The organism is Bacillus sp. ISL-51, from assembly GCF_018613535.1.
Classification (GTDB): Bacteria; Bacillota; Bacilli; order Bacillales; family Bacillaceae; genus Bacillus.
The window spans coordinates 114,739-172,409 of sequence record NZ_JAGGQB010000006.1 but is presented as its reverse complement, the minus strand read 5'-3'; the positions used below and the strand labels follow the sequence as shown (position 1 = coordinate 172,409).

At 47.4% G+C, this 57,671-nt stretch carries 56 protein-coding genes, 1 riboswitch and 1 other annotated feature (2 of these 58 only partly in view); of the genes, 10 read left to right on the top strand and 46 right to left on the bottom strand.

Translation table 11 applies throughout. The features are described from left to right. The 8 genes from J7E26_RS09485 to sdhC form a co-directional block, all read right to left on the bottom strand. A protein-coding gene (locus J7E26_RS09485) for a GerMN domain-containing protein (RefSeq protein WP_214798054.1) crosses the window boundary here: on the bottom strand, positions 1-163 show its 5' portion. Its footprint begins 923 nt before the window's first position; the window shows 163 of its 1,086 coding nt (coding positions 1-163); the start codon lies at positions 161-163; the stop codon falls past the left edge of the window. A gap of 115 nt (positions 164-278) precedes the next feature. Further along, positions 279-1,097, bottom strand: coding sequence for a glutamate racemase (gene racE, locus J7E26_RS09480; RefSeq protein WP_214798053.1), 819 nt, complete (start codon positions 1,095-1,097; stop codon positions 279-281). A 7-nt stretch (positions 1,098-1,104) separates the two neighbouring features. Further along, positions 1,105-1,545 carry a MarR family winged helix-turn-helix transcriptional regulator gene (locus J7E26_RS09475; RefSeq protein ID WP_214798052.1) on the bottom strand — a complete coding sequence of 147 codons (441 nt, stop codon included), beginning with the start codon at positions 1,543-1,545 and terminating at the stop codon, positions 1,105-1,107. Positions 1,546-1,718: 173 nt separating this feature from the next. Continuing rightward, positions 1,719-1,943, bottom strand: coding sequence for a spore germination transcription factor GerE (gene gerE, locus J7E26_RS09470; RefSeq protein WP_003184172.1), 225 nt, complete (start codon positions 1,941-1,943; stop codon positions 1,719-1,721). Positions 1,944-2,062: 119 nt separating this feature from the next. Then, positions 2,063-2,500 (bottom strand): acyl-CoA thioesterase, encoded by a 438-nt coding sequence (locus J7E26_RS09465; protein WP_214798051.1) that lies wholly within the window; start codon positions 2,498-2,500, stop codon positions 2,063-2,065. 58 nt (positions 2,501-2,558) lie between these two features. Further along, positions 2,559-3,317, bottom strand: coding sequence for a succinate dehydrogenase iron-sulfur subunit (gene sdhB / locus J7E26_RS09460; protein WP_214798050.1), 759 nt, complete (start codon positions 3,315-3,317; stop codon positions 2,559-2,561). Between the two features lie 2 nt (positions 3,318-3,319). Continuing rightward, the gene (gene sdhA, locus J7E26_RS09455; RefSeq protein ID WP_214798049.1) at positions 3,320-5,080 is read right to left on the bottom strand and encodes a succinate dehydrogenase flavoprotein subunit; all 1,761 of its coding nucleotides are present in this window, start codon (positions 5,078-5,080) and stop codon (positions 3,320-3,322) included. 33 nt (positions 5,081-5,113) lie between these two features. Then, the gene (gene sdhC, locus J7E26_RS09450; RefSeq protein ID WP_061523027.1) at positions 5,114-5,722 is read right to left on the bottom strand and encodes a succinate dehydrogenase cytochrome B558; all 609 of its coding nucleotides are present in this window, start codon (positions 5,720-5,722) and stop codon (positions 5,114-5,116) included. Between the two features lie 295 nt (positions 5,723-6,017). On the opposite strand from sdhC, the gene J7E26_RS09445 reads away from it, so the two are divergent. After that, on the top strand, positions 6,018-6,464 hold the full coding sequence (locus J7E26_RS09445) for a YslB family protein (protein WP_061523028.1): 447 nt from the start codon (positions 6,018-6,020) through the stop codon (positions 6,462-6,464). A gap of 47 nt (positions 6,465-6,511) precedes the next feature. Here J7E26_RS09445 and J7E26_RS09440 read toward each other — a convergent pair whose 3' ends face one another. The 9 genes from J7E26_RS09440 to J7E26_RS09400 all read right to left on the bottom strand — a co-directional run bounded on the left by J7E26_RS09440 (position 6,512) and on the right by J7E26_RS09400 (position 17,147). After that, positions 6,512-7,741: an aspartate kinase gene (locus J7E26_RS09440; RefSeq protein ID WP_214798048.1), complete on the bottom strand. Its 1,230-nt coding sequence runs from the start codon at positions 7,739-7,741 to the stop codon at positions 6,512-6,514. A gap of 125 nt (positions 7,742-7,866) precedes the next feature. Next, positions 7,867-8,046: riboswitch (Lysine riboswitch) on the bottom strand. A 61-nt stretch (positions 8,047-8,107) separates the two neighbouring features. Continuing rightward, on the bottom strand, positions 8,108-9,880 hold the full coding sequence (gene uvrC / locus J7E26_RS09435; RefSeq protein ID WP_214798047.1) for an excinuclease ABC subunit UvrC: 1,773 nt from the start codon (positions 9,878-9,880) through the stop codon (positions 8,108-8,110). A 138-nt stretch (positions 9,881-10,018) separates the two neighbouring features. After that, a complete protein-coding gene (gene trxA / locus J7E26_RS09430; protein ID WP_061523030.1) occupies positions 10,019-10,333 on the bottom strand; it encodes a thioredoxin in 315 nt (104 codons plus the stop codon). Positions 10,334-10,491: 158 nt separating this feature from the next. Continuing rightward, positions 10,492-11,979 carry an alpha-N-arabinofuranosidase gene (locus J7E26_RS09425; RefSeq protein WP_214798046.1) on the bottom strand — a complete coding sequence of 496 codons (1,488 nt, stop codon included), beginning with the start codon at positions 11,977-11,979 and terminating at the stop codon, positions 10,492-10,494. Positions 11,980-12,198: 219 nt separating this feature from the next. After that, complete coding sequence (locus tag J7E26_RS09420) at positions 12,199-13,176, bottom strand: electron transfer flavoprotein subunit alpha/FixB family protein (protein WP_214798045.1); 978 nt, start codon at positions 13,174-13,176, stop codon at positions 12,199-12,201. Between the two features lie 32 nt (positions 13,177-13,208). Further along, entirely contained in the window at positions 13,209-13,982 is a 774-nt protein-coding gene (locus tag J7E26_RS09415; RefSeq protein ID WP_214798044.1) for an electron transfer flavoprotein subunit beta/FixA family protein, read from the bottom strand. Positions 13,983-13,995: 13 nt separating this feature from the next. Further along, positions 13,996-14,775 carry an enoyl-CoA hydratase gene (locus tag J7E26_RS09410; protein WP_214798043.1) on the bottom strand — a complete coding sequence of 260 codons (780 nt, stop codon included), beginning with the start codon at positions 14,773-14,775 and terminating at the stop codon, positions 13,996-13,998. A gap of 13 nt (positions 14,776-14,788) precedes the next feature. Further along, on the bottom strand, positions 14,789-15,373 hold the full coding sequence (locus tag J7E26_RS09405) for a fatty acid metabolism transcriptional regulator FadR (RefSeq protein ID WP_061523149.1): 585 nt from the start codon (positions 15,371-15,373) through the stop codon (positions 14,789-14,791). 88 nt (positions 15,374-15,461) lie between these two features. Further along, the gene (locus J7E26_RS09400) at positions 15,462-17,147 is read right to left on the bottom strand and encodes an AMP-binding protein (RefSeq protein WP_214798041.1); all 1,686 of its coding nucleotides are present in this window, start codon (positions 17,145-17,147) and stop codon (positions 15,462-15,464) included. 104 nt (positions 17,148-17,251) lie between these two features. Between J7E26_RS09400 and J7E26_RS09395 the strand changes: the two genes are divergently transcribed. Beyond that, complete coding sequence (locus J7E26_RS09395) at positions 17,252-17,716, top strand: DUF2711 family protein (protein WP_251034445.1); 465 nt, start codon at positions 17,252-17,254, stop codon at positions 17,714-17,716. A 20-nt stretch (positions 17,717-17,736) separates the two neighbouring features. Beyond that, the gene (locus tag J7E26_RS18255; RefSeq protein WP_251034443.1) at positions 17,737-17,919 is read left to right on the top strand and encodes a DUF2711 family protein; all 183 of its coding nucleotides are present in this window, start codon (positions 17,737-17,739) and stop codon (positions 17,917-17,919) included. Positions 17,920-18,053: 134 nt separating this feature from the next. On the opposite strand, the gene J7E26_RS09390 is transcribed toward J7E26_RS18255, so the two are convergent. From J7E26_RS09390 to zapA, 5 genes are all read right to left on the bottom strand, one after another. Next, positions 18,054-18,458, bottom strand: a complete 405-nt coding sequence (locus J7E26_RS09390; RefSeq protein WP_214798039.1) for a DUF350 domain-containing protein — start codon at positions 18,456-18,458, stop codon at positions 18,054-18,056. Between the two features lie 16 nt (positions 18,459-18,474). After that, complete coding sequence (locus J7E26_RS09385) at positions 18,475-20,832, bottom strand: endonuclease MutS2 (protein WP_214798038.1); 2,358 nt, start codon at positions 20,830-20,832, stop codon at positions 18,475-18,477. Positions 20,833-20,852: 20 nt separating this feature from the next. Further along, on the bottom strand, positions 20,853-22,565 hold the full coding sequence (polX, locus tag J7E26_RS09380; RefSeq protein ID WP_214798036.1) for a DNA polymerase/3'-5' exonuclease PolX: 1,713 nt from the start codon (positions 22,563-22,565) through the stop codon (positions 20,853-20,855). Between the two features lie 104 nt (positions 22,566-22,669). Then, positions 22,670-23,203, bottom strand: coding sequence for a CvpA family protein (locus tag J7E26_RS09375; protein WP_214798034.1), 534 nt, complete (start codon positions 23,201-23,203; stop codon positions 22,670-22,672). A 7-nt stretch (positions 23,204-23,210) separates the two neighbouring features. Next, a complete protein-coding gene (gene zapA / locus J7E26_RS09370) occupies positions 23,211-23,468 on the bottom strand; it encodes a cell division protein ZapA (protein ID WP_003152533.1) in 258 nt (85 codons plus the stop codon). Positions 23,469-23,601: 133 nt separating this feature from the next. On the opposite strand from zapA, the gene rnhC reads away from it, so the two are divergent. Then, complete coding sequence (gene rnhC / locus J7E26_RS09365) at positions 23,602-24,546, top strand: ribonuclease HIII (RefSeq protein WP_214798031.1); 945 nt, start codon at positions 23,602-23,604, stop codon at positions 24,544-24,546. 40 nt (positions 24,547-24,586) lie between these two features. Here the strand turns inward: rnhC and pheT are convergent, their stop codons facing one another. From pheT to J7E26_RS09350, 3 genes are all read right to left on the bottom strand, one after another. Beyond that, positions 24,587-27,001 carry a phenylalanine--tRNA ligase subunit beta gene (pheT, locus tag J7E26_RS09360; protein ID WP_214798029.1) on the bottom strand — a complete coding sequence of 805 codons (2,415 nt, stop codon included), beginning with the start codon at positions 26,999-27,001 and terminating at the stop codon, positions 24,587-24,589. Between the two features lie 13 nt (positions 27,002-27,014). Continuing rightward, positions 27,015-28,049, bottom strand: coding sequence for a phenylalanine--tRNA ligase subunit alpha (gene pheS / locus J7E26_RS09355; RefSeq protein WP_061523043.1), 1,035 nt, complete (start codon positions 28,047-28,049; stop codon positions 27,015-27,017). A 359-nt stretch (positions 28,050-28,408) separates the two neighbouring features. Further along, positions 28,409-29,155 (bottom strand): TrmH family RNA methyltransferase, encoded by a 747-nt coding sequence (locus tag J7E26_RS09350; protein ID WP_214798027.1) that lies wholly within the window; start codon positions 29,153-29,155, stop codon positions 28,409-28,411. A gap of 120 nt (positions 29,156-29,275) precedes the next feature. Here J7E26_RS09350 and sspI point away from each other — a divergent pair, with 120 nt between their 5' ends. The 4 genes from sspI to J7E26_RS09330 all read left to right on the top strand — a co-directional run bounded on the left by sspI (position 29,276) and on the right by J7E26_RS09330 (position 33,475). After that, on the top strand, positions 29,276-29,491 hold the full coding sequence (gene sspI, locus J7E26_RS09345; protein WP_013353118.1) for a small acid-soluble spore protein SspI: 216 nt from the start codon (positions 29,276-29,278) through the stop codon (positions 29,489-29,491). A gap of 61 nt (positions 29,492-29,552) precedes the next feature. After that, on the top strand, positions 29,553-30,632 hold the full coding sequence (locus tag J7E26_RS09340) for a CdaR family transcriptional regulator (RefSeq protein ID WP_214798025.1): 1,080 nt from the start codon (positions 29,553-29,555) through the stop codon (positions 30,630-30,632). A gap of 105 nt (positions 30,633-30,737) precedes the next feature. After that, on the top strand, positions 30,738-32,150 hold the full coding sequence (gene glcD / locus J7E26_RS09335; RefSeq protein WP_214798023.1) for a glycolate oxidase subunit GlcD: 1,413 nt from the start codon (positions 30,738-30,740) through the stop codon (positions 32,148-32,150). Beyond that, positions 32,147-33,475, top strand: a complete 1,329-nt coding sequence (locus J7E26_RS09330; RefSeq protein WP_214798021.1) for a (Fe-S)-binding protein — start codon at positions 32,147-32,149, stop codon at positions 33,473-33,475. Before glcD ends, J7E26_RS09330 begins: the two co-directional genes overlap by 4 nt. Positions 33,476-33,666: 191 nt before the next feature. Here J7E26_RS09330 and cstA read toward each other — a convergent pair whose 3' ends face one another. From cstA to J7E26_RS09270, 12 genes are all read right to left on the bottom strand, one after another. Next, a complete protein-coding gene (gene cstA, locus J7E26_RS09325; protein ID WP_214798019.1) occupies positions 33,667-35,463 on the bottom strand; it encodes a carbon starvation CstA family protein in 1,797 nt (598 codons plus the stop codon). A 108-nt stretch (positions 35,464-35,571) separates the two neighbouring features. Further along, the gene (gene arfA / locus J7E26_RS09320; RefSeq protein WP_214798017.1) at positions 35,572-37,071 is read right to left on the bottom strand and encodes an arabinosylfuranosidase ArfA; all 1,500 of its coding nucleotides are present in this window, start codon (positions 37,069-37,071) and stop codon (positions 35,572-35,574) included. Positions 37,072-37,089: 18 nt separating this feature from the next. Then, a complete protein-coding gene (gene araQ / locus J7E26_RS09315; RefSeq protein WP_214798015.1) occupies positions 37,090-37,932 on the bottom strand; it encodes an arabinooligosaccharides ABC transporter permease AraQ in 843 nt (280 codons plus the stop codon). Positions 37,933-37,935: 3 nt separating this feature from the next. Beyond that, positions 37,936-38,877, bottom strand: coding sequence for an arabinooligosaccharides ABC transporter permease AraP (gene araP / locus J7E26_RS09310; RefSeq protein WP_214798013.1), 942 nt, complete (start codon positions 38,875-38,877; stop codon positions 37,936-37,938). Between the two features lie 43 nt (positions 38,878-38,920). Next, the gene (gene araN, locus J7E26_RS09305; RefSeq protein WP_214798011.1) at positions 38,921-40,219 is read right to left on the bottom strand and encodes an arabinooligosaccharides ABC transporter substrate-binding protein AraN; all 1,299 of its coding nucleotides are present in this window, start codon (positions 40,217-40,219) and stop codon (positions 38,921-38,923) included. Between the two features lie 25 nt (positions 40,220-40,244). Next, positions 40,245-41,429, bottom strand: a complete 1,185-nt coding sequence (locus J7E26_RS09300; RefSeq protein ID WP_214798009.1) for a sn-glycerol-1-phosphate dehydrogenase — start codon at positions 41,427-41,429, stop codon at positions 40,245-40,247. Beyond that, positions 41,426-42,223 (bottom strand): sugar-phosphatase AraL, encoded by a 798-nt coding sequence (locus J7E26_RS09295; protein WP_214798007.1) that lies wholly within the window; start codon positions 42,221-42,223, stop codon positions 41,426-41,428. The genes J7E26_RS09300 and J7E26_RS09295 overlap by 4 nt, the downstream gene beginning before the upstream one ends. Further along, complete coding sequence (araD, locus tag J7E26_RS09290; RefSeq protein WP_214798005.1) at positions 42,210-42,899, bottom strand: L-ribulose-5-phosphate 4-epimerase; 690 nt, start codon at positions 42,897-42,899, stop codon at positions 42,210-42,212. Before araD ends, J7E26_RS09295 begins: the two co-directional genes overlap by 14 nt. Next, complete coding sequence (gene araB, locus J7E26_RS09285; protein WP_214813298.1) at positions 42,892-44,577, bottom strand: ribulokinase; 1,686 nt, start codon at positions 44,575-44,577, stop codon at positions 42,892-42,894. The genes araD and araB overlap by 8 nt, the downstream gene beginning before the upstream one ends. Position 44,578: 1 nt before the next feature. Beyond that, positions 44,579-46,072: an L-arabinose isomerase gene (gene araA / locus J7E26_RS09280; RefSeq protein WP_214798001.1), complete on the bottom strand. Its 1,494-nt coding sequence runs from the start codon at positions 46,070-46,072 to the stop codon at positions 44,579-44,581. Positions 46,073-46,251: 179 nt separating this feature from the next. Further along, a complete protein-coding gene (gene abnA / locus J7E26_RS09275; RefSeq protein WP_214797999.1) occupies positions 46,252-47,226 on the bottom strand; it encodes an arabinan endo-1,5-alpha-L-arabinosidase AbnA in 975 nt (324 codons plus the stop codon). Between the two features lie 148 nt (positions 47,227-47,374). Beyond that, positions 47,375-48,460, bottom strand: coding sequence for a M42 family metallopeptidase (locus tag J7E26_RS09270; RefSeq protein ID WP_214797997.1), 1,086 nt, complete (start codon positions 48,458-48,460; stop codon positions 47,375-47,377). A 181-nt stretch (positions 48,461-48,641) separates the two neighbouring features. On the opposite strand from J7E26_RS09270, the gene J7E26_RS09265 reads away from it, so the two are divergent. Next, the gene (locus J7E26_RS09265; RefSeq protein WP_214797995.1) at positions 48,642-49,034 is read left to right on the top strand and encodes a sigma-w pathway protein ysdB; all 393 of its coding nucleotides are present in this window, start codon (positions 48,642-48,644) and stop codon (positions 49,032-49,034) included. 16 nt (positions 49,035-49,050) lie between these two features. Here J7E26_RS09265 and J7E26_RS09260 read toward each other — a convergent pair whose 3' ends face one another. The 8 genes from J7E26_RS09260 to J7E26_RS09225 form a co-directional block, all read right to left on the bottom strand. Continuing rightward, positions 49,051-49,317, bottom strand: a complete 267-nt coding sequence (locus J7E26_RS09260; protein ID WP_214797993.1) for a DUF1294 domain-containing protein — start codon at positions 49,315-49,317, stop codon at positions 49,051-49,053. A 55-nt stretch (positions 49,318-49,372) separates the two neighbouring features. Continuing rightward, positions 49,373-49,732: a 50S ribosomal protein L20 gene (gene rplT / locus J7E26_RS09255; protein ID WP_003152495.1), complete on the bottom strand. Its 360-nt coding sequence runs from the start codon at positions 49,730-49,732 to the stop codon at positions 49,373-49,375. Between the two features lie 31 nt (positions 49,733-49,763). Beyond that, the gene (rpmI, locus tag J7E26_RS09250; protein WP_003152493.1) at positions 49,764-49,964 is read right to left on the bottom strand and encodes a 50S ribosomal protein L35; all 201 of its coding nucleotides are present in this window, start codon (positions 49,962-49,964) and stop codon (positions 49,764-49,766) included. Positions 49,965-49,976: 12 nt separating this feature from the next. Further along, a complete protein-coding gene (infC, locus tag J7E26_RS09245) occupies positions 49,977-50,498 on the bottom strand; it encodes a translation initiation factor IF-3 (protein WP_071543361.1) in 522 nt (173 codons plus the stop codon). A gap of 59 nt (positions 50,499-50,557) precedes the next feature. Further along, positions 50,558-50,688 (bottom strand) — a sequence feature (ribosomal protein L20 leader region). 241 nt (positions 50,689-50,929) lie between these two features. Beyond that, positions 50,930-51,613: an antiholin-like protein LrgB gene (gene lrgB, locus J7E26_RS09240; RefSeq protein ID WP_214797991.1), complete on the bottom strand. Its 684-nt coding sequence runs from the start codon at positions 51,611-51,613 to the stop codon at positions 50,930-50,932. A 12-nt stretch (positions 51,614-51,625) separates the two neighbouring features. Next, positions 51,626-52,066, bottom strand: coding sequence for an antiholin-like murein hydrolase modulator LrgA (lrgA, locus tag J7E26_RS09235; protein WP_214813296.1), 441 nt, complete (start codon positions 52,064-52,066; stop codon positions 51,626-51,628). A 130-nt stretch (positions 52,067-52,196) separates the two neighbouring features. Next, a complete protein-coding gene (locus J7E26_RS09230) occupies positions 52,197-52,931 on the bottom strand; it encodes a LytR/AlgR family response regulator transcription factor (RefSeq protein ID WP_214813283.1) in 735 nt (244 codons plus the stop codon). Beyond that, entirely contained in the window at positions 52,909-54,690 is a 1,782-nt protein-coding gene (locus J7E26_RS09225) for a sensor histidine kinase (protein WP_214813279.1), read from the bottom strand. The genes J7E26_RS09230 and J7E26_RS09225 overlap by 23 nt, the downstream gene beginning before the upstream one ends. 179 nt (positions 54,691-54,869) lie before the next feature. Here J7E26_RS09225 and J7E26_RS09220 point away from each other — a divergent pair, with 179 nt between their 5' ends. After that, positions 54,870-55,667 carry an HAD family hydrolase gene (locus J7E26_RS09220; RefSeq protein WP_214813276.1) on the top strand — a complete coding sequence of 266 codons (798 nt, stop codon included), beginning with the start codon at positions 54,870-54,872 and terminating at the stop codon, positions 55,665-55,667. A gap of 319 nt (positions 55,668-55,986) precedes the next feature. On the opposite strand, the gene thrS is transcribed toward J7E26_RS09220, so the two are convergent. Beyond that, positions 55,987-57,671: the 3' portion of a threonine--tRNA ligase gene (gene thrS, locus J7E26_RS09215; RefSeq protein ID WP_214804034.1), read on the bottom strand. The gene runs 247 nt beyond the window's last position; the window shows 1,685 of its 1,932 coding nt (coding positions 248-1,932); the start codon falls outside the window, past its right edge; the stop codon is at positions 55,987-55,989.

The following is a 57,671-nucleotide window of genomic DNA, read 5'->3' as shown; positions in this document are numbered from 1 at the left end:
TCGTTTTTGCCTGAATACCCGTTTCATCCTTTACGTATGAAACGTCTTGAGGCGGATCAATCTCCCCGGCTGTTTTATCGGATTGAAACAAGCCGCATCCTGATAAAACAAAAGCCGAAGTAAGACATGTTGCAGCAATGACTGCAGGTCCTTTTTTCAGCATACTTTTCCCTCCTAAGGCTGTTTGTACTATGATGTATACGAGCCCCTTTCAGGAAATAGACCGAGATTTTCCGGGAAGCGCAAAAAAACCCGCTTTTCACGGCGGGTTTTGTGATTTATTTTCTGACCGGCTCTTGGAGCGAAATGCACTCGACATGACCGATTTCATGGCCGAACCAGTCTTCAGCAATTTTTGCAAATCGGTTTCGCTCTCCCGTTGTGAGAAATTGATGCTCCGGCATATGTTTCGATTGGTTTAACAAGCCTTTATATGAAAGAATGGTGCTGACTTCCCTCGCTGTTTCGTCACCGGAGGAAATAATCTTTACATGCTCCCCTATATAGCTTTGGATCGGCTCTTTCAGAATCGGATAATGCGTGCACCCCAAAATCAGGGTGTCGATCGGTGTCCCCTTCAGCGGATACAGCGATGCTTCAACGGCTTCCTCCGCTGTTTCATTAAGAAACCGCCCGCTTTCCACAAACGGCACAAGCAGCGGACAAGCCGTATTTTCAACGTGAAGCCCGGCATTTAAATTAAGCAGCGCCTGTTCATAAGCTCCGCTTTTGATCGTATTTACAGTGCCGATGACGCCGATATGCTGATTTTTCGTCACCTTTATCGCCGTCCTCGCCCCCGGCTGAATTACGCCGACAACCGGAATGTCCGTTTTTGCCTGAATATCTTCCAATGCGATTGCCGTCGCCGTATTGCAGGCGATCACGAGCATTTTAATGTGGTGGTTCTCCAGCAGGTAATTGGTCATTTCCCACGTATATTGAAGCACTTCCCGTTCAGGACGCGGGCCGTATGGGCAGCGTTTCGTGTCTCCCACATAAATGATATTTTCCTTCGGTAGCTGTCTCATGATTTCCTTAGCAACGGTTAACCCGCCAACCCCGGAATCAATGACTCCTATCGGCTGTTCCAACAAAATCGCCTCATTTTCTTTTCATTTCATGCTGCAGTTTCAGTAATGATTTTTCGAAGACGGCTATTTCCTCATCGGAAAATGTTTCGAACATATCACGCAAATAGGCCTGCCTTTTTAAAATCACTTCTTGAATAATGCGTTCTCCTTCAGCGAGAAGATGAATTCTGACGACACGTCTGTCAGCCGGATCCTTCACCCGCTCGACAAGCTTATTTTTTTCCATGCGGTCAATCAGATCCGTCGTCGTGCTGCAAGCCAAATACATTTTGCCTGATAATTCGCCTATTGTCATATCCCCCAACTCGTACAGCCATTGAAGACCCACGAACTGCGGCGGTGTAATTGCATATTGGTTAAGGATTTCTCTTCCTTTTTGTTTAATGATTGCAGCGATATGGCGGAGTGATTTTTCGATATCCGCAACATGCTCTACAGATTTTGATGTCATTTGTCCATCCCTCACTCAAGGATCTTTCTGGGCTTATGTGCTCCGTGTCTATTTTCCTTCTTTTTTTAAGAAAATGCAAGACTGACAGAGAAAAAGGAAGAGTAAGGTATACGGAATTCCGATGCAAAACAAATAACCGGCTCCTTCTCTTAAAGAAGGAAAACCGGCAAGAATCAGAGCTCTAGCTCACCCATTCTAAGAAGCTCGACAACGGCTTGCGAACGCCCTTTCACACCCAATTTCTGCATGGCATTTGAAATGTGATTCCGTACAGTTTTTTCACTGATAAACAGCTCGCTTGCAATCTCCTTTGTTGTCTTGTCTTGAACGAGCAATTCGAATACTTCTCTTTCTCTTTTTGTTAGCAGCGGCTTTGATTGAAATTCTTTCTCCTTCAAGTATTGTAACCCTCCTTGCTAAGGTGAGAGCGAATCTAAACGAATGGGTTTATATAGTCAAGATATCATATGTAAGGAGCGCATTGGAGGTGACGTCTCTAAGAGAAATAGTTATTCGTTCAGGAGAGCAGCATTCCTTTCTCTTCCTCCGTCCAGCTGACGGCCTTGCCGCTTTTTTTGGATACTTGGACCATCACGACGGAACCGGTAAAGCATGGCTGGCCTGATTCATTTTCCCCTAGATAATGAAGGGTGACGGACGCGTTTCCGGCCGCACTTGTTTTGACATAGATCCGCAGATTTTCATAAGGCATGACCTGACGCATATAATCACATTGCTGGCTTGCAACAACCGTGATCGTTTCTGTGTTCTCCGCCTTGATGCGGTGCTGTTTGAAGTAGGAGATCCGCGCTTCTTCGAAATAAATGAAAGGGGTTACATTATTCATATGGCCAAACATATCCGTTTCTGAAAAACGTACTGAGACCTCGGTAAAAAACGAGAACGACTTTCTCCATTCTTCAAATGGCATGTCAATATACGGCGGTTTTTTCATAACCTTCAGCTCCTTATAAAAAAGCCTCTCCCGTGCGGAAGAGGCTGTTTTCTGTTTCTTATACTCTGTCGCTTCCGAAGAAATTGCGGAATGCTTGTAAATTGGTATCTCTGTTTAACGCAGCGATTGAAGTCGTCAGCGGAATGCCTTTCGGGCAGGATTGGACACAGTTTTGTGAGTTTCCGCAGTCCCCGAGGCCGCCTTCTGTCATTAGGGCTTCTAAACGTTCGGACCTGTTCATTGCTCCTGTCGGATGAGCGTTAAAGAGACGCACTTGCGACATTGGAGCAGGCCCCATGAATTTAGATTTGCTGTTGACGTTCGGGCAGGCTTCCAGACAAACGCCGCATGTCATACATTTTGACAATTCATATGCCCATTGGCGGCGTTTTTCCGGCATTCTCGGTCCCGGGCCCAAATCGTAAGTCCCGTCAATCGGCACCCACGCTTTGACTTTTTTCAGTGAATCAAACATTCGGCTGCGGTCAACCTGCAGGTCACGGACAACCGGGAATGTTTTCATCGGTTTCAGGCGGATCGGCTGTTCCAGCTTATCGATAAGGGCCGTACATGATTGGCGCGGTTTTCCGTTGATTACCATGGAGCATGCGCCGCACACTTCTTCAAGACAGTTCATGTCCCAAGCCACGGGGGTAGTCTTTTCCCCTTTTGCGTTGACAGGGTTTCTGCGGATTTCCATCAGCGCAGAAATGACGTTCAGATTCGGACGGTAATTGATTTCAAATTCTTCATCGTATGGCGTGCTTTCAGGCGTATCCTGGCGGGTGATAATAAACCGTATCTTTTTCTCACTCATGATTATTTCGCCACCTTCTTCTTCGAGTAATCGCGTTTGCGGGGCGCAATCAATGAAACGTCGACATCCTGATAGTGAAACTCCGGCGCTTCAAACGCACCGGCATGTTTTGCCATCGTCGTTTTAAGGAACTCCTCATCGTTACGTTCAGGGAAATCAGGTTTATAATGCGCTCCCCTGCTTTCGTTTCGGTTGTATGCACCGAGTGTGATAACTCGGGCAAGCTGGAGCATATTAGAGAACTGGCGGGTGAACATGGCGCCTTGGTTGCTCCATTTTGTCGTATCATTGATATTGATTTTCTTATACCGTTCCATTAACTCTTGAATCTTATCGTCTGTTTTCAGCAGCTTGTCATTGTGGCGGACCACCGTCACGTTGGCAGTCATCCATTCTCCAAGCTCGCGGTGCAGCACGTAGGCATTTTCATTGCCGTCCATTTTCATAATATCCGCCCATTTTTCTTCCTCTTTTTTCACATGGGCGTCAAATAGAGTTGAAGGCATATCCTCCGCAGATGATTCAAGGCCTGATACATATTTCACTGCATTCGGTCCGGCAACCATTCCACCGTAGATGGCGGAAAGCAGAGAGTTTGCCCCTAGACGGTTTCCTCCGTGCATTGAATAATCACATTCACCGGCTGCAAACAGTCCGCGGATGCTTGTCATCTGATCGTAATCGACCCACAGACCGCCCATTGAATAGTGGACAGCAGGGAAGATTTTCATCGGAAGCTTGCGCGGGTCGTCACCCATGAATTTTTCATAGATTTCAATAATGCCGCCAAGCTTGATATCAAGCTCTTTCGGATCTTTGTGTGAGAGATCGAGATAGACCATGTTTTCGCCGTTGATGCCGAGTTTTTGATTGACGCACACATCAAAGATTTCGCGTGTCGCAATATCCCGCGGCACGAGATTTCCGTAAGCCGGATATTTTTCTTCAAGGAAATACCAAGGTTTTCCGTCTTTATATGTCCATACTCTTCCGCCCTCACCGCGGGCCGATTCACTCATCAGACGCAGTTTATCGTCGCCCGGGATTGCTGTCGGGTGAATTTGGATAAATTCGCCGTTAGCGTAGTATGCTCCCTGCTGATAGACGATAGATGCAGCAGAACCTGTATTGATCATGCTGTTTGTTGATTTTCCGAACACGATTCCCGGTCCTCCGGTCGCCATGATGACGGCGTCAGAACGGAATGACTCAATTTGCATATTGGTCAGATTTTGGGCTACGATGCCGCGGCATGTTCTGTCGTCATCAAGAACGGCGCCGAGGAATTCCCAGCCTTCATATTTCGTGACAAGCCCCGCAACTTCATATCTGCGCACCTGCTCGTCCAGCGCGTACAGAAGCTGCTGTCCCGTCGTCGCTCCCGCGTATGCGGTTCTGTGATGCTGTGTACCCCCGAAACGGCGGAAGTCAAGCAGCCCTTCCGGCGTTCTGTTAAACATAACCCCCATGCGGTCCAATAAGTGGATAATAGACGGCGCCGCTTCGCACATCGCTTTTACAGGAGGCTGGTTCGCTAAAAAGTCTCCCCCGTACACGGTGTCATCAAAATGCTCAAACGGAGAGTCGCCTTCCCCTTTTGTGTTGACCGCTCCGTTTATACCGCCTTGCGCGCAGACCGAATGAGACCGTTTTACCGGAACGATTGAAAACAGTTTAACGGCTGTGCCCGATTCCGCTGCTTTTATTGTCGCCATGAGGCCGGCAAGACCCCCGCCGACTACGATAATGCTTGATTGACTCATGATAGCCCCTCTCCCTCTAGTAATCTAGTTCTCTTACACAAATGCAAAAATCGCTTTTAGACCCACGTATGAAAGCGCTAAAAATATAATCAGCGTCACGTAAGTCGAAATTCTTTGAGAACGCGGCGTGACAGTGATTCCCCATGTGACCGCAAAAGACCATAAGCCGTTTGAAAAGTGAAAAATCACCGATAAAACGCCTACAATGTAAAAGCCGAGCATGACAGGCGAGCTTAAAATGTTCGCCATCATATCAAAATTGACTTCCGCGCCCATTTGTGCGGCAATCCGTGTCTGCCATACATGCCAGCTGACGAAAATAAGGGTGAGAATACCAGTGACACGCTGAAGCACAAACATCCAGTTTCTGAAATAACTATAGTGGCCAGCGTTGTTTTTCGCAGTAAATGCTATGTACACACCGTAAACCGCATGATAAATTAAAGGTAAGAAAATAATAAAAATTTCTAAGGCGTACCTGAACGGCAGACTGTCCATAAAGCCGGCCGCCTTATTGAACGCATCTGCTCCCCTTGCAGCAAACTGGTTGACGACTAAATGCTGAATTAAAAAGATGCCGACCGGAATGACGCCAAGCAAGGAATGCAATCTTCGAAAATAAAACTCTCTGTTCCCAGACATTACTTTACCCCCTGTTTGATTTAAGTGCGAAATGTACTAAAATCTCTGCCCCCACTTCGTTTCAATTGTAAGCACTTTATTAAAATTTATTGACAATTTCATTTTACTCCTCCCTCAAAAGGGCGTCAAGAAAACGTGTACATAAATTATAATTTTCCGAATTGAACATTTGGCGGGAAAATTTTATTTTCCTGCAATATCATTCTCACATTTTTTCACGAGTTTTAAAGGATCATCCTGTAATCCTCCCCCCTGTTTAAGCTATAATAAACGAAGGAAAGAGGGGAATACATATATGAAGAATAATTATGAAGCAGCTTTAGAAACCTTATCTGAACTTGACGTCAGTGCATACGGCTACGAATTGATCCGGGAAATCGTGCTTCCGGATATACTCGGTCCGGATCATTCATCCATGATGTATTGGGCAGGCAAACGCCTCGCCCGCAAATTTCCTCTTCAATCATGGGAAGAAATCCCCGCCTTCTTTGAAAAAGCCGGATGGGGAACCCTTACAAACGCCGGAACAAAAAAACAGGAGCTTGAATTCGAACTGGAGGGCCCGCTCGTCTCCAGCAGGCTTAAACATCAAAAAGAGCCGTGTTTCCAGCTTGAAGCCGGTTTTATCGCCGAACAGATTCAATTGATGAATGATCAGATTGCAGAATCTTATGAACAAGTAAAGAAAAGAGCCGATAAAGTCGTTCTGACGGTAAAATGGGATATGAAAGATCCCGTGTAAATGAAAAAAGGCGGTGACTGCCAGTCCCGCCTTTTTGGCTTGCCGTTTTATACGGCAGACGGCTGCTTTGAGAGTTCAAACGCATCGTGAAGCGCTTCGACCGCTTTCACCATATCATTTTCACTGACAACCGTTGATACTTTAATTTCAGATGTGCTGACCATTTTCACTTGTACATTTTTTTCAGCCAGTACGGCAAACATTTCCGCAGCCACGCCCGGATTTGACACCATGCCGGAGCCGACAATGGATACTTTCGCTAATTTGCTTTCCGTTTCAATTTTTTCATAATCAAGCGCGTTTTTATATTCTTCAAGCACTGAGACCGTTTGGGCGGCGTCTTCTGTTTTGACAGAAAAGGAAATGTCCGTTTCGCCGCCGCCTGCCTGTGATTGAATAATGATGTCGACATTTATGTTTCGTTTCGCAAGTGTGGTGAAGATGGTAGAAAGTGTTGTCAGTCCGCTTGCGAGGCCTGAAACGGACACCCTTGTGATCTGGTCTTCAAATGCAATTCCTCTGACGATTAAATTCTGCTCCATTGATGATTCCTCCTCGATTAATGTTCCCGCTTCAGGTTCCGTACTTGACCGCACTTCCAAAGGCACTTGATAATTCTTCGCGAATTCAACCGCTCGCGGATGCAGAACGCCGGCCCCGAGGTTTGCAAGCTCCAGCATTTCATCGTAGGAAATCCCCGCCAGTTTTCTCGCTGACCGGACGTAACGCGGATCGGTCGTAAAGACACCGGGAACGTCGGTGTAGATGTCGCATTTATCCGCTTGCAATGCAGCGGCAAGGGCAACTGCGGTTGTATCCGATCCGCCCCGTCCGAGCGTCGTGATTCCGCCGTCTTCTGTCACTCCCTGAAAGCCTGCGACGACTGTGATTTTTCCTTCTGCCAGCCGTGCTTGAATCGCGGTGACATCTATATCCGTGATTCTGGCGCTGCCGTGGACGGCTTCGGTGCGAATGCCCGCCTGCCCGCCTGTATAGGAGACGGCGTCATAGCCTTTTTCCTGAAGCGCCATGGCAAGCAGCGAAATTGTAATCTGCTCTCCCGTAGACAGAAGCATATCCATTTCGCGTTTATTCGGCTCACCGGTAATTTCCGCCGCCAGATTGACCAGCGCGTCCGTTGATTTGCCCATTGCCGAAACGACAACCACGACATCATGGCCTTTTTGTTTTTCAGCAATGGCGCGATTTGCGGCATTTTGAATTTTTTCGGCAGAGCCGACGGAAGTACCTCCGAATTTTTGTACGATAAGACCCATACTAGACCACCCTTTACATTTTGGTTCGTGCGGGTGAGGAGAAAGAGCGCTTTGTCCACAATAAAAAAAGCAATGAGAGGATTTGCTCTCATTGCTTTTTTCATATCATCACGAATGATTATGAACAACGAGATAGCCCTCCAAGAAAATAATTTCTTGACAGCCTTACATTTATTTAATGCAAGGCCAGCAAATGACACCGATGGGATGTTATTCGCTTCGGCGACGCTCCCCTTTCAGCCCTTTTCGCAGAATCCATCATTCTCCAAAGGCTTACTATTGAAGTTCGCACCTCTATCTTCACCATATAACACGATCTTATGAAATTAGTTCACATTCTAGCAGATTTTTCAGTAAAGTACAATACTATTTTTGCAGCTTTTCAAACAGGAGCTGTGCCGCCGCTGCGGGAACGCCCGCTTTCTTAATATCATCAAGGCTTGCTTCCTTCATTTTTTTAACAGAGCCGAAATGCTTCAGGAGCATCTTCTTGCGTTTTTCACCGATTCCGGGTATATCATCCAATACGGATTGAAAGGCGCTTTTTCCGCGAATCTGTCTGTGGAAGCTGATGGCAAAGCGGTGCACCTCATCCTGTATGCGCTGAAGCAAATAAAATTCCTGGCTGTTCCGCTCCAGAAATACCGGCTCAAGCGGGTCGCCGATCAAAAGGTTGGACGTGCGGTGTTTATCGTCCTTCGCCAAGCCCGCTATCGGCACATCCAAACCGAGCTCATTTTCCAGCACGTCACGAGCCGCGTTGATCTGTCCTTTTCCGCCGTCAATGATGATTAAATCCGGCAGCGGAAGGTTTTCGCGGAGCACTCTCGTATATCTTCTTCTGACGACTTCCCTCATTGAACCGTAATCGTCAGGCCCTGTAACGGTTTTAATTTTATATTTGCGGTATTCCTTTTTATTCGGCTTTCCGTCGATAAATACAATCATAGCCGACACCGGGTTTGTCCCTTGGATGTTGGAGTTGTCAAATGCTTCGATTCTGTGCGGCGTATAAATGTTCAGGGCTTCTCCCAGGCCTTCTGCCGCTCCGATTGACCGTTCCTCATCCCGTTCGATTAAGGAGAACTTTTCCCGCAAAGCGATTTTCGCATTTTTATGGGCAAGCATGAGCAGTTCTTTTTTCGGCCCTTTTTTCGGCTGATGCACGCCCGTTTCCAGCAGCTGCTCAATCATGTCTTGGTCAACGCTGTCCGGCACTAAAATTTCCTTGGGCAGAAAGTGATTGTTTTTAGAGTAAAACTGGCCGATAAAGGTGAGAAATTCTTCGTCGGCTTCCTGATACATCGGAAACATGCTGACGTCCCGTTCAATCAGCTTTCCTTGCCGTATGAAAAAGACTTGGACGCACATCCAGCCTTTATCGTACGCATAAGCAAACACATCGCGGTCCACAAGGTCATTCATCGTCATTTTTTGCTTTTCCATCGTTGATTCGATGTGGGTGAGCTGGTCGCGGAATTCTTTAGCCCGTTCAAATTCAAGCTTTTCCGCTGCCTCTGTCATTTTTGACTGCAGTTCTTTTTTGACTTCATTATAACCGCCCTTTAAAAATCTGGTGATGTCTTCGACAAGCTCACGGTTCGTCTCTTCAGAAATATCCTTTACACAAGGCGCCAGGCACTGCCCGAGATGGTGGTACAGACAGACGCGGTCCGGAAGCTTCGAACACTTTCTGAGCGGGTATAAGCGGTCCAGCAGCTTTTTCGTTTCCCGCGCTGCCTGCACATTCGGATACGGGCCGAAATAGCGCCCCTTGTCTTTTTTGACATTTCGGGTGACGATCAGACGCGGATGGCGTTCATGGGTGATTTTTATAAAGGGATAGGTTTTGTCATCTTTCAGCATGACATTGTATTTCGGATCGTACTTTTTGATCAGGTTCATTTCCAAAATAAGCGCTTCAAGATTGGAGGAAGTCACGATATATTCAAAGTCCTCGATTTCCGTCACAAGCCTTTGGGTTTTCGCGTCGTGAGAGCCGGTGAAATAGGACCGCACCCTGTTTTTCAGTACTTTCGCTTTCCCCACGTAAATGACTGTTTTTTGACGGTCTTTCATTAAATAACAGCCCGGCTGATCGGGAAGGAGGGCCAGCTTTTCTTTCAGTTGTTTATTCATACGCTACCCTTCCTTACGTTAGTTCTCTCTTCATTCAGTGTATCACGAACATTTGTTTTTCTCCATTCTCAGCTTTTGGAAGATAAAAAAAGGCGACCCCTTAAAAGGAATCGCCCGGCCGGACATGTCGCTGCCGGCTTACAGGTGTTTGTTTACAAGCTCTTCAAGGGCTTCTTTTGGTTTGAAGCCGACAGAAGTTTCAACAACTTCGCCGTCTTTTAAGACGAGAAGTGTCGGGATGCTCATTACTCCGTATTTACCGGCTGTTTCTTGGTTTTCATCTACGTCGATTTTTACGATTTTTACTTTATCGCCCATTTCTTGATCAAGCTCTTCAAGAACAGGTGCAATCATTTTACAAGGTCCGCACCAAGGAGCCCAAAAATCAGCTAATACGACACCTTCACTTGTTTCAGCTGAGAACGATTGATCAGTTGCTTTTACGATAGCCATTAGTTTATTCCTCCAATTGTCAAATGATGATTTTTAGTATAGCATCTCCCATTCGTTCATGCTAATTTAATGCTTATAATTTATCATCCCCTGATTTTGCCGGAAATAATCTTCTTTATATAGTGTATTATAACTCCTGTGCAGGTGTTCAAACCTTGTTATTTTGATGCCGGCAGCGTAAGTAAAACGACTGCCATCGGAGGCAGTTCCGCACCCAGCTTTCCGTCTTTGACTGTGAATCCGGTGAACGGTTTCGGCTTGACGTTCTCCGGACTGTTGAATGTGTCGCGGGCGTTCATTTTTTCGGAATGCAGGATGGTTCCAAAAGGATTCCCTCTCTTTGTCATCCCCCTCAGCTCAATCTTCACATCGGCCTTTTGCAGATGATCAATATTGCAAAGGCTGATATGGATGTCACCCGCTTTATTTTTCGACGCCGAAATGCTGATTTGAGGCAGCTGTCCGTCTTTCCATTCATATCGGGCCGCTTTTGTTTCTGAAGCTAAAAGGAAAGCATTCTGATGGACTTTAAACATATCAAACACATGATACGTCGGCGTTAACAGCATGTTCTCCCCTTCTGTGAGGATCATCGCCTGCAGCACGTTTACCGTTTGCGCGATATTGGCCATTTGTACGCGGCTTGCATGCTGATGGAAAATGTGAAAGTGAGATGCGGCGACGAGCGCGTCGCGAATTGTATTTTGCTGATAAAGAAAACCCGGATTCGTGCCGGGCTCAGGATCAAGCCATGTGCCCCATTCGTCAATGATCAAACCGACCCGCTTATCCGGGTCGTATTGATCCATGATTGTGCTGTGTCTTGTAATCAGCTCATCCATATGCGCCGCTTTTTTCATCGTAATGAACCATTCATCTTCTGAAAACTCCGTCGCGGAGCCTTTACCCTTCCAGAAGTCTCCCGGTATCGTGTAATAATGCAGGCTTAGTCCATCCATGAGATCAGCAGCTTTTTTCATTAAGATTTCTGTCCAGCGGTAATCGTCAACGTTTGCGCCGCCGGCAATCTTATAGACTTCATTTCCGCTGTAATTGCGGACATAGGTTTGAAAATTGCGGTAGAGATCAGCATAATACTCTGGATGCATATTTCCGCCGCAGCCCCAGTTTTCATTCCCTATGCCGACGTATTTCAGTTTCCACGGTTTTGCCCGTCCGTTTTCCTTTCTCCAATCGGACATAGGAGTGCCCGCCTCAAATGTCATATACTCAATCCAATCGGCCATTTCCTTAACAGTTCCGCTGCCGACGTTTCCGGCGATATACGGTTCGCAGCCGAGCAGATCGCACAGCCTCATAAATTCGTGCGTGCCGAATTCATTGGAATCAATCGTTCCGCCCCAGTGGGTGTTAAGCATGGTTTTGCGTTCACCGACTCCGTTTGCCCAGTGATATTCATCTGCAAAACAGCCTCCCGGCCATCTGAGGACGGGGATGTTCAGCTTCTTCAGAGCCTGTGCGACGTCTGTCCTGATCCCCTCTGCATTCGGAATGTCGGAATCCTTCCCAACCCAGATGCCCTCGTATATCCCTCTTCCCAAGTGCTCTGCGAAATGTCCGTATATATTTTTATTAATTATTCCTTCGATGATATCCGTTTGAATGACTGCCGTGTTTTTAGACAAACTTGATCATTCCTTTCTGATAAAATGAAAAGCACTACAGCCAATCTATGTATCTATGATGTTATGCTGAAATGATCATCTTTAAGTTTGTAAGCGCTTTTACAGAAAGCTTATTATATTCATTCGTACATGTCAACATACCCTTTTATTATTTGTATATTTGTACGAACTAATTTTAAAAAATAAAACCCTCTGACAGCAACTGCCAGAGGGTTTCGGTTACGAATGGATATTAGCGTTTTTAAATTCCTGTGTCAAAAGCGGGACTACTTCAAACAAGTCGCCGACAATTCCGTAGTCCGCTATTTTAAAAATCTCAGCTTCCGGGTCTTTATTTATCGCAACGATGACTTTGCTGTTTGACATGCCCGCCAAATGCTGGATCGCTCCGGAAATGCCGCAGGCGATATAAAGATCCGGTGTGACTACTTTTCCGGTCTGGCCGATCTGGAGCGAATAGTCGCAATAATCCGCGTCGCACGCACCGCGTGAAGCGCCTACTGCCGCCCCTAATACCTCGGCGAGCTCTTCTAAAGGCCCGAATCCTTCTTTGCTTTTCACACCGCGGCCTCCGGCAACGATAATCTTCGCTTCTGATAAATCCACGCCGTCCGCTGTTTTTTTCACTACTTCTTCAATAATTGTCCGTAAATCTGCCGATTCCGCGTCAAGTTGTTCGATGCCGCCTTTGCGGTTTGCGTCTTTTTCTAACGCTTGAATATTATTCGGGCGTATTGTCGCGAAAATCATAGGATCGGTTGAGATGACCCGCTCAAAGGCTTTGCCGGAATAGATCGGTCTTGTAAATACGATATTTTCTCCGGTAACGCTTACATCCGTACTGTCAGAAATCAAGCCTGTTTCAAAACGGGCCGCAAGCTTCGGTGATAAATCTTTGCCCATTGAGGTGTGGCCGAAGATGACCGCATCAGGCTTTTCATTTTCGATCAGATCCCCAAGCACTGCGGCATACCCGTCAGCTGTGTAATGAGCCAGCCCGGGCGCATCGGCTGTGAATACTTTATCAGCTCCATATTGTATAAGCTCGGATGCTGTATCAGCTGCGCCTTTTCCGATCAATACGCCGATCACGTCTCCGCCGCCGGAAATGGTTTTGCCTGCGGCTATAGCTTCAAAGGTGACGTTCCGTAAGGCGCCGTCACGAATTTCTCCGAGTACGATCACTTTTTTTCCCATTCTGACATCCCCCAGTTTCTTTAAATATCGGTTTACACGACTTTGGCTTCTTTTCTCAGCAGTGATACAAGCTCTTTCGCCTGCTCGGCCGCTTCTCCCTCCAGAAGTTTTCCCGCTTCTTTTTGCGGCGGCAGAAAACGTTCAATCGTTTTGATTTTCGGAGCGACATCATCCTCGTCAATGTCAAGATCATCAAGCTCAAGCTCTTCCAATGGCTTTTTCTTCGCCTTCATAATTCCCGGAAGCGACGGATAACGCGGCTCATTTAAACCTTGCTGGGCAGTGATAAGAAGCGGCAGAGTCGTTTTAATGATTTCGGTGTCCCCTTCATTATCCTTTTCCGCCACAGCCTCATCCCCTTTGACCGTAAGTTTTGTGATCGTTGTGATGCACGGAATGTTTAAAAGCTCGGCAAGCCTTGGAGCCACTTGGCCGGAACCGCCGTCAATCGCGACATTTCCGCCGAGAATAAGGTCAAAGTCCTGATCCTTCAGATAATGATATAAAATGGCCGATACCGAATATTGATCCGGATCGCTGAGATCGTCGTCAATATTGATTAAAACCGCTTGATCACAGCCCATCGCCAGCGCCGTGCGCAGCTCTTTTTCTGCTTCCTCGCCGCCGACGGTAACCGCTGTAACGGAACCGCCATGCTGTTCTTTCAGCTGAATGGCTTCTTCAATGGCGTATTCATCATACGGATTAATGATAAATTCGGCACCGTCCTCCTGAATCTTTCCTGCTTCAATGACGATTTTTTCTTCTGTGTCAAACGTCCGTTTCATCAGTACAAATAGATTCATGTTCTTATCCCCTTTATCTTCGCCCACCGAATTGAGGCTTTCTTTTTTCGAGAAATGCCTGAATGCCTTCTTTTGCGTCGTCTGATGCAAATGCTTCTCCAAAGCGCTTCGCTTCAAGCTTCAAGCCGCCGTCATAAGAATATACCTTGCTTGAATAAAGGAGCTCAAGCAGATAGGCCATTGACTGCGGGCTTTTTTCCGCGAACTTGCCTGCGAGAGCCTTTGCTTTTGCAAGCAGCTCCGCCTCATCCTTGGCGCCGATCGTGACAAGCCCGAGGCTGAGCGCTTCTTCCCCGGTAACAGGCTCTGAGGTGCCGATCATCTCGAGCGCTTTCGCCGTTCCGACGTACCGGGGCAGGCGCTGCGTCCCGGCAAACCCGGGAATGATGCCTAAATTCAGCTCAGGCAAGCCGAGCTTGGCGTCCATTGTGGCGATTCTGATATGGCAGGCCATTGCAAGCTCAAGCCCGCCGCCGAGCGCAGCGCCGTGAATCGCTGCGATCACGGGCTTCGGAAATCCTTCGATTCTTTCCATCAGCTGCTGGCCTTTATCCGCCATGGCAGAAGATTGTTTAAGATTTTCAAGTGAAGTGAATTCCTTTATATCCGCTCCCGCCGAGAAAAATTTCCCCTCACCGCGAATGATGATGCTTCTTACGCCGTCATCCGCTTCACACCGGTCAAACATACCGGACAGTTCATCTAAAATTCGGCCGGATAGCGCGTTGGCCGGCTGATGATTAATGGTGATCACCGCGACAGACTGTTCAACCGCCATTGAAAGGCTGTTCATCTGTCAACCCCCTTTAGTTTTGATGAATTCCTGACACCAACAGTTCTAAAACTTTGTCTGACAAAGCCGGCAGATCATATTTCTGATCATTCATCACCCACGTTGTCACTGTTTCATCTATTGTCCCGAATATCATCTGCCGGGCGAGGCGGACGTCGAGATTGTCTTTCCATTCGCCCGACTTTATTCCTTCGGTCAAAATGGTGTCCAGCATGTTTAAATAGCCTTTTAAAATATCATTGATTTTCAGGCGCAGCTTGATATTCGACTGTCTGAGCTCAAGCTGGGTTACAATCGCGAGGTGGCGGTCATTGCCGAGCAGCGAAAAATGCTGTTTAATAACGAGAGCCAGTTTTTCCTTTGCCGTCGTTTTTTCTTTTACTTCTTCTTCCATACGTTCAATGAACTGGCCCATCTTTTCTTTGAAGAGCGAGATGAGAATATCTTCTTTATTTTTAAAATATAAATAGATGGTGCCGTCCGCTACACCGGCCTGCTTGGCGATTTTGGACACCTGTGATTGGTGGTAGCCGTTTTCCGCTATGACTTCTACTGCTGCATCAATAATCTGCATATACTTTGGCCGTTTTTGGTTCAATGTCATCGTTCCTTCCTTCGATAAATGAATGACTATTCATTCATAACTTTATGATAAAAAGGAATCTGTACTTTGTCAAGTTTTTCTTTTAAGGGATCTTGTTTTGCTGAACGTCTTCCTCTTCCACTAAACGCCTTCTTAAAATTTTTCCGACGGCCGTTTTCGGAAGTTCCGCTCTGAATTCGTACAGTTTCGGAACTTTGTACGGCGCCAGACGCTCTCTTGCGAACGAATCAAGCTCATCAGCATCTGCCTGTGCGCCTTTCTTCAAAACGATAAATGCTTTGACCGTTTCCCCCCTGTATGAATCGGGGACACCCGCAACGACGATTTCCTGAACCGCTTCGTGTTCATACAGAACCTCTTCGACCTCCCGGGGATAAATATTGTACCCGCCGGCAATAATGATGTCTTTTTTTCGGTCTGCGATATAGAAAAACCCCTCATCGTCCATGTATCCCATATCACCGGTAAACAGCCAGCCGTCTCTGAGCACACGCGCCGTTTCCTCCTGATTGTTCCAATACCCTTTCATCACCTGCGGGCCTTTTACGATCAGCTCTCCATGTTCATACGGACCGGCAAGCCCGCCTGTTTCTTCTGAATAGATTCCGGCATCAGTATTAGGCCAAGGACAGCCGATGCTGCCGGGCTTGTTTTTCCCCCAGATAAAGTTCGAGTGCGTGACCGGAGATGCTTCAGATAACCCGTAGCCTTCCACAAGTTTTCCCCCTGTGACCTTTTCAAACTTCTGCTTTACCTCGACCGGCAGCGCCGCTGAACCGCTCGGACAGCTTTTGATGGACGAGAGATCATATTTGTTCAGTTCAGGATGATGCAAAATGCCGATGTAAATCGTCGGCGCGCCCGGAAATACCGTCGGCTTCAGCCTGTCTATCGTTTTAAGGGTATCCAAAGGATTGAATTTAGGAAGAAGAATCATTTCACAGCCTTGCATAATGGAAAAATTAAGCACGGCGGTTAATCCGTACACATGAAAAAAAGGCACGATCCCCAGCACCTTTTCGGCACCCTTTTTCATTTTATACATCCAGGCCGCACACATTTCTGTATTGGCTTGAATGTTCCGATGCGTGAGCATGACCCCTTTCGGATTGCCTGTGGTCCCGCCCGTATATTGAAGCACGGCAATATCATGCTCAGGGTCAATATCAAAAGCGGGCGCATCTGCCGCTGTTTCGTCTTTTAAAATATCAGATAAGCTGTGAATCTGTTCGTGGCCGTCATAATCGATATGCACCTTTTGTTTTTGTGTAAGTGAGTACAGCATATTTTTCGGAAACGGCAAATAATCTTTTATACTGGTTGTGATAATCCGCTCTACAACTGACAGCGTTTTCATTTTTATCACCTTCGGGAACAGCATATCCAGGGTGATAATGACGCTTGGCGCGCTGTCTTTCAGCTGATATTCAAGCTCATGCTCAGTGTAGAGGGGATTGGTCTGTACGACGATGCCGCCGGCAAACAATACGCCGTAAAAAGCGATGACCGATTGCGGACAATTGGGCAGCATGATGGCGGCTCTGTCTCCTTTTTTCAGTCCTTTTTTCCGCAAAAAGGCGGCAAGCTTTAAAGAATCTGTGAGAACGTCTTGGAATGTGAGTTTTTTTCCGAGAAAATAAATAGCAGTATGGTTCGGGAATTGGGCAGCGGAGTTTGTCAGATTGGATGGCAGGGTTTGTTTGGTAAATTCAAGCTCATGCGGAATCTCATCCGGATATTCAGAAAGCCATGGCTTATCAGACTGCATAAAACCTCTCCTTTCTGTTTTCATATACGCTATTATTATATCAGATGGCTGATCAAAATTGGAAAGTGTTTCATATGATTTTTTCAGCTCAAGGAGTGGTGTTTTTGTTAGAAACATTAAGTCTTGAACCCGGCGTCCCCATCCTGCGCCAGCAGCCGAAGCCGTTTTCATCAGCAGCATTTCTGCTTCACCCTTTTGTCCGAATGCCCATCGGATGGGGGCAAAAGAAGCGAAAGCAGCCTTTTGAGCACATCTATCCGAGCGATGAGGAGATACTTGCATCCGGCGTTCCTGTTTCCTGGAAAGCAGTGATGACCATTTGCGGCTTGCGGTCTGAGAAAGAGACCGCTATTGCCCTCATGACTGCGGCCATGGCTTTACGGGATGAATACGCGAAACCCGATTCAGCCGCGCTGTTAGAGAGGCTGAATGACTGCCCGGATCTTTATTTTCCGAGTGAGGATTACACTTCGGCATTCCTTATTGCGAGCCTGCTGGATGTTTTCCGCTCCAAAGGCTCTGAGCGCTGTACTTATTTTGAGCCGATTGAACAGCAAGGGATGTTTTGACGCCTTTGGAGATATGCGATTTGCTACAGCCTGAAATGGTGATTGCCGATGAACATCTGAATGCCGCTTTTATGGGCGTGTATGATTCTTTTACCACACTGTTTCTTATGAAAGACCAAGACATAGCAGGCATTGTCCGCACAGCAAATTGGGAAGCGGTCATTTGCACCCAATCGACTTGCATCGACTGGTTTTATCCATAAAAAAGGCTGCCGATTGTATATCCGGCAGCCTTTCGTATTATGAGGTCATTAACAGATAAATAAGTCCGATCAACAGAAAAATCCCTGCTGCCGACAGCAGCACTTTCGCAAGCTTCTCCATTTATACCGTCCCCTTAGATCCCGGCGGCCACCACAAATGACAGGCCGACTGAGATGACAAATGAAATAAAGCCGACAGCTCTGTTATCTTTTTCGATTTCTTTATCAATTTTAAAACGGGGGGTAAGAAATTCAAAGATAAAATAGCTGACCAACAGCATGATAAACCCGTATACACCCCAGCCGATCATTTGCATCAGTGAATTATGCTGGGCGATGCTGTGCTGAAAGACATTAGCGATTCCGAGGATTTTCCCCCCGGTCGCCATCGCAACCGCAAGATTTCCTTTTTGGATTTCTTCCCAGTTTTTATAGGTTGTCACCAATTCAAATACGCTTAGAAAAACGACGAGGCACAAGACGGCCACACTGTAATAAGCCGCGATTTCAACAAGCTCATTTTCCCAAAATGCACTCATGACGTTTACTCCCTTTTTATTTTAGTTCGACAATCGTAATGCCTGATCCTCCCTCTCCCGCTTCACCGAACCGGGAGCTTTTGACACTGCGGTGGTTTTTCAGAAGATCCTGCACGCCTTTTCGGAGGGCGCCCGTTCCTTTTCCGTGAATGATGGAAACTCTCGGATAACCGGCGAGCACCGCATCATCTAAATATTTATCCACACGGCTGAGCGCGTTTTCGTAACGTTCTCCGCGCAGGTCAAGTTCAAGGGAAACGTGATAGTCCTTCCCTTTAACGGCGGCGATTGTTTTTTCCTTTTTAGGTTCAGGCGAGGATTTGAGAAATTCGAGATCTTTTTCCTTCACCTTCATTTTGAGAATGCCGATTTGGACATTCCATTCATTTGTGCCGGTTTTTTCAAGCAGTGTTCCTTTTTGCCCGAAGGTGAGCACCTTGACTTCGTCACCCGGCTTCAGCTCGCGTTTTTTCTCTGTTTGTCTTTCGGGCTGCTTTGATTTCTCAAAAGCGGGCATCGCGTCTCCGAGTCGTTTTTTAGCCTCAATCAGCTCGTGATCCTTGAAAGATCTGTGTTCTTGCTTAATCGACCGGAGTTCATGAATGATTTGTTCGGCTTCTTTTGTGGCGGCCTCCAGCTTTTCAGCCGCTTTCTGTTCGGCTTCTTCCAGCATTTTGTCCTTTTGGCCGTTCAGCTCGATGATTTGCTGCTGAAGTTCTTTATGCAGCTTTTCAGCCTCTTTTCTGATTGATTTGGTTTCAGAAAGCTCTTCATCCGCTCTTTTTTTACTTTGTTCCAGTGATGCGATCATCAAATCGACTTCGTTGTGTTCGGCCGTCATTTCTGACTTTGCCTGGCCGATGACATGCTCCGGCAGTCCGAGACGCCTTGAAATTTCAAAAGCGTTGCTTCGGCCCGGAACTCCGATTAAGAGCTTATAAGTCGGCGAGAGCGTCTCAATGTCAAATTCAACGCTCGCGTTCATGACGCCTGTCCGGTTATACCCGTAGGCTTTCAGTTCCGGATAGTGGGTTGTCGCGAGGACTCTGGCGTTTGTCCGGTGAACTTCGTCGAGAATGCTCATCGCAAGCGCCGCCCCTTCCTGCGGGTCTGTTCCGGCGCCAAGCTCATCAAACAGCACAAGACTGTTTTCACTGACGTCTTTTAAAATGCCGACGATATTTACCATGTGGGATGAGAAGGTGCTTAAGCTTTGTTCAATGGACTGTTCATCACCGATATCGGCAAAGACATTGTCGAACACAGCGGCTTCGGAACCCTCGTCAGCCGGTATGTGCAAACCCGCCTGCGCCATGATCGTCAGCAGTCCGAGCGTTTTTAACGTGACGGTTTTACCGCCTGTATTCGGTCCCGTGATGACAATGGTTGTATAGCCTCCCCCAAGCTCGATATCATTAGCCACCACCTGCTCTTGAGGCAATAACGGGTGACGCGCTTTTTTCAGCCGGATGAAACCTTCGCCGTTCATCATCGGTTTTGTCGCCTTCATTGCTTTTGCGTATCTCGCTTTGGCAAAAATAAAATCAAGTGTTTGCAGCACTTCCACGTTTTGAACCAATTCATGTGTATGTTCTGCCGTATGCTCTGTCAAAACCCGGAGAATCCGTTCAATTTCCTGTTTTTCTTTTACCTTCGCCTGCTGAAGCGAGTTATTCATATCAACGATCGCCTGCGGTTCAATGAACAGAGTCGCGCCGGAAGAAGAGGTGTCATGAACGATTCCTCCGTAGCTTGATCTGTATTCCTGTTTGACCGGGATGACAAAGCGGTCATTTCGGATCGTGACGATAGTGTCAGACAGCATTTTTGAGGCCGAAGAAGAGCGCAGCATCGATTCAAGCCGGTCTCTGACTCTTGATTCAAGCGTCCTGAGCTGCGTACGGATTCCTCTTAATGCATCGGACGCATGGTCAAGCACTTCGCCATGATCATCAATACAGGAGTTAATCTCGCGCTCCAAATCGCTTAACGTAATCAATTGCTCCGCATGGGCTTCAATCAGCGGAATGTCGACGCCGTCCTCCGTCATTTGGCTGATAAAATGCTTCATTTGTTTGACGGCATACAGCAGCCCGGAAATTTCGGTGAATTCCGCGGGAGTCAGCACACTGCCGATTTCCGCGCGCCGCAGAGCGGCTCTGATATCGGTCAGCCCGCCAAAAGGGGCATGGCCTCTCAAGCGCACGACTGCGGATGCTTCTTCGACTTCATCCAGCTGTTTTTGGATTTCAGCCAGATCCGTCAAAGGTTTTAGCTGCAGAAGCATCTCTTTGCCGAGCGATGAAGCGGCATGAGCGGTAATTTGTTCTTTTACTTTATGAAATTCAAGTGATGATAACACTTTTTGCTGCACGGTTATGTGGTCCTCCTTACTTAATCATTGCGCTTCAGAAATGCTTTGACCTCACTTAGCGGCCGGGCATTTAAGACGTGTTTTCTTTCAGTCCAGCCTTTGCGCGCAGCTGTTACGCCCGTTTTCATGTCGCTGAGCATCTCAATATTATGGGCATCTGTATTAATAACCAGGGTTACGCCTTTATCGTTCGCTTTCATCAGATGTTCCGTCCGTAAATCGAGGCGCGCAGGGTTTGCATTTAATTCAAGCGCCGTATTTGTTTTTGCGGCAAGCTCTATGAGCATGTCGATGTCGACTTCATAGCCGGCCCGTCTGCCGATCAGGCGGCCCGTCGGGTGTGCGATAATATCCACGTGCTTATTGGTCAGCGCCTGTTCAAGCCGTTTCATAATGACATGCTCCGGCTGGCTGAAGCTTGAGTGAATGGAAGCGATGACAAGGTCCAACTCGGAGAGCACGCTGTCATCATAATCAAGCGAGCCGTCAGGCAGGATATCCATTTCCACGCCTTTAAAGATATGAAAGTTTTCAAATTCAGCATTTAATGCGTCAATTTCTTCCGCCTGTTTTCTGAGGCGTTCCGCCGTTAAACCGTTGGCCACTTTTAAATATTGCGAGTGGTCGGTGATCGCCATGTACTGGTAGCCTTTTGCCATGCACGCTTCTGCCATTTCTCTGATGGAAAAAGCGCCGTCGCTCCAGGCGGAGTGCATGTGAAGATCCCCTTTTATATCCGCTAGTCCGATCAAATCCGTTTCTTCGTGGTAGGTTTCGACCTCCTGCCCGCTTTCCCGGAGCTCCGGGGGAATCAACGGCAGGCCGAAATGTGCATAAAAGGCCTCTTCACTCGGGAAGGTTTTGACTTCTCCGGTTTCAATTGTTTCTACACCATATTCGCTGATTCGTTCACCGCGTTCTTTCGCGAGCTGTCGCATTTTAATGTTGTGGTCTTTGGACCCTGTGAAATGGTGCAGTGTCGTCGGGAATTGTTCATCTGTCACAAGACGAAAATCCACACTTGTTTCATATTCAAAGGACAGGGTGACTGATACCTTTGTATCGCCGCTTGCTATGACGTTTTTTATGTTCGGCAGTGAGAGAAGCTGATCCCTTACTGACGCCGGATTGTCCGTTGCGATAATGTAATCAAGGTCTTTCACCGTTTCCCGCGCTCTTCTCAGACTTCCTGCCCTGGAAAACCTCACAATATCCGTAAAACCGGCCAAATGCTCTTCGATTACTGAAGCGATGCCGAGCGCATAGCCGATCGGAAAACGTTCCGGCTGTTTTCCGGCTTCTCCCAAAGCCTGAAGGATTTTTTCTTCCGTTTTTTTGCCGAATCCGGCAAGCCCCTGTACTTTTTGCTGTTCGCACGCTTCTTTCAGCGATTCCGCGTCATGCACGCCGAGCTCTTGATACAGCTTGGCGATTTTTTTGCCGCCAAGCCCCGGAAGCTTCAAAAGAGGCACTAACCCTTCCGGAACCTCTTTCTGCAATTGGAGAAGCGTGCTTGATACGCCTTCCTTCATATATTCGCGAATGACGCTGTAGGTGCCTTTTCCGATGCCGGATAAAGACATCATGTCGTCGATTTCCGACAGGCTGCGGTCATCCTGCTCCAGCGCGGCGGCCGCTTTACGGAAGGCTGATATTTTAAACGGGTTGTCCCCTTTCAATTCCATATAGACCGCAATCGTTTCAAGCAGCCGGATGATATCTTTTTTATGCATCTGTTTAACCCCCAGTCGTTTCCTGCTTTTCATCATACAAATTTTTCACCGCCGGCACAACTGACTTACGGCTTGAAAAAAACTTCTCTGGTCAAGAGAAGTTTTTATGCCCCGTACTGAGCCCACAGTTCTTCCAGGAGCCCTGACAAATACGGCGTATGATGAGTAATGATGTCCGCAAGCGTTGATTGTGCGAGCATCTGCTGAAGCGCGCTTACCGGCAATACGGATGCGATATACAGCAAGATAAACGCAAATAAATAGACTTCCAGAAAACCGAGCACACCGCCAAACAATTTGTTGATCTGTTTAATGACCGGAATGCTGGCTATGATATTAAGCGCCGCTCCGATGATCCGAAGCAGAATTTTCGCGATGATAAACAAAATGACAAACGCGATCGCGTTGTAATAGGCCGTCTCTACGTTACCTTTAATAAAAGAAAGAGCCGCCTGGCCGCCGGAAAAATCAGGCGCCGGTATAAAGCTCAAATGCGGAGCCAGATTTTTATAAAAAAGCGCCGCAAACGCAATTGACAGAATAAAACTCGTTAAATATATAAATTGCAGGATAAATCCTCTTTTTAATCCAAGCAATGTGCCCATCAGGAGCAAAACCAAGATGATGATATCTATCATATGCTGTTCATTCCTTTTCTTTAAGCTGCCGCTCCAGTATTTCATATTTTTCTTGGAGTTTCATATAATCATGCACCACATTGACCGCAGTCAAAACAGCGAGCTTATTTATATCAAGATATGGATTTTTCTCGTTGATTTCTCTCATTTTATCATCAACCATTCCGGCCACGTGGCGCATGTGCGCTTTGCTTTCTTCCCCGATAATGGTGAAGTGCTGGCCGTAAATGTTAACTGTCGTTTTCGTTTTTTTGCCGTCAGACAACGTTTCTCCTCCATTCCGCGAGAATCCTAGTTCCTATCATACCATGATTAGCGTTTGAATGGAAAGACGAGCCTCAGGCTGTTATGATACACTGGTATATACAGTGAAAAGTGCCAAAAAAGGAGATTATATCGTGTCCCATTCTGTTATAAAAGTTTCCGCTTCCGCTATTGAACAAATGAAACAGTCCTATGCCGGCTCCCTCACTCCGTCCGTGCCGCAGGGCGCCGTCTTTCAGGCTAAGCCGCCGGGCTGTACCATTACAGCCTATCGCTCAGGAAAGGTTTTGTTTCAAGGAAAAAACGCCGGAACAGAAGCCGCACGCTGGGGAACGGCTGAGGCGCCCAAAGCCAAAAAAACAGCCGTCAAAAAAGCGGCAGATCCGCTCTACGTTCCCCCGGCGCACATCGCCTCCATGTCGGTGATCGGTTCTGATGAAGTCGGAACCGGCGATTATTTCGGACCGATTACGGTTGCCTGTGCGTACGCGGACAAAACGAAGCTGGCTTTAATGAAGGAGCTGGGAGTAAAGGATTCAAAGGATTTAAAAGACCCGCAGATTATTGAAATTGCCAAACTTTTGATCAAAACCATTCCTTACAGCCTTCTTGTATTAAAAAATGAAAAATACAATCAAATGCAGGAAAAAGGCATGAGCCAAGGGAAAATGAAGGCGCTCCTTCATAACCAGGCGATCTCCAACCTGCTGAGAAAAATGGACGGCGTGAGGCCGGAAGCGATTTTGATTGACCAATTCGCAGAGCCCGGCATTTATTTTAAGCATCTGGCGGGAAGAGACATCGTAAAAGAAAAAACGTATTTCAGCACAAAGGCGGAAGGCATACACCTCTCCGTCGCAGCGGCCTCGATTATTGCCAGATACTCCTTCTTACTTGAGATGGATAAGCTTTCCCGCGAAGCCGGCATGACGATTCCAAAAGGCGCGGGGCCGCATGTCGATGAAGCCGCGGCAAAGCTGATCATCAAAAAGGGCGAAGGCTCGCTCCGAACGTTTACAAAGCTCCATTTCGCCAATACTCAAAAAGCGAAACGCCTTGCTGAACGGAAGCGGTCATAGGAATAAAAAAAGCTTGCAGATTCATCTGCAAGCTTTTTTATTATCCTCTCAATACAGCCTGATACGTTTCTTCTAGCGCTTTCAGCACTTTATCGTGGACTTTTGTCACTTCTTCTTCTGTCAATGTTTGTTCCGGGTTGACATACTGCAATGAGAACGCGACGGATTTTTTCCCTTCTTCCATATGCTCGCCTTCGTAAACGTCAAATACAGTGACTTCTTTCAGAAGCGCGCCTCCCGCTTCTTTGATGACGGCTTCGAGCTGTCCGCTTGTGACGTTTTTATCTGTTACAAGCGCGATGTCACGTGTAACAGACGGATATTTCGGAATCGCGGTATACACGACCGGTTCCGTTTCCGCCGTCAACAGCATATGCAAATCAAGCTCGAATACATAAGTTTCTTTAATATCAAGCTCTTTTTCCATTGCCGGGTGCACTTGGCCGATAAATCCGGCGAGCGAACCGTTTAAGAGAATATTTGCCGTCCGGCCGGGATGCATGTTTTTGCGTTCCGACTGGACAAATTCGATCCTGTCTGACACATTCAATTGGTGCAGCAGGCCCTCGACAATTCCTTTAACAACAAAGAAATCAACCGGTTTTTTCTCGCCCTGCCATAAGTTTTTGCGCCATAATCCGGTAACGGCTCCGGCGACCCGTTCTTTTTCAACGGGCTTCGTGTTTTCTTCCCTCGTCAGGAATACAGAGCCTGTTTCATACAATGCGACGGAATCAGTCTGTCTGGCCAGATTGTATGATAATGCCTCAAGCAGATTAGGGACAAGGCTGTGTCTGAGAATGCTTCTTTCCTCACTCATCGGTAAAGCGAGCATAGTGTTGAATGATTTTTCAATGGCAAATGCGGCGGCTTTTTTATCATTTGTTAATGAATATGTTGTCGCCTGTGATAGACCGGCGCCTTCAAGGAAACGTCTGACTTTCCGGCGTTTTGTCTGATACGGTGTCAAACCGCCTGTCGTGCCCGCCGTTTCCGGTAGCGTGGACGGAATGTTGTCATACCCGTACAGTCTTGCCGCTTCTTCAATTAAATCTTCTTCTATTTTAATATCCCTCCGGCGTGACGGCACCGTAACGACGAGGACATCTTCAGCTTCACCGACTGAAAAACCGAGTCTTTTATAAATGCTGACCATTTCTTCTTTCGTGATCGACATGCCGAGCACGCTGTTCACTTTTTCAACAGAAACCTGAATGTTATTAGCTTCAATGGTCAGATGGTTTTCTTTCACTGTGCCTGACAGCACTTCGCCGCCGGCATACGCCTGAATCAGCCCGGCAGCCCGTTCAGCCGCAAGAAGCACGCGGGCGGGATCAATGCCTTTTTCATATCTTGTGCTTGCTTCACTTCTCAGCCCGAGGTCTTTCGACGCTTTGCGGACGGTCTGCCCGTCGAAATAAGCGGCTTCCAGTAAAATCGCGGTTGTATCTTCACGGACTTCCGACTCAGCTCCGCCCATTACTCCTGCAACGGCTTGCGCTTCTTCACCGTTTGTGATGACCAAGTGTCCGTTTGAAAGCTTCCGTTCCTGTTCATCAAGCGTAACGATGGTTTCGTTTTCCGCCGCTTTTCTGACGACGACCTCTTTAGAGCCGAACCGGTCGTAATCAAAAGCGTGAAGCGGCTGGCCGTATTCCAGCAGGACGAAGTTTGTAATGTCCACGACGTTATTATGCGGGCGGATGCCTGCATTCATCAGCTTCGTCTGCATCCAAAGCGGAGACGGGCCGATTTTGACGTTTTTAATGATTTTTGCAGCATAGAGCGGGTTGGCTTCCGTATCTTCAATCTTGACGGAAATAGCTTCCGCTGCTTTTTCCGCCGCTTCTTCATATGAGGTCTGCGGAAGCTTTACCTCTGTCCCAAGAATGGCCGCGACTTCATAAGCCACACCGAGCATGTTCATCGCATCGGCGCGGTTCGGCGTTAAGCCCAGCTCTAAAATCGCATCATCTAGCTGAAGAGCCGCTAATGCGTCAGCTCCCGTTTCGGCATCGCTTGGAAAAACGAAAATGCCTTCTGCATATTCCTTCGCCACGAGTTTGCTTTCAATGCCGAGCTCCTGAAGGGAACAGATCATGCCATGTGATGCTTCGCCGCGCAGCTTTGCTTTTTTGATTTTGAAATTGCCCGGAAGCACGGCTCCGACTGTGGCAACGGCAACCTTCTGTCCTTTATCAACATTCGGGGCTCCGCAGATGATTTGCACGGGTTCGTCAGCGCCTATATCGACAAGGCATTTATTAAGCTTGTCGGCATTCGGATGCTGCTCGCGCTCAAGCACGTGTCCGATGACAACACCTTTTACGCCTTCGCCCTTGTACTCAATACCTTCGACTTCAATTCCGGCTCTTGTAATTTTTTCTGCGAGCACGGCCGGGTCCATTCCCTGCAAGTCAACATAATCTTCTAACCATTTATAAGAAACAAACATGTGTATCCTCCTCTTACGCCTGTGTAAACTGCGAAATGAATCTGACATCGTTGGTATAGAAATGGCGGATATCTTCAATGCCGTATTTCAGCATGGCGATACGCTCAACACCCATTCCGAAAGCAAAGCCTTGATATTCTTCCGGGTTAAATCCTGCCATTTTAAGGACGTTCGGATGAACCATGCCGGCGCCGAGAATTTCGATCCAGCCTGTTTTTTTACAGACGGAGCAGCCTTGTCCGCCGCACTTAAAGCAAGTCACATCCACTTCGACAGATGGCTCTGTAAATGGGAAAAAGCTTGGGCGGAGTCTGATTTCACGATCCTGGCCGAACATTTTTTTCGCGACCAACTCAAGTGTGCCTTTCAGGTCGCTCATGCTGATCTTGCGGTCCACGACAAGCCCTTCGATCTGCATAAATTGGTGGGAGTGTGTCGCGTCATCGTTATCGCGGCGGTACACTTTACCCGGACAAATGATTTTGACAGGGCCTTTTCCTTTATGCTTTTCCATCGTCCGCGTTTGGACGGGGGATGTTTGTGTTCTCATCAGCATTTCCTCTGTAATGTAAAAGCTGTCCTGCATGTCGCGGGCCGGGTGTTCTTTCGGCAGATTGAGCGCTTCAAAGTTGTAATAATCCGTTTCCACTTCAGGGCCTTCTTCAACGGTATAACCCATGCCGATAAATAAATCTTCAATTTCTTCCACGACGACTGTCAGCGGATGGCGCCCGCCGACATTCACCGGGCTGCCCGGCAATGTAACGTCAATTGTCTGGCTGCTGAGTTTTTTATTCATTTCTTCTTGTTCAAGCTGTTCATTTTTCGCTGTAATGGCTGCTGCAATGCGCTCTCTCACTTCATTGGCGAGCGCGCCCATTTTCGGGCGTTCTTCTGCGGACAGCTTGCCCATGCCGCGAAGCACTTCTGTAATCGGTCCTTTTTTCCCGAGATATTGCACCCGAATGTCGTTTACTTCTTTTAATGAGCTTGCCGCTTTTACTTTTTCTGCAGCTTCCAGTTCAAGCTGTTTAAGCTTCTCTTCCATCATGCATCCTCCTTTTATATAAACAAACCGTTCTATGCCTTTTTTTGAAAACAAAAAAACCCGCCCCTTGCAGAAGGGACGAGTTGTGGCCGCGGTACCACCCTTTTTAAGGCAGACTTATCTGCCGACAGCTTCATTGACATAACGGACACTACAGTTCCGGTTCACCTTTACGCGCGTTTTGCGCGGTCCCGGTGACAACTCGAGAGGTGAAAATCAATTTCCGAGCTGCGATAAAAATGCTCTCAGTCAGCGGCATTTTCTCCCTGGAAGGCAGTGATGGCAAAAATTGATGTCCTCTGTCACGGTTTTTACATTATTGCTATCTATTATAGTGAAATTCTCAGCTCCGTGCAACACTATCCTCTGAGATGGTACAGGAGGATAGCCGCCGCTACCGCCACGTTCAGCGATTCTGCCTGGCCGTACAGCGGAACGTACAGATTGAGGTCTGTTTTTTGCAACAGGCCGTTATTCACACCTGCTCCCTCGTTGCCGACGATTAACGCAAAAGCCTCCTCAGGCTTCACGCTCTGATAGGCCGCCCCGTTTTGAAGCGCCGTGCCGTAAATGGCGACGCCGCGCGCCTTTAAGTCATCGACGAAGGTTTCGAGAGGACGTTTTAGTATCGGAATGTGAAAATGAGATCCTTGAGCCGAGCGCAGCGTTTTTCCGTTATAAGGGTCTGCTGTTCCTTCTCCAAGGACAACGGCGTCTATTCCCGCCGCATCGGCCGTACGGATCATCGTTCCGAGGTTTCCCGGATCCTGCACGGCATCTATCAGAAGCAGCCGCTTCAATTCATCCGGTTTCTCAAGGGGCATATGGCAGACAGCGGCAATCTGCTGCGGCGTTTCCGTTTCTGTCACGGCGGAAAACGCATCTTCACTCAGCACATAACACGGGATGCTCATATCCAGGTCAGCGGGAATGGCGCTCTCATTTTTCACAAGTATTTCTTTTACCGTTCCCTTAGCTTTGAGGGCTTCTTCTGTGAGATGCTCTCCTTCTATAAGAAATGTGTTCGTTTTGGTTCTGTCTTTTTTCGTGTGAAGTTTTTTCCAATCCTTCACTTTTTGGTTTTTTGCAGAGTCGATTCGTTTCACTTTATTCCTGTGCTCTCCTTTTTTCAGGCATGTTGTTATTATATCTCAAGAACAGCACATAATAAACCGCGTGCGCGGTAAGAATATGCGTATCACATACAAGAAGAAGGAGCGGTTGAAATGGATCTTAATTTACGCAACGCCGTTATTGCCAATGTAACAGGCAATAACCAAGACCAGCTTGAACATACCATCGTTGACGCCATCCAAAGCGGTGAAGAGAAAATGCTCCCGGGCCTCGGCGTGTTATTCGAGGTTCTTTGGCAGCATGCGTCAGAATCAGAAAAAAATGAAATGCTCAAAACATTAGAAGGCGGTTTAAAACCTGCTCAATAAGCGTAAACCGGGTGATGGGACACCCGGTTTTTTTTGTATAATAATGGCGAGGGGGATCGCCATGCTGCTACAGCCTGAACTGGCAAAAAAAATGATTGCCGAAGTGAAACACATGTACAGCCGTGAAGTGATTATCACTGATACCGAGGGGATGATCATCGCCGGCACAAATGAAACGCGCATCGGCCGTTTTCATGAAGGCGCGCTGATCTGCGCGCGCGAAAAGCGGAATGTGATTATAACAAAAGAAGATGAAAAACAGCTTGAGGGGGTCAAATCCGGCCTCAATCTTCCCGTCTTTTCAGGGCATGAGGTCATTGCTGTGTTCGGTTTGACCGGAAAACCGGATGAGATATTGCCTTTTGGAGAATTGCTCAGAAAAATGACAGAGCTTTTCATCAAAGAAGCGCGCCACATGGAGCAGGCGCAGTGGCAGGCAAGAATGCTCGAATCCTTTATGGTTGATTGGCTGCAATTAAAAGAATGGTCGCCGGGCTTTTTGGAAAAGGCGAAGCTTCTCGGAGCAGACCTCAGCTCACACCGCCAAATCATCCTGATTCAAGGTGCCTATCACCAACATGAAGCGGAGCAAATGGGCCGGCTTTGGCAAAACGAATGCCCTTCGGATCTGTTTGTACGCTGGGGAAATGAGCGCATTCTCATTAACCATAAAACAGGATCCGGCTCTAAGGAACAGCTTATCAGAAGGATTCGAGCCATTTTTACGAAGCCTGTCATGGCAGGAATCGGCCGGACTGTCCCGGGACCGCGTCTGCCGGAATCATATGAACAAGCCGAGAAGGCGCTTACTGTCGGCATCGCAAAGCAGCAAGCGGTTTATGAAGAAGACTTAAAGCTCGACATGTGCCTCGCCGATATCAAGACCGGCACACGGACGGAATTTTCACAGCGGGTCTTTCAAAACGCGCTTGAACACGAGGAGCTGCTGGATACGCTGCGTGCTTTGTTCAGCCGGAATTTATCGTTAAAGCGCACGGCAGCTGACATGCACATTCATATCAATACATTGCGCTACCGCCTTTCAAAATTAGAAACGCTGACAAAAATGAAGCTTGATCATCCCGAAGATATCACGGCTTTTTATTTAGCGCTCCGTTTTTTAGATCAAGATACAAAATAGGCAGAATACAAGGCTCTTTTTTCGGATGTTTCTCCATAGTGTGCTGGTTTGTTTTTCTTTACAATAAAACGAAAACGCTTTTCTTATCAAGGAGGTTGGGAGAAAGTGATTTCACGAGAAGCAAAGGAGCAGTTCATCCGGGCTGTCGGGCATGAGAATTATGATGACTCAACGGCGGGGCGCCTTGTTTATTCCTATGATGCTGCGCCGCAGCTGCAAGCGATGCCGGATGCGGTGATAGCCCCCCGCTCCGCGGAAGACGTATCACGCATTTTAACCATTTGCAGCGAGCACGGAATTCCGATTGTGCCAAGGGGATCAGGCACAAATTTATGCGGCGGAACGTGCCCGTCTGAAGGCGGACTTGTTCTTTTATGTAAACATATGAACCGCATTCTTGATTTAGATGAAGAGAATTTGACTATCACCGTTCAGCCGGGCGTGATTACGCTTGATATGATTCACGCGGTCGAACAAAAGGAGTTATTTTATCCTCCTGATCCAAGCAGCATGAAAATATCGACAATCGGCGGAAATATCAATGAAAATTCCGGAGGACTGCGCGGTTTGAAATACGGCGTCACCCGGGATTATGTGCTTGGCCTTGAAGCCGTTCTGGCCAATGGTGATATTATCCGCACCGGCGGAAAGCTGACGAAGGATGTCGCCGGTTATGATCTCACAAGACTTTTCGTCGGATCAGAGGGCACGCTCGGCATTGTGACAGAAGCGACATTAAAACTTGTGCCGAAGCCGGAAACGAAAAAAACGCTTCTTGCACTCTATGAAAATATTGAAGCAGCGGCGGAAACCGTTTCTGCGATCATAGCTGAGAAAATCATTCCGGCAACACTCGAATTTTTGGATCAGCCGACGCTGCAGGTCATTGAAGATTACGCCAAAATCGGACTGCCGACAAGTGCAAAAGCCGTTCTTCTGATTGAACAGGACGGTGCCTATGATACTGTCACACGAGATATAGAAAAAATTGAAGCTATCTGTAAAAAAGGCGCGGCCGTGTCGGTTCAAACCGCCAAAACGGAACAAGAGGCGTTTGCCCTTACAGAAGCCCGGCGATCCGCATTATCTGCGCTGGCCAGGCTGAAACCGACAACGATTTTGGAAGATGCGACCGTACCGCGGTCACAGATCGCTAACATGGTCAAAGCCATTAACGAGATTGCTGAAACATACAGCCTTTCTATTTGCACATTCGGCCATGCTGGCGACGGCAACCTTCACCCGACGTGCACCACTGATATCAGAAATGAAGAGGAAATGGAACGTGTCGAAAAGGCCTTCGCCGATATTTTTGAGAAAGCGATTGAACTTGGCGGAACGATTACGGGTGAACACGGAGTCGGCATTGTGAAAGCGCCGTATTTAGAAATGAAACTGAAAAAAGAAGGAATCTCCGCGATGAAAGCCATTAAACAGGCGCTGGACCCGCATAATCTGTTGAACCCCGGAAAAATATTTGCCAATCCTGCAAGAAAACGCGTGGTGGTGACGAAATGACAACGGCAAAGGAAAAGAAAGAGATTCAGGAAGAATTCAAAAACCGCATGGATGAAAGCGAATTGCTGAACTGTATGCGCTGCGGCTTCTGCCTTCCTTCCTGTCCGACTTATATCGAATCCGGCTTTCAGGAATCCCATTCGCCGCGCGGCCGGATCGCGTTAATGAAAGCAGTCGCCGACGGGCAGATTGAACCTGATGAAGATGTTGAACGTTCGCTTGCGCTTTGTCTCGGGTGCCGGGCATGCGAGCCTGTCTGCCCTGCCGGCGTCAATTACGGGCAGCTGCTTGAGGAAGCGCGGGACATCATCAATCAAAACAAAAAACATACGCCTGGCGTGCGCCTTTTACGAAAGGCCGCCTTTAAAGGGCTTTTTCCCCATCAAAACCGCATGCAGACAGCCGCCGGGCTTCTCGGGCTGTACCAGCGGTCAGGCTTGCAGACAGCCGTCAGAAAAACCGGTATGCTCCGCATCCTGCCTGAGCATTTGCGTACGATGGAAAAAGTGCTACCTCCCGTCCCGAAGCGGAAAGACATGAAGGAACGTCCCCGTTTTCTTCCGGCCGCACACTCCGTTCAAAAACGGGCCGCTTTTTTCTCCGGCTGTTTAATGGATACTTTGTTTTTAGCAACCAATCATGCGACGACATCGCTTTTACAGAAAGCGGGCTGTGAGATCGTGATTCCGGACGGTCAGGCGTGCTGCGGCGCGCTCCACGGACACAGCGGAGAAAAGGAAACGGGAAAAGAACTGGCCAAACGGAATATCGCAGCCTTTGAAGCCCTTGACGCTGATTATATTATTACGAACGCCGGCGGCTGCGGCGCCTTTCTTCAGGATTACGCACATTTATTAAAGGATGAGCCTGAATGGGCGGAACGGGCCCGTCATTTCGTACGGAAGCTCAAGGATTTTTCATCGGTATTGGTTGAACTGGGATTTCATGAAAAGAACTTACAGGCGCAAACGCCGCATATCGTCACTTATCAGGACTCCTGCCACCTCCGCAATGTCATGCACACGTCAGAAGAGCCCCGTCAGCTGCTGAAAAGCATTGAAGGGGCCGAATACAGAGAAATGGAAAAAGCGGACAGCTGCTGCGGATCTGCGGGTATTTATAATATTGTGGAATCTGAGATGTCTATGAAAATATTAGACAGCAAAATGAAATCAGCAAAAAAAACAGAAGCCGCTGTTATCGTTACAGCCAATCCGGGGTGTCTTCTACAGATGCAGCTCGGAATTCAGCGTGAAGGATTAAGCAGCCGGGTGCGGGCGGTTCATCTGGCGGACTATTTGCTGGAAGCGATGAATTTGTCATAACTGCTGAATACAGCCGCGGGGTACGGCTTGGTCTCCGCGGCTTTACTTTTTTAAAAAAAGCGAACAGGAATGCACCTGAAGCAAACGCTGGATCAAACAGATCATATTTGCTTCCTTATCGCAAGATACCTCTCGCTGTAACTTTTAAGTTCGTGCTGAACACTGACCGACAAATCCTCCAAATTCCAACATTATCCCGGAATCGACGCTTCCAATCTCGCACTCGGGTCTCGCCACATGTGCATCCATTTTTTCAAAGCCGCAATGATGATCACAAGCCCCAGCAGCAGCATAATAATGGATAACACGCCATTTGGCACATTGTAACCCGCCGCTTCGGGGTTCAAATACACATACCGCACCATCCAATAGCCTGCATAGTTGACAGTAACATATAAATAGGCGAGAGGAACCAGGCAAGTCAGCATATAGCGCCGTTTATCGGCAATTTTCAAAACAACGGTCGCTCCGATGATTAAGCCGACTGACGCCATAAGCTGATTGGATACCCCAAACAGCGCCCAGATTGAGCTGATATCACCTGAATACAGAAGATACCCCCACAGCAGGCAGGCGAGCGCGCTTGAAAAAAAGGAGCCGGGCAGCCAGTCTGTTTTTTTCAGCGGCTTATACAATTCACCGAAGAACTCTTGAATTAAATAACGGGCGACACGGGTCCCCGCGTCAATCGCCGTTAAAATGAAGACCGCTTCAAACATAATGACAAATTGAAAAAAGTATGAAGCCAAATGACTGAAAAACGGAATTCCGGTAAAGATATACGTCATCCCGACGGCCAGCGTAACAGCGCCGCCCGTTCTTCCTTCGAGGCTGAGTCCGATTTCTTTGCTCAGATCCGGCAGATGGACGACGTTCATTCCGAGCGCGCGGAACATCTCAGGCGTGCTGTTAATGGCAAAATAATCGGCAGGCTCAAGAGCCGCGGCGGCGATAAGCGCCATAATCCCGACAAGGCATTCCACAAGCATCGCCCCAAAAGCAACAGGCTTCATGTCGCTCCATTTGTCCAGCATTTTCGGCGTCGTGCCGGAACCGACAAACGCGTGAAAGCCCGAGATGGCGCCGCAGGCAATGGTTATCGAAATAAACGGCCAGACAGGACCGGCGATAACCGGGCCGCCGCCATGAATAAACTCGGTAAATGCAGGAAACTTAATGGCCGGATTAACGAAAAATACACCGGCGATCAAGGCGATGAAAACCCCTATCTTCATAAAACTGCTTAAATAATCACGCGGAGCCAGCAAAAGCCACACAGGAAGCGCGGCGGCAAAAAACGCATAGACGGGGAGGGCAATCGCCAGCGTTTTCGCATCAAGCGTCAGTATGTCGCCAAGTGCGGTTTTTTGCAGCCACGGCCCGATCACAACGCCGGCCATTAACAAAAGAAAACCGACAGCAGAAGCAAGCTTTAGATTTCCTGTTTTTTTATAATAAATTCCAACCCCCATCGCAATCGGAATCGTGATTCCTACCGCAAACGTTCCCCACGGGTTTTTCTCAAGCGCATGCAGCACAACCATAGACAGCCCCGCCATGGTGATCGTAATGATAAACAGCATAGAAAGACCCGTACAAAAGCCGGCCACGGGTCCAAGCTCGTCTTTTGCGACCTCAGACAGCGTTTTTCCATTTTTTCGCATTGATGCAAACAACACGACGATATCATGAACGGCTCCTCCGATCACAGCCCCGATCAGCAGCCACAACAGCCCGGGCAAATAACCGAACTGCGCGGCCAGGATCGGCCCGACAAGCGGACCGGCCGCAGCGATCGCAGCAAAATGATGGCCGAAAGACACCCATTTATTCGTAGGCACATAGTCTTTCCCATCCTCAAGCGTATGGGCCGGAGTCGGTGTGTGATCGGTGATTTTTAATACTTTCACCATCATAAATGTTCCGTATAAACGGTAAGCGATAGCCAATATACACATAGACGCTATTACGATTGTAATCGCATTCATTTATTCCCAGCCCCTTTTCTCTTTTTCTAAATATTATCACAATTACACAATAACGGGAGATGGTTTTTATGCAAAAAAAGCCGGCAGCATGGACCGGCTTCTATCAATCTATTTTCCTGACAGACGGATAACATTCCAGGACAGCGGTGCGAAATGAGCTGTTATCCTTCCGCCGCTGACGAAGGATGCTCCATTGGAATGAGGGATGACTTGTTTTCTGTTATGCTGATTGGTTGCTTTGATATCCGGATGCTCAAGCACGATATGCTCAATAATGCGATAGTTTTCGAATCCTCTCAGCTTTACATCCGTCTCCATCAGCTCTTTGCTTTTATTGACGGCAAAAATGGTGAGTGTTTCTTCCTCTTCATGATAAACGGCTGCGGCATCGACATACGGCACGTCTGTAAAATCTGTGCAGTCGTATTTCGGGGATGTGATCAAGAGCTTCATAGAAGTCCCTCTTCCATAAACGGAAGCGTGCATGTAAGGATAAAAAATAGTCTGTCTCCATGCCTCCCCGCCCTTTTCAGTCATAATAGGCGCAATCACGTTTACAAGCTGAGCAAGACAGGCGATCTTTACCCTGTCGGCGTGCTGCAGCATGGTAATCAGCAGTGAACCGATCAAAAGTGCATCTTCAAAATTATAGATGTCTTCAAGAATCGGACGGGCAGTAATCCACGGCTTCGCCTTTTTATCGGCTTCGTTTGAGTGGTACCATACATTCCATTCATCTAAGGAGAGATGAATGGTTTTTTTGCTGCGTTTTTTCGCTTTCATATAATCACATACAGCTGTTACAGATTTGATAAAATGGTCTAAATCCATCGATCTCGCTAAATAGTTTTCAAGATGATTATCACGGTTGCCGTAATACGTATGCAAGGATATGTAATCCACATGCTCGTACGTATGCTCAAGCACACCCGCTTCCCATTCGATAAAGGTCGGCATGCCGCTGTTTGAGCTTCCGCAGGCCACCAATTCAATTGACGGGTCCGTCCATTTCATCACTTTTGCCGTTTCTGCGGCAAGCCGCCCGTATTCATGTGCCGTCTTATGCCCGATCTGCCAAGGGCCGTCCATTTCATTTCCTAAGCACCATGTTTTTATTCCGTAAGGCGTTTCATAGCCGTGCGATCTTCTTAAATCACTCCAATAAGACCCTTTGGGATGGTTGCAGTATTCGACGAGGCTGCGGGCGGCATCCATTCCTCTCGTCCCGAGATTGACCGCCATATTGACTTCGGCGTTCACTTTTTTTGCCCATGTTAAAAATTCATTTGTCCCCACTTCGTTCGTTTCTGTCGTCTGCCATGCCAGGTCAAGTCTTCGCGGGCGGTCCTTCACCGGGCCGACGCCGTCCTCCCAGTTATAGCCGGAGAGAAAATTGCCGCCGGGATAGCGGATCAACGGCACTTGCAATTCCTTAATTAATTCCTGTACGTCTGTTCTGAAACCTTCTTGATCCGCTTCCCGATGATCAGGCTCGTATATGCCCTCATATACCGCCCTGCCCATATGTTCAATAAACGAACCGTAAATCCGTTTATCCACTTCACCGATGATATATTCTTTATCTGCGATAATTCCCGCTTTTTTCATTATGTTTCCTCCCCGTGTTTATCCTTTAACTCCGCCGACTGTCAGACCGGAAATAAAGTATTTTTGGAAAAATAAGAATATGATGATAACCGGCAGAATCGCAAAAACCGAACCGGAAATCAGCATGTCATAATTATTGCCGTACGGACTCAGCAAACCTGACAGCCCGATTGGAAGCGTAAACATTTCTTTCGACCGAAGCACGATCAGCGGCCATAAAAAGTTATTCCAGCTATTTAAAGACTGGAGGATGATCATCGCGCCGAATGCCGGCTTCATCAGCGGCGCCATAATTCTGAAGAAAATTCCGAATTCGGTGCAGCCGTCCATCCTTGCTGAATCCAGCAGGTCTTTCGGAAGCCCGAGGGCATATTGCCTGAAAAAGAAAACGGCGACAGGCGACACAATAAACGGCAAAATCACACCCATATAAGAATCAATCAAATGAAGGCCCACCGTCAGTTTAAATAACGGCAGCATCATGACCTCAAGCGGCACCATCATAATGATCAGCACAAGAACAAAAATGACATTTCTGCCTTTAAACTCATACACACCAAGCCCGTAGCCAATCATAGAGGAAAAAAACAGTGTCAGTACCGTAGTGAGAATGCCGAGCACAAGACTGTTAAAAAACCATTTAAAATAGATGCTTCCTCCGCTGAATAAGTACGTGTAGTTATCCAAACTCATCACATCAGGGTCCAGACGCAAATTCAGCCCGATACGCATTAGCTCAGACGACGGTTTTAACGAGCCGAGCAATAAGCAGAGCATCGGAAAAATATAAAGCAGACTCAGCATGATAAAAAACAGCGTAAACGCAATTCTGTACACGGCTGACATGTTATGGCCATGCATCGATTACCCCTCCCCTTTAAACGAACCTGACAATTTTAGCGAAACCAGGCTGACAATTAAAATGACAAGCAAAAGGACAATACCGATTGCCGCCCCGTACCCCATTTCATTGTAAGCAAGCCCCTGCTGATACAAATAGCCGACAAGCGTGAGACCGATATTCCCCGGGGAATTATTTTGCCAAAGCACATAGCTTTCTTCAAACATCCTAAATCCGCCAATGATACTGATGGTTAACACATAAACGGAGACCGGCTTTAAAAACGGAAGGGTAATGTGCCGGAATTTTTTCCACGTACTCGCGCCGTCAATATCCGCAGCCTCGTACAGCTCTTTCGGCACGTTTTGCAGGCCTGCCAGAAAATAAAGAATGTTAATGCCCATCCACCTCCACGACGCAAGCAGCACCATCAAAAACATGCCCGTTTCTTTATTGTTGAGCCAGTTCTCCGGAGAGGCGCCCAGTTTGATCAGGATTTCATTTGCCAGCGAGGTGTTCATTTCGCCGAAAATCAGGCGGAAGATAATTCCGGCTACGATCGTCGATGTTAAAGCCGGTATAAAAAGAGCCGATTTAAAAACATTCCTGAACCTGACCAGCTTTGAGTTCAGGATCACCGCCAAAAGAAGCGGCACGGGAATCAGCACTAAAAGCGTCCAAAAGGTGTATTCCAATGTATTGAATAAAGCGGTATAAAAGGTTGGATTAAGGAGAGAGGTATAATTGGAAAAACCGACAAATGTGATTTCCCCCGGCAGTATTCGCTGAAAACTCATGATGAAGACGCTGATGATGGGGTATAAAAAGAAAACGAGAAACGAAATGATAAAAGGCGCTGTAAAAAGATAAGGCGCCGCTTTTTTTGAATACAGCACATTGCGCCGGCGCGGCTCCTTACGAACTGAAGAAACGGTTTGCGCTGTCTGCGTCTTTACAGGTTTCATGTGAACTCCCTCCCCCGCTTTCTCTGGTAAATACGGCGGCTCGTCATTTTTCCAATTGCTCCGCCGCTTCGTCCAAGGCTTCCTTAGGTGATTTTTCCTGTGTCTTGAGCGCGTCGAACAGCACCTGTCTGACAACGAGATCGGCTGCTTTAGAGAAATCTTCATGCAAATAAATCGGATTGATTTCATCCTTCACTTTAAGCAGCGCGGAGAAAATCGACGTGCCGTTTTGAAAGAACTCCGTGTATTTGTTTTTCTCCTTCAATTCTTTTGAATCCCATACGTCCCAGCGCAGCGGATCAAAGCCGAGCACGGTCCAAAGCTTTATATTCCCTTCCTTTGAACCTTTCGCAAATCCGAGAAATTCTTTCGCAAGCTCCAAGTGTTTTGCTTGTTTCGGCACAACGGTGGCTGTCCCGCCTAAACCCGCAGATCGGTCGCCGCCTTTTTTCCAGGCCGGCAGAGGGTAAATAGCCATTTTCCCTTTTAAATCCGGCATATAATCGATAAACCGCCCCATGTACCATATCGGCATCAGCACCGAAGCAGCCCCGCCCTGATTCATAAAGCCATAGTATTCTTCGCTGTGATGGCCGCCTCCGGGAGCAGGCAGGAGGGTTTTATCATTCACCATGTCTTTTAAATAGTGCAGCGTGTTTACATTTGTCTTGCTGTTGAGGATGAGTTTTCCGTTTTTGCTGAAGTAGCCTGAACCTTGCTGTGAGATCATTGAAAGGAATGTGCCGGAGTCGTTTGTTTCAACTGTGCCCATCGGTTTTCCGGCGGCTTTGCGCACCCTTTTGCCGGCTTGCCGGTAATCGTCCCACGTCTTGATATCAGCAGGATTTACGCCCGCTTTTTTCATTATTTCCATGTTGTAAAACATGACGGTCGTCCCGACATGTGTATCAAGGCCGTACAGTTTTCCGTTTTTGCTGTATAACGCAAGGCGTGCCTCCACAAATTTATCACGGTCTTTTTCAATAAGCGGAGTCAAATCGGCAAGAGGTATATCCTTACCCTTCAAAAAGTTGGAAAATCGACTTAACTCCACATCGGCTATATCGGGAAGACCCTCGCCGGCGATCAGCGAGACGGATAAATTATCATGCATTTGCCCGTATGGATAAACTACTGTATTCAGCTTAATTTTGCGGTCCGGATATTTTGCATTCCACTCTTTGACCATTTCTTTATAAAACTGTTCATGCAGCCCGTTAAAGGTCCAAAATGTCAGCTCCGTTTCACCTGAACGGCCGGATGATCTTTCTGCTGAACACCCGGTTACTAGTGAGAAGAGCATGACCATCAGCACCAGACATAGAGCGGTCCCTTTTTTCATGTCGTTTCCCCTTCCACTTTTAGGGCTAATGATACAAATGGTGTCCAAAGAGCACATCATGTTCATTTATGATTTTTAAACCCGTATAACGGTCTCTCAGCGTATGCGCATGTTTGAAAGCCTCACTGACTATGTCCTCTTCCACACCGATTTCATTGAAATAAGCGGGGCCTCCCACAGAAGTGAGCCAGCCGGCAATTGTTTTTCCGTCAGGCAGCGTGTCATATGCCGATTGAATGGCGTCACGGGTGTGGGGAGGAAGTTCTGTCAGCCTTTCATGACGGGCAAGCCTTTTGTAAATGTCACTAAGCATAACGCACGCACAGCCTACCTTCGCTCCGTGGAGAATTTGAGGCTGTTTTTTCTTCAGTAATGCCATCTCGATCCAATGTGAGATGTGATGCTCTCCTCCTGACGCCGGACGGGAGTGATCCAAGGCAAGCATGATAAGGCCTGAGACGATTAACGCTTCCATCAGAATCCGGATGCCCGCTTCTGTTCTCATCGCAATGTCATTGCGGTTGTCAATGCATTGCAAAAGCGCGTCTTTCACAAGTGCTGCCCCGGCTGCCGAGTACGGCTCCCCCGAAAGCCGCCGGGAAATGTCCCAATCAGCCAGCGACGTGATTTTGCCGAGCATATCGCCGAATCCCGCCGCTGTCATGGAACGGGGCGCATCTTTTAAGAGATTCGTATCCGCAAATAAGGCGATCGGCGCTTTCGTTTGAATCGTCGTTTTGGTTCCGTTTAATAGTAACGGCGATCCCGCCGATGTGAAGCCGTCTACTGAAGGAGCGGTAGGAAACGATACAAACGGCAGATCACGCTGATAGGCGGCAAACCTTGTCATATCATGAATCGTTCCCGAGCCGACCGCGAGTAATGCGTCTGCTTCTTGCGTGATACGGATCAGCGTATAGACCAGAGATCGTTCATCAGCCGTCACATCCCCGGACTCATTTTCCGGGATGATAATGCTTGCCGCTTTTATCCCGCCGTCATTCAAGGCTGTCTCCAATACCCGGCCCGCTGCTTCGTAAGTATTCCGGTCGCAGATGAGCATCGTGTTGTTCCAGCGTTTTTTTTGCAGAAATCGAAGAAGCTTCTCTTGAGCATCTGCCCCGATAACAATGTCTTCTATTTTGATAGGAGACGGACTGCCTCCTTCTTTTTCAAATGCAGACTGAATGTCCTCTGCAATACGTTTCATAAAAGGATTCCCTCCTTCGCTAATTCTGTCAGATCCTTTATTGAATTCAGCACGATGTCAGGTTCATAGAGACGGTGTTCACCAAGCTTGCTAGAGCCTGTCAGAACTAACACGCTCCTCATCCCGTACAGCCTGCCCATCGCGATATCTGATTCGAGGCTGTCACCGATAATGGCGCATTCACCGGGGGTGAGACCGAGCGCTTCACAGGCAGCTTCAGCCATCAGCCAAGACGGCTTGCCGATGACAAGCTCCGCTCTCGTCCCGGCCGCTGCTTCAATGGCGCCGAGCATTCCGGCCACATCAATGGCATGGCCGTCTTCTTTCGGAAAAGAGCGGTCCCGATTGGTGGCGATGATACGCGCGCCTGAGGAGGCCGCTTGAAAAGCCAGATTCAGATCTTTATAGGTAACGGTTTCATGCAGGGAGATTATGAGCCAATCTGCCGCTTTCGGTTCCGCCGCCAGGGCGATGTCCGCTAAGGCGAGTTCATCTGTCAGCCCCTTTTCCCCTAACACCCATACCTGTGAAGAAGGATACTGTTTCTTTAAAAAAGCGGCGGTGACACTGGAGGAAAGCACGATGTTACGCTCATCTGTTACAATACCGGCGCCGAGCAGCTTCTTCCGGCACATCGCCCTTGACATATTGCCCCGGTTGCTTAAAAACACGATGTTTTTGTTTAATGCCTGAAGGGTGTGAATCGCTTCTTTTGCGCCGTCAATCAGCTCCTGCCCTCTGAATACGGTTCCGTCCAAATCGATCAGGAATCCAGGTGTGTCAAGATTGGCCATAATATGCGTTCGCCCCGTGTTTTCTGTAAAAGTGCTTCTCATGCAATACTGTATTAATCGGGCTGACCTGTTCGTTCAGCATGATTGAACGGTAAGCCATTTCTGCGACTGTTTCCAGCACAACGGCGTTATGCAGCGCGTTTAATGCATCCGAACCCCAGCAGAACGGGCCGTGGCTGTTTACAAGGACGCCCGGAATTTGTTCATACTGCTGGTTTTGGAAGGTTTCTGCAATGACCTTACCTGTATGATGCTCGTAATCTTTTATAATCTCTTCGTCGTACATTTCCCTTGTGCAGGGAATCGCGCTTTCAAAATAATCCGCGTGAGTCGTTCCGAGAGCTGGAATGTCCCTTCCGGACTGAGCCCAGCTCGTCGCCCACGGTGAATGGGTATGGACGATTCCGCCGATATTCGGAAAGGCTTTATATAAATAAAGATGGGTCGGCGTGTCAGAGGAAGGCTTAAGTGTGCCTTCAAGGATGCCGCCCTCTTCATTCAGGACAACCAGCTTGTCAGCTGTTAATTCGCTGTACTCGATACCGCTCGGTTTAATGACAATTCTCCCGCTCTTTCTGTCAATGCCGCTGACATTTCCCCATGTGAATGTGACAAGTTTATGTTCCTTAAGCTTCAGATTGGCGGCAAGCACTTCTTCCTTCAACTCTTCAAGCATGGCGGCCTCCCTCTTTCGTAAACTGGCGGTTTTTTATTGTCTTCAGGCGTTTCATGACATTGTTTTCTTTACCGAAGTATTGAACCAGCTTTTTATATTCCTCATATAAGCTGTCATAAACCTCAGATCTATCCGCATTTGGGGTGTAGGAGTATTCCTTCAATTTTCCCATATGCGCGGCAGCCTCCGTAATACTGGAGAATCCTCCGTTTTCCTTTCCTGCTGCGAGCGCTCCGAAAATGGCAGAGCCTAGCGCGGGCGCTTGCGAAGAACCGGATAATTTAATCTCCATATTTGTGATATCTGCATAAATCTGCATGATAAACGGATTCTTCTCGGCAATTCCTCCGGCTGCGTATAGCTCTTCGACCGGAACGCCGTTTTCTCTGAACGTTTCAATGATCATGCGCGTTCCGTATGCAGTAGCCTCGACTAACGCCCTGTAGATTTCCTCCGGTTGTGTGTGCAGTGTCATGCCGAGCATCATGCCCGTCAAATCGGCATCTACTAAGGTTGAGCGGTTTCCATTCCACCAGTCGAGCGCCAGCAAACCGCTTTCACCCGGCATTAGCTGATCGGCTTTTTCGCTTAAAAGCTCGTGGATGCCCATCTTTCCCGCCTCTGCTTCCTTCAGGCAGTCACTCGGCACACACGTTTTCACAAACCAATCAAAGTGGTCGCCGACGCAGGACTGTCCCGCTTCATACCCAGCATACCCGGGTAAAATGCCGTTATTAACGACGCCGCACATGCCGGGTACGATATTGACTTGTTCCCCAAGCAATACATGGCAGGTTGAGGTCCCCATAATCATCAGCATTTTCCCCGGCTCCGTGATGCCGACGGCCGGTACTGAGACGTGAGCGTCAACATTAGCCACAGCGACGGCTGTTCCCGGAAGAAGCCCGGTCAGCTCGGCCATTTTCTCCGTTAATTCCCCGGCTTTTTCACCGACTGAATAAATCGTTCCGCTCAGTTTATCTCTTGTAATCGTTTTCATTAATGGGTTCAGCTTCTCGAAAAATCGGTCCGGCGGATACCCCGTCTCCTCATCCCATATCGCCTTGTAACCCGTTGTACAATTGCTTCGTTTTAATGAGCCGCACAATTGGTATACTATCCAGTCAGCCGCTTCCATCATCCGGTCTGACGCTTCGTAAATATGCGGCGCCTCCTCAGCAATCTGCATGACTTTCGGAATCATCCATTCAGAGGAAATTTTCCCGCCGTACCTTTCTAAAAAGGATTCACCGTTTTCTGCGGCTATGCTATTCAAGCGATCCGCATACTTTTGGGCGGCATGGTGTTTCCACAGTTTCACGTAACTGTGAGGCTCCCCTTCAAATTCCGGCTTCATGCAAAGCGGCTGTCCGGCTTCGTCCACCGGCAGAATGGTGCACGCCGTAAAATCTATTCCTATACCGATAATCTCTTTTGGATCAACCCCCGTCTTCCGAAGCAGCTGCGGGATCGCAGTCTCCAATACTTCGATATAATCGGCCGGATGCTGAAGCGCCCAGTCCCGCGGGAGTTTTTCACCGGTCTTCGGCAGCACATGATCGATAACGGCATGCGTATATTCTTTTACGGCGGCCGCCATTTCTTCTCCGGTTCGGACATTCACCAGAACCGCCCGGCCGGACAATGTGCCAAAGTCCACACCAATCGTGTAAGTCATGTCAAATCCCCCCAAACCGGTATAATGCGTCATTCCATTTCAGCTCTTTTTTCAGTTCGCGGATATTCGTGTCACGAGAAATGAAGATGCTTTCGATACCTGCCATTTCAGCCCAATCGAGCATCTGATCAGCTGTCAGCTTATAAGACAGACAGGTATGATGGGCTCCTCCCGCCAATATCCACGCTTCCGCAGCCGTTTTCAGCGAAGGCTCAGGCTTCCACAGCACACGCGCCACAGGTAAACTCGGCATTTCATGATCAACTTCCCGGCCCTCCGCTTCATTCAGCACGAGGCGGAAGCGACCCCCGATATCAATAATGCTCGCGATAATGGCCGAACCGCCAATTCCGTTAAATACAAACCGGGCCGGATCTTCCTTGCCGCCGATTGACAGGGGATGAACTTCAATTTTCGGCTGATCAAGAGCGACCGTCGGGCACACTTCAAGCATATGGGACCCGAGAATCATCGCATGACCCGGCTCAAAATGATACGTATAGTCTTCCATGAAGGAGGTTTGTTTCCCATCGGCCATTATTTTCATCATGCGCACGAGGGCAGCCGTTTTCCAATCCCCTTCACCTGCAAACCCGTACCCTTTTTCCATGAGGCGCTGAACGGCCAGCCCGGGAAGCTGCTTCATCCCGTGCAATACTTCAAATGATGTCGTAAACGCTGTATAACCGCCTTGTTCCAGAAAAGCCGTCAAACCGAGTTCGATTTTTGCCTGTTCTTTTATGGAAGAAACTTTTGCTTCATCCTGTTTTGTTTCGTCACTGATGATGTACCGTTTGTCATACTCTTCATAAAGCGCTTCTATTTCTGCTTCGGTGACTTTGTTCATCACCTCGACAAGGTCGCCGATTCCGTACCCGTCAACTTGCCAGCCGAATTGAATCTGGGCGCCGACTTTATCACCGTCCGTGACGGCTACATTCCGCATGTTGTCGCCGAACCGGGCTGCTTTGATATGTCTGCTTTCATTCCATGCCGCCGCAGCGCTCATCCATTGGGAGATGTCTTGTTTGATTTCTTCATCATCCCAATAACCCGCAACAACCTTTCTCGTCTGCCTCATCCTTGAATTGATGTAGCCGTATTCCCGGTCTCCGTGTGCGGATTGGTTGCTGTTCATAAAATCCATATTGATCGTTTCCCATGGAATATCGCGGTGATATTGGGTATGCAGATGCATAAGGGGCTTTTGGTAAGACGAAAGGCCCTCAATCCACATCTTCGCTGGAGAAAATGTATGCATCCACGTGATAATCCCTGCACAATTCTCGTGATATTGCGCTTCTCTCAGCAGCTCTCTAATCGATTCTGATGATGTGACAACTGGTTTATGCTTGATCTTATATCTGGATGACACCCCGCTGAGCCCCTCACAAATTCCTTTTGCGTGTTGATCGACAAGCTTAAGCGTTTCCTCTCCATATAAGTGCTGGCTTCCCGTTACAAACCAAAATTCGTAATTCTTGATCTGAAGCACATTCATTTCCCCTTCCCATCAAAATAAAGCGTTTACAATCACAAATATACGTACCAATATAAAATATAAACTACTTTAGTTTTATCTGTACGAACAATTTTATTATAGTTAAGAAGGAATGAAACTGTCAATCTTTTATTATTTCTAAAAAAAGCCAGGCGCAATTGCCCGGCAGCTCATTAATAGGAAGGCCAGCCTGAACTCCAATCAATATCGTTAATTAACATCTTCGGAATCCCATTGTTTTCGGCGTCATACGCGTGGCGCACCAAAATATTTCCGTTTACAATATCTTGACCGCCCGGCCCTATCCAGCGATTATTGCCGGAATCGAGAATCGAGCCCCCTCCTTCCGTCATGCTTTTCCCGCTTCTATCGAGATAAGGGCCCGTCATGCTTTTTGACCTTCCATAGGCAATTTTGTACGTACTATTTACACCTGCACAGCACTTATCAAATGACACCATCAAATAATAGTAGCCGTTTTGATATGTGATAGACGGAGCTTCAAGGGCGCCGCTGTTATTCGGTCTGGCAGCGATGGAATAGAGAGAGCCCGCCGGTTTCATTGTGTTTTTATCAAGCTTTGTCAATTTAATGCCGCTCCAAAAAGAACCGAACGCAAGCCACGGATTTCCGTCTTTATCGATTGTCAGTTCCGGATCAATCGCATTGTAATCATTTGCGCTTGTTGAACGGATGACAAGTCCTTCATCCTTCCAATTGCCTGAACTGAGGCTTGCTGATGACGCGAGGCCGATGGCAGAGGTGTTTTTTCCAAAGGAGGATACGGCATAGTAAAGCCAATACTTTCCGTTGTAATATTGAATATCCGGCGCCCACTGATTAAGCCCGTAATTCGGCACATAATTGCTCCACCATGACAGCGGGGCTGAAAAGATTGATTTTTGAACGGTCCACACGCCGCTGCTTTCCGCCTTTAAAACACGCAGCCCTCTCTCACCCTCCAAGCCGGTTCCGAAAGCGTACCACGTGTTCCCTTCTTTCGCCATCGTCGGATCGTGAAGCAACTCGTTTGATGCTCCCCAAAACGCTGCCGAAGCCGGTGACGCAGACATCAGCAGCAAACCGGCTGTAAATGCCGCACACAAAAAACGGATGATGCGCTTGAATCTTTTTTTCATTTTGTTCATGCCCCCTTTTTAATAAAACGCTTACAAAAAGATTGATCCCCCCTAAATTTTCTGATTTTTCCGTGTTATTTCTTATTGTAGCCGCGCCGCTTATATTTGTACAGACAAAAAAAAGAATCTGCTGAAAAAAGCAGATTCTTCCGTATCTTTATTGGTATGTAATACGATCGACCGTTTCCCGGTCCAATTTTTTAATGACTTCTGTAATCAGTTTGACCGTATTCTCATAATCATCACGATGCAAAATAGCGGCATTTGTATGAATGTAACGCGTTGCAATCGTAATAGAGAGCGCAGGCACTCCGTTTGCGGTTAAATGAATCGAACCGGAATCTGTTCCCCCGCCGGCAATGGAGTCAAATTGGTAAGGAATTCCCGCTTCTTCCGCCGTATTCACGACGAGATCGCGAAGCCCTTTATGGGACACCATTGATGCGTCATATAAAATAATCTGCGGCCCTTCGCCGATTTTGCTTTGCGCCTCTTTTTCAGAAATGCCCGGCGTATCTCCGGCAATCCCGACATCCACACCGAACGCGATGTCAGGCTGAATGTTGTGAGCGGCTGTTTTTGCTCCGCGGAGCCCGACTTCTTCCTGGACCGTTCCCACGCCGTATACGACATTCGGATGATCACTGTTTTTCAGATTTTTTAATACATCAATCGCAATCGCGCAGCCGATGCGGTTGTCCCATGCTTTCGCAAGCAGATGTTTTTCATTGTTCATCACCGTAAATTCAAAATACGGGACAATTTGATCTCCCGGGAGAACGCCCCATTCCATTGCCTCTTCACGGCTTGTTGCTCCGATATCCACAAACATCTCTTTAATATCAGCAGCTTTTTTTCTGGCGTCAGGCGGTAAAATATGAGGCGGCTTCGAACCGATAACCCCCGTAATATCGCCTTTTTTCGTTACGATTGTGACGCGCTGGGCCAGCATGACCTGAGACCACCAGCCGCCGACGGTTTGAAAACGGATAAACCCTTTATCAGTGATTTGCGTCACCATAAAACCGACTTCATCCAGATGGCCGGAGATCATGATTTTCGGCCCGTTCTCCTGTCCGGCTTTTTTGGCGATCAAGCTTCCGAGCCGATCTGTCGTGACGTCATCGGCAAATGGTTCTATGTATGATTTCATCACTTGTCTTACTTCTCTCTCATTTCCCGGTATGCCCTTGGCATCAGTTAACGCTTTCAGCATGGTTAACGTTTCATCTAATTTTTTCATCATAAACCTCCTTTTTTTCATTACTCTTCTTATTATACAGAACCAATGCGGAACCATACGATTAATTCGCCTGAAAATCGGGTAAATGTTTTTACATATTTCTTTTAAAAAAATGAAACCTTTTGTTTTGTTTTTCGTATTACATCAGATCATGATAATGTGAGGAGGTGCCTTCACACAAATGGCTATTATATTATTCAGAATTCTTTTGCTTGTGCTTCTTGTTTATTTTATTTACATGGCGGTAAAGTTTTATTCAAATCCAAAAAGAAGGCTCAAACTGGCTCAATCTAAAGAAAACTTTTACTTTTTTGATGAACAAAAAAACACGCGAAAAAATCTTCAGCTTACTTATAAAGGAGTGCTCTTTGAAGGAGAGAAACACATCCCTTCCAAAGACCACCCGCTGTTTATCCATACCATATTTGTATGGACGGAAGCTCCAGGAAAGCTGAGCGGCTTCTCTGCAGACGATTTTGAAGAGGTTGAAAAAAAGGTACTGGAACGATACCCGAATTGCAAGATTGATTGGGACCAGCCGATAAAAAAAGCAAAAAAAGCAGGCGAGCGATAAGCGCTCTCCTGCTTTCTCATTTCCTATAAATGATATACAGCAGTACAAGGGCCGATTCCGCGAAAAAGAGCAGCGGCACCCCGTATACGAAAGATCTGTGCTTCGTTTTATGCCTGAAGGCGTGCATGCCGAGCCATACGCCAAGTGACCCGAACATGACGGCGGCAAGCCATATCCGCTTCTCTGATATTCTCCACCTGTGAAGCTCTGCTCTTCGTTTATCAGCGCCCATGATCCAAAAGCCATATCCATTGATTAGTACGGCATATATAACAACAGCCATTTGTTTCACCCTTTACGTAAAAAAACCGCTCCTCTCGGGGAGCGGTTTTTGCGGCTTACTTATCTAACTGAGCTTTAGCAGCATCAGCAAGCTGATTGAAAGCAGTAAGATCGTTTACAGCAAGATCAGCAAGCATTTTACGGTTTACTTCGATACCTGAAAGCTTAAGACCGTGCATTAAACGGCTGTAAGAAAGACCGTTCATACGCGCAGCAGCGTTAATACGCGTGATCCAAAGCTTACGGAAATCACGTTTTTTCTGACGACGGTCACGGAATGCATAGTTTCCAGATTTCATGACCTGCTGGTTTGCTACTTTGTATAATGTATGTTTTGAACCGAAATAACCTTTTGCTAGTTTAAGAACCTTTTTACGACGCTTACGTGTAACAGTTCCGCCTTTTACTCTTGGCATTAGATTTCCCTCCTAATTGTTCCTTGTCCGATTACTTGATGTTAGCAAGCTGTTGTTTGATGCGTTTGAAGTCTCCTGCGCTGACAATAGCACCCTTGCGAAGCTTACGCTTTTGCTTTTGGGATTTGTTGGCGAATAAGTGACTTGTATATGCATGAGAACGTTTTAACTTCCCAGAACCTGTCTTTTTAAAACGTTTAGCAGATCCGCGGTGAGTTTTCATTTTTGGCATGGGATTTCCTCCTTATTGCTTTTCGTTTTTCGGCGCAAGCATTAAGAACATGCTGCGGCCGTCCATTTTTGGTTTTGTTTCAACTGTCGCAACTTCAGCACACGCTTCAGAGAAACGGTCCAATACGCGCTGTCCGATTTCTTTATGCGTGATCGCGCGTCCTTTAAAGCGGATAGAAGCTTTCACTTTATCGCCTTTTTCAAGGAATTTAATCGCATTGCGCAACTTCGTGTTAAAGTCGTGCTCATCGATTGTCGGACTTAATCTAACTTCTTTTAAGTTAATGATTTTTTGATTTTTGCGTGCTTCTTTGTCCTTTTTCTGCTGCTCGAATCTGAACTTTCCGTAGTCCATGATGCGGCAGACAGGCGGTTTTGCATTTGCTGCAACTAACACAAGGTCAAGATTTGCGCGGCCGGCGATTTCAAGTGCTTCCTGACGGGACTTGATTCCAAGCTGGTCGCCATTTTGTCCGATTAAGCGGACCTCACGTGCACGGATACCCTCATTAACCAATTGATCTTTGCTAATAATGAGCCACCTCCATAGTTTCTTCGAATTGATTCACAATTCATTTTGACTTGCATTCTGCAGGCAAACAAAAAGTGTGGGTATGATTACACACCCACACTACGAACATCTGCATAAATAAAAATGTACGGTCAACCTGCCAACTACATGAATGTGTCAATCAGGTGAGAAGCGGGTGCTTCTTCTTGTGATTTATATTCAATTCAATAACTATTCTACACAATACCGGAGCGTTAGTCAAGAATGACTTCTCCGGATCAACTTTTTCATTTTAACACGGTGTTGTGGTGAACGCAAGGAAAAAAGTGAAATTATGTTACGGTCATACTAATCGCTGTATTTTCACTTGAAAAACTGTTTCTAATAAACTCTTTTCCCGTAAACTCGTGAAGCTAATTCTGCATAGTAAAAAAAGCCAAGGCTTCCGCCTTGGCTTACCCTCCGATAAGTTGAACGAACACCGGAATGACCAGCACCGTTACAACCCCGACAACTACAACCGCAATGCTTGCCATTGCCGCTTCTACTTCACCCATCTCAATTCCGACAGCTACACCGAGTGCGTGCCCTGATGTGCCGAGGGCCAATCCTTTAGAGATCGGATGTTTCACTTTAAACAGTTTTAAGAATAAAGCGCCGAGGGCGTATACGATTACGGCGTTGAAAATAACGGCAAAGGCGGTAATGTCGCTGATGCCGCCGATGTCTTTTGACAAAGGCAGGGCAATTGCCGTTGTCGCCGCCTGCGGAAGCATGCTTTTCATGACAGCCGCGTCAAGATTGATACCTTTTGCGATCAAATAAACAATGGTGACTGAGCAGACAGAGCCGACAATGATGGACGACATAATCTGCCACCAATACTTTTTGAGCTTGTCTCTTTGCTTATACAAAGGAATGGCAAAAGCAATGGTCGCCGGTTCCAGGAAAAACTTAATAATGTCCCCGCCGCTTTTATAATCATCGTATGAAAAACCGCCGAGCTTCAGAAAGACGATTCCCAGCACCATTGCGACAAACAGCGGGGTGAAAAGGAAAAAGCCTTTCGTTTTCTTGAATAAAAAAGTACCGATGCCAAAGGCTGCAAGTGAAACGACAATACCGAAATATGGACTCATCCGTTTTCCCTCCTAATGCTGCACAAGCTCTTTTTCTTGATTGGAATGGCGCACCCCTGCTTTTTCAGCCGGAGTGGACTTTTGGCGTTTTTTGCTGACAGACAGAATAAATTGAGAAAAAAGACCGGTCACTCCCAGCAGGATAATGGTAGCGAGTAAGATCACGAGTGCGATTTGCACGCCGTACTGCTGCATGACGCCAAGTGAATTCATCACGGAGATGCCCGACGGGACAAATAAAAATCCGATCAGTGACGTTAATGATGTTCCCAGCGTTTCTACTTGTTCAAGCTTAATCACTTTCAGACATAAGAGGACAAATAATAACACCAAACCTACGACAGAAGCGGGTATAGGAATGGGGACAATCGCTGCAATCCCATTAGATATCAGCATAATTACGGCAAAAATAAATGCTTGTGTCAAAAATCCATACACTTTTTTCGCACTCATTTTCTTCACCTCTTTCTCTTTGTTGCCTTCATTATAAAAGAGAAAAACGTGTATAAAGCGCTTTCATATTAAATGGCAGGATATTCATTCCGAAATGCAAAAAACGGCTGGTGAAATGCAGAAAGCTGCTTCATGAAATATGAAGCAGCTTCTTTAAGTCCTTTGCGTAAGTACGGCTTACGGGGATTTTCGAGCCGTCTTTCATGATGAGGTTGTACGTCGAATTAAACCACGGATGAATTTCTGTAATATGCTCTGTATTGACGATGAAGGCGCGATGCACCCTCATAAAATCCGTATCAGGCAGTTTTTTCTCAATAACCGCCAAGGCCTCATTAACAGAATAAGAGGCGGCAAAGGTTTTGACGGATACGTGCCCGTCCTCCATCCCTGTAAAAATAATATCCTTTGTATCTAAAATGACAATTGATTCACCGGCAGATACAGCGAGCTTATGAGGACCGGATGCGGCGGACTGCTCAGCGGCGGCTCCTGCCTTATCCCGCTTGACTCTTTTAAACTTTCTGATCGTCTGCCGCACCCTTTCCTCATCAAAAGGTTTTGTTAAATAATCAAGCGCATCCACTTCGAAGGCTTTTAAAGCGAATTGGTCATATGCCGTGGCGAACACAACGGCCGGCGGGTGTTTCATATTTTTCAGCCGCTTGGCGATGTCAAATCCGTTTTCTCCTGACAAATCAACGTCTAAAAACAACAAATCCGGTTTTTGATCCATCATGCTGTCAAAGGCGGATTCTATATTTTCCGCCTCGTTTATCTCACTTACCTCATTCGTCCGCTTGAGCAAGTAGGCTAATTCATCTCTTGCGAGCATTTCATCATCAACGATTAACACCTTCAGCATGTTCTTCTCCTTTACTCATCAGTTTCAAGGGCAGCTCAAATGATACTTCTGTCCCTTTTCCGACCTCACTTTTCATTTGCAGAGCGGCTTTTTGGCCGAATAAACCGATCAGCCGCTGATTTAAGTTGTAAAGCGCCGTCCCCGTCCCTTCTTTGGACGGAAACGGACGGTTTCCGAGTACAGATAACAATTCCGGTTTCACTCCCCGTCCGTTATCCGCCACCTGCATCAAGACTGACGGACCCTCGGACACCACGCGGACATTGACGGCGCAGCTGTCTTGTTTCTTTGAAAAAGCGTGGCGGAGTGCATTTTCTACAAGGATTTGCAGCACAAAAGGGGGAATTTCGATTTCCTCCAATCCGCTTTCGATATCCAGACCGATTTTATATTTCCCGGGAAAACGGGCCTGTTCTAATGATAAGTAAGCGTGCAGATGGTTCAGCTCCTTGGAAAGCGGGATTACCAGCTGTCTTGCGCCTTGCAGATTGGAACGGAAATAGACGCTGAGCTGCAGGAGAAGCTTACGGGTTTTCTCCACATCCGTGCGGCAAAGGGCAGAAATCGTGTTGATCGCATTAAACAGAAAATGCGGATTCACCTGTGCTTGGAGCGCCTTAATTTCTGCATCCTTCAGCAGCTTGCTTTGCAGCTCCGCTTCGCCAAGCTCAAGCTGGGTAGAAAACAGCATAGCCAGACCCTCAGCGAGTTCCTCCTCTACCTGGCTTAGTCCCGACGGGCTTTTAAAATACATTTTCAATGTGCCGATCGTTTTGCCGTTTGACGTGAGGGGCAAAACAATCGCCGCATGCAGCGGACAGTGGCTGTGCGTGCATTCAATTTCTTCCTTTGATGTCGCTTTCATAATATGCCCTGTTTTTATGACCCGTTTAGATAAGCCCGTAATCAGGCTTTTCGACGGGATATGGTGATCAGCACCTGCACCGACATGCGCTAGAATTTTTTCATTATCCGTAAGCGATACCGCGTCCGTCCCCGTTTGTTCGTGAATAATGGACGCTACGCTTTTACAGGAGCTTTCATTCAGCCCTTGGCGGAAAAAAGGCAGCGTCTGGTCGGCAATCATCAGCACTCTGTGGGTTTCAAGCGCTCTCGCCCGTTCTTCTTTGCGGATGATGGATTGAATGATTGAGAGAAAAATGAAGGTCCCTGATCCATTAATCAATATCATCGGGATGCCGATCATACTCACAAGCGTCCAAGCATCGGAAAACGGCTTGGCCAAAAGCAGGATAAGAAGCATTTGCAAAGATTCCATCCCGATCCCGACAAGCGCCGCCACTTTCGGTGTCGGCATCACGTAGCGTTTTCTGAAATAACGGCCGATCAAGCCGGACAAAATGCCCGCTAAAATGGAAGAGACGGCGCAACTGACAGCGGTTGCGCCTCCGAGCGATAAGCGATGGAGACCGGCCAACAAGCCGACGCCGATTCCTACATACGGCCCGCCTAAGAGACCGCCGATTTCAACACCCATAATCCGCGTATTGGCGATGGAGCCGGACGGATCAATTTGAAACACCCAGTCATTATTCATGATCATATTCCGCTGAATCTCAATTCCCGTATAGTTGCTGATAATGCTGAATAATGAAAAGATAGAAATCAGCACTGCTTTTCCTTTATAGCTTTCGGGATGCTGGAGCGCCTGTCTGAACAATTTGGTATGGGCCAAAACAAATCCCAATATCACGATAATGCCGACTCTCTCCAGCATCATAATCATTAAATGCAGCATGTCATTCACCTGTTCTTTCAAATTTTATTTTATCATGTTTCGGCATCGGAGACAGAACCGCGCATTATACCTTTTTTTGAAATCATCTGAAAACAGACCTTTAACAGGTCTTGTATCTATTGTAGAATAAACGGGAGCCTAATGGCAGAGTGTGAGAATATGAAAAAGAGGAGAAAATCATGAAAGCCGTATTTTTTGATTTGGACGATACACTGTTATGGGATGAAAAAAGCGTCAGAACAACATTTAGAGAAACGTGTTTGCAAGCGAAAAAAAAATATGGCCTTGACCTGCACACATTTGAAGCAGCGGTTCGAAAAGCCGCACGGGAATTATATATGTCATACGAAACCTATCCTTATACGGTCATGATCGGCATCAATCCGTTTGAAGGGTTATGGGCGAATTTTTCCGAACCGGTCAGCGAAGGGTTTAAAAAATTGAATCAAATTGCACCCGAGTACAGACGGAACGCATGGACAAACGGCCTGAAAAGTGTCGGCATTGACGATGCGGCTTACGGAGAATATTTGGCAGAGTTTTTTGCGGCAGAACGCCGCCAGCGCCCGTATGTATACGATGAAACATTTGCGGTGCTTGATCAGCTGAAAGGAAATTATGAACTTCTCATGCTGACAAACGGCGACCCGAGCCTGCAAAAGGAAAAGCTTGCCGGGGTGCCTGAACTTGCTCCTTACTTTAATGAAATTGTCATCTCAGGCGCTTTCGGAAAAGGAAAACCCGATGCGTCTATATTTGAACATTGCCTGGGTCTCTTGCATCTGAAAAAAGAGGAGGCCATTATGGTCGGCGATAACCTCAACACAGATATTTTAGGAGCCAAGCGGGCAGGCATCACGACTGTCTGGGTTAACCGGACAGGGAAGAAAAATGAAACGGATGTAACCCCTGATTACGTGATCGGCGATCTTCACGAGCTGTTTGCGATATTAGAGAAAAAAAATAGAGATGCATGATAAGAATAGATAAGGAGTTTACATACCTTATCTATTCTCTTTTCCGGATGCCACTTCATTAAATCTCCCCATCACTATAGTGTTATAGTATTCTCGTTTAAAATCACTTTTTGAATACCGGAATCGTCTTGATCATTGCCGCCAATTCCGTTTCCCCAAATGTCTTTCAGCACACTTCTTCCGCTTCCCCTGTCTACGTATTTGGTCTTTCCATTACCTTTCACACATGCAGCGCTGTCCGTAATCTTTTTACATGAACATCTTTTTGTCCTTTTAAAAAAACCCCATTAATATGAATGGGGTTTTTGTGGTTCACTTATTATTTTTTCGCTTCGGATACTGCTTTTTTCACAAAGTCATCCAGTGAAACGGTTTCTGATTTCTGCTCTCCGTATTTCCGGACGTTTACGGCGCCGTTTTCTGCTTCTTGGTCTCCGACTACAAGCATGTACGGTATTTTTTGCATTTGCGCTTCGCGGATCTTGTAGCCGATTTTTTCGTCACGGCTGTCAAGCTCAACGCGCAAGCCTTCGCGCTGCAGGCGTTCCTGCACTTTTTTCGCGTAGTCAAGATGCACGGCAGGCGATACCGGGATAACCTGGAACTGAACCGGGGCAAGCCATGTCGGAAGGGCGCCTTTGTGCTCTTCGATTAAGAAAGCAACGAAACGCTCCATTGTTGACACGACGCCGCGGTGAATAACGACAGGGCGGTGCTGTTTGCCGTCTTCGCCGACGTAAGTGAGATCAAAGCGTTCCGGAAGAAGGAAATCAAGCTGTACAGTTGACAATGTTTCTTCTTTGCCGATCGCTGTTTTCACTTGCACATCAAGCTTAGGTCCGTAAAATGCCGCTTCGCCTTCAGCCTCATAATAATCATGGCCGATTTCATCCATTGCGGCTTTCAGCATAGATTGCGCCTTGTTCCACATCTCATCATCATCAAAATATTTCTCCGTGTCTTCCGGATCGCGGTAAGATAAACGGAATGTGTAATCGCTCAGCCCGAAGTCTTCATATACGTCTTGAATTAAACGGACGGTGCGGATGAATTCCTCTTTAATCTGATCAGGGCGGACGAAAATGTGAGCGTCATTTAACGTCATGCCGCGCACGCGCTGAAGCCCTGACAGAGCACCTGACATTTCATAGCGGTGCATCGTTCCGAGCTCGGCGATGCGGATCGGAAGCTCGCGGTAACTGTGAATGTCTTGTTTGTAAATCATCATATGATGCGGGCAGTTCATCGGACGAAGCACAAGTGTTTCGTTGTCCATTTCCATCGGAGGGAACATGCCGTCCTGATAATGCTCCCAGTGCCCTGATGTTTCGTACAGATCCTTGCTTCCAAGCACAGGTGTATACACGTGCTCATAGCCGAGGCTCAGCTCTTTATCCACGATGTAACGCTCGATGACACGGCGGATAGTCGCGCCTTTTGGCAGCCAAAGCGGAAGCCCTTGTCCGACTTTTTGAGAGTTGGCGAACAATTTTAATTCTTTGCCGAGTTTTCTGTGGTCGCGCTCTTTCGCTTCCTCAAGCATACGCAAATGCTCTTTCAGGTCATCCTTTTTGAAGAATGCCGTTCCGTAGATGCGCTGAAGCATTTGATTCTTGCTGTCGCCGCGCCAGTACGCGCCTGCAAGGCTTAACAGCTTGAATTCTTTAATTTTTCCTGTGGACGGAACATGCACGCCGCGGCACAGGTCAAAAAATTCGCCCTGCTCATAAATGGTAACGGTTTCGTCCTCCGGAATGGCGTCAAGCAGTTCAAGCTTCAGATTATCGCCGATTTCCGCAAACATTGCTTTCGCTTCGTCACGGCTCACTTCTTTTCTGATGATCGGAAGATTTTCGCCCACGATGCGTTTCATTTCTTTTTCAATCTTCGGAAGGTCATCCGGTGTCAGCGCCTGCTCCATTTCAATGTCATAATAAAATCCGTTTTCAATGACGGGGCCGACCCCGAATTTTACATCTTTGTAAATGCGTTTAATCGCCTGGG

Bases quoted from the DNA above. Each gene is read 5' to 3' on its own strand.
- trxA (WP_061523030.1), bottom strand. From the start codon at position 10,333: ATGGCTATCGTAAAAGCAACTGATCAATCGTTCTCAGCTGAAACAAGT.
- araB (WP_214813298.1), bottom strand. From the start codon at position 44,577: ATGACTTACACGATTGGTGTGGACTTTGGCACATTGTCCGGCCGGGCG.
- J7E26_RS09410 (WP_214798043.1), bottom strand. From the start codon at position 14,775: ATGAACAGCCTTTCAATGGCGGTTGAACAGTCTGTCGCGGTGATCACC.
- J7E26_RS09400 (WP_214798041.1), bottom strand. From the start codon at position 17,147: ATGCAGTCTGATAAGCCATGGCTTTCTGAATATCCGGATGAGATTCCG.
- J7E26_RS09260 (WP_214797993.1), bottom strand. From the start codon at position 49,317: ATGGCTGTTGTTATATATGCCGTACTAATCAATGGATATGGCTTTTGG.
- araP (WP_214798013.1), bottom strand. From the start codon at position 38,877: ATGAAACCTGTAAAGACGCAGACAGCGCAAACCGTTTCTTCAGTTCGT.
- J7E26_RS09230 (WP_214813283.1), bottom strand. From the start codon at position 52,931: ATGCTGAAGGTGTTAATCGTTGATGATGAAATGCTCGCAAGAGATGAA.
- J7E26_RS09300 (WP_214798009.1), bottom strand. From the start codon at position 41,429: ATGAAACGTATTGCAGAGGACATTCAGTCTGCATTTGAAAAAGAAGGA.
- J7E26_RS09465 (WP_214798051.1), bottom strand. From the start codon at position 2,500: ATGAAAAAACCGCCGTATATTGACATGCCATTTGAAGAATGGAGAAAG.
- araQ (WP_214798015.1), bottom strand. From the start codon at position 37,932: ATGCATGGCCATAACATGTCAGCCGTGTACAGAATTGCGTTTACGCTG.
- rpmI (WP_003152493.1), bottom strand. From the start codon at position 49,964: ATGCCAAAAATGAAAACTCACCGCGGATCTGCTAAACGTTTTAAAAAG.
- J7E26_RS09415 (WP_214798044.1), bottom strand. From the start codon at position 13,982: ATGAATCTATTTGTACTGATGAAACGGACGTTTGACACAGAAGAAAAA.
- J7E26_RS09440 (WP_214798048.1), bottom strand. From the start codon at position 7,741: ATGGGTCTTATCGTACAAAAATTCGGAGGTACTTCCGTCGGCTCTGCC.
- J7E26_RS09390 (WP_214798039.1), bottom strand. From the start codon at position 18,458: ATGAGTGCATTTTGGGAAAATGAGCTTGTTGAAATCGCGGCTTATTAC.
- sdhC (WP_061523027.1), bottom strand. From the start codon at position 5,722: ATGTCTGGGAACAGAGAGTTTTATTTTCGAAGATTGCATTCCTTGCTT.
- pheT (WP_214798029.1), bottom strand. From the start codon at position 27,001: ATGTTTGTTTCTTATAAATGGTTAGAAGATTATGTTGACTTGCAGGGA.
- J7E26_RS09375 (WP_214798034.1), bottom strand. From the start codon at position 23,203: ATGATAGATATCATCATCTTGGTTTTGCTCCTGATGGGCACATTGCTT.
- J7E26_RS09295 (WP_214798007.1), bottom strand. From the start codon at position 42,223: ATGGCCAATCTTGACACACCTGGATTCCTGATCGATTTGGACGGAACC.
- J7E26_RS09475 (WP_214798052.1), bottom strand. From the start codon at position 1,545: ATGACATCAAAATCTGTAGAGCATGTTGCGGATATCGAAAAATCACTC.
- sspI (WP_013353118.1), top strand. From the start codon at position 29,276: ATGGATCTTAATTTACGCAACGCCGTTATTGCCAATGTAACAGGCAAT.
- rplT (WP_003152495.1), bottom strand. From the start codon at position 49,732: ATGCCAAGAGTAAAAGGCGGAACTGTTACACGTAAGCGTCGTAAAAAG.
- lrgA (WP_214813296.1), bottom strand. From the start codon at position 52,066: ATGAGTGCGAAAAAAGTGTATGGATTTTTGACACAAGCATTTATTTTT.
- J7E26_RS09220 (WP_214813276.1), top strand. From the start codon at position 54,870: ATGAAAGCCGTATTTTTTGATTTGGACGATACACTGTTATGGGATGAA.
- araD (WP_214798005.1), bottom strand. From the start codon at position 42,899: ATGCTTGAAGAGTTGAAGGAAGAAGTGCTTGCCGCCAATCTGAAGCTT.
- sdhB (WP_214798050.1), bottom strand. From the start codon at position 3,317: ATGAGTGAGAAAAAGATACGGTTTATTATCACCCGCCAGGATACGCCT.
- pheS (WP_061523043.1), bottom strand. From the start codon at position 28,049: ATGGAAGAGAAGCTTAAACAGCTTGAACTGGAAGCTGCAGAAAAAGTA.
- abnA (WP_214797999.1), bottom strand. From the start codon at position 47,226: ATGAACAAAATGAAAAAAAGATTCAAGCGCATCATCCGTTTTTTGTGT.
- J7E26_RS09270 (WP_214797997.1), bottom strand. From the start codon at position 48,460: ATGAAAAAATTAGATGAAACGTTAACCATGCTGAAAGCGTTAACTGAT.
- J7E26_RS09445 (WP_061523028.1), top strand. From the start codon at position 6,018: ATGAAGAATAATTATGAAGCAGCTTTAGAAACCTTATCTGAACTTGAC.
- araN (WP_214798011.1), bottom strand. From the start codon at position 40,219: ATGAAAAAAGGGACCGCTCTATGTCTGGTGCTGATGGTCATGCTCTTC.
- J7E26_RS09330 (WP_214798021.1), top strand. From the start codon at position 32,147: ATGACAACGGCAAAGGAAAAGAAAGAGATTCAGGAAGAATTCAAAAAC.
- arfA (WP_214798017.1), bottom strand. From the start codon at position 37,071: ATGAAAAAAGCGGGAATTATCGCAGATAAAGAATATATCATCGGTGAA.
- uvrC (WP_214798047.1), bottom strand. From the start codon at position 9,880: ATGAATAAACAACTGAAAGAAAAGCTGGCCCTCCTTCCCGATCAGCCG.
- cstA (WP_214798019.1), bottom strand. From the start codon at position 35,463: ATGAATGCGATTACAATCGTAATAGCGTCTATGTGTATATTGGCTATC.
- sdhA (WP_214798049.1), bottom strand. From the start codon at position 5,080: ATGAGTCAATCAAGCATTATCGTAGTCGGCGGGGGTCTTGCCGGCCTC.
- polX (WP_214798036.1), bottom strand. From the start codon at position 22,565: ATGCATAAAAAAGATATCATCCGGCTGCTTGAAACGATTGCGGTCTAT.
- J7E26_RS09265 (WP_214797995.1), top strand. From the start codon at position 48,642: ATGGCTATTATATTATTCAGAATTCTTTTGCTTGTGCTTCTTGTTTAT.
- J7E26_RS09225 (WP_214813279.1), bottom strand. From the start codon at position 54,690: ATGCTGCATTTAATGATTATGATGCTGGAGAGAGTCGGCATTATCGTG.
- J7E26_RS09340 (WP_214798025.1), top strand. From the start codon at position 29,553: ATGCTGCTACAGCCTGAACTGGCAAAAAAAATGATTGCCGAAGTGAAA.
- lrgB (WP_214797991.1), bottom strand. From the start codon at position 51,613: ATGAGTCCATATTTCGGTATTGTCGTTTCACTTGCAGCCTTTGGCATC.
- J7E26_RS09420 (WP_214798045.1), bottom strand. From the start codon at position 13,176: ATGGGAAAAAAAGTGATCGTACTCGGAGAAATTCGTGACGGCGCCTTA.